The sequence below is a fragment of the Streptomyces sp. NPDC058683 genome, from assembly GCF_042716195.1.
Lineage (GTDB): Bacteria > Actinomycetota > Actinomycetes > Streptomycetales > Streptomycetaceae > Streptomyces.
The window spans coordinates 1-57,671 of the sequence record NZ_JBHXSK010000020.1 but is presented as its reverse complement, the minus strand read 5'-3'; the positions used below and the strand labels follow the sequence as shown (position 1 = coordinate 57,671).

Below are 57,671 nucleotides of genomic sequence, written 5' to 3'. Positions count from 1 at the left end.
GCTGCGCGAACAGGGCCTGGCGGTCGAGGCGTTCGGCTGCGACGTGGCCGACCGGGACTCCGTGGCGGCGGCCGTCGACCGGGCCGTCGGCTCCTTCGGCGGACTCGACGTGCTGGTGAACTGCGCCGCGCACTGCACCCCGGACGTCCCGCTCTTCGAGGACCAGCCGGACGACGGCTGGGACCTCGACCTGGACATCACCCTCAGCGGCGTGCACCGCTGCTGCCGGGCCGCCCTGCCGCACCTGGCGGCCTCCGGCCGGGGCGCCGTCGTCAGCATCGGCTCCGTCAACGCCGGGGCCGACTTCGGCAACCACGCCTACAGCGCCGCCAAGGCCGGCCTCGGCTCGCTGACCCGCACCCTCGCCGGGCACGCGGCCGCGCGCGGGGTCCGGGTGAACCTGGTGGAGCCGGGCACGGTCCGCACCTCGGCATGGGCGGGACGCGAGGACGAACTCGACGCGCTCCGGCCGCTCTACCCGCTCGGCCGGGTCGGGGAGCCGGCGGACGTCGCCGCGGCCGTAGCCTTCCTCGCCTCCCGCGACGCCGCCTGGATCACCGGCACCACGCTCCGCGTCGACGGCGGTCTCACCGCCGTCCACAGCGGCTTCCACGCGGCGCTGCGGCCGCACCGGGAGGCCCGGCATGCCTCACAGGGCGGCTGAGGCAGCCGCGACCGCGGCCAGCACCCGCCGGGTGTCGTCCTCGGTGGTCCGCCAATTGCTGAACGCGGCCCGCAGCGCCGGCACCCCGCCGTACACCGTCGGGGTGAGGAACGTTTCCCCGGACGCGGCCAGCGCCCGGGCCAGGGCGTCCACCCGCTCCTGCGTGGGGTCCTCGGCGAGGGTGAAACAGACCACGTTGAGCCGGACCGGGGCCAGCAGGCGCAGGTCCGGAAGGGCGTCGATGCCCGCGCCGAGGTGCCTGGCCTCGGCGACGTTGCGCTCGACGATCTCGCGGTACCCGGCACGGCCGTACGCCGTCAGGGAGAACCAGGCCGGCAGCGCCCGCAGCCGGCGGGACGTCTCCGGGGTCAGGTGCAGGAAGTCCGGGTCGCCGGTGGGCGGGCCCAGGTAGGGGGACTCGTTGTGGAAGACGGCCACCTGGAGGTCGCGGCGGCGGGTGAACTGCACGGCCGCGTCGTAGGGGACGTTCAGCCACTTGTGCAGGTCCACACAGACCGAGTCGGCCGCGTCCAGACCGGCGACCAGCGGGGCGTGCGCGGGGGAGAGGGCGGCGAAGGCGCCGAACGCGGCGTCGACGTGCAGCCAGAAGTCGTGACGCTCCTTGAGCGCGGCGATCGCCCGCAGGTCGTCGAAGTCGACGGTGTTCACCGTGCCGGCGTTGGCGACGACGATCGCCGGCCGCCCGTCCAGCGCGGCCAGCGCGGCGTCGAGCGCGGTCACGTCCACCGCCTCCCGGTTGCCGGGCAGCAGCGGCACCGGTCGCAGCCGGTCCCGCCCGATGCCGAGCACCGACAGCGCCTTGCCGACGCTGGAGTGCGGGCTGCCGGAGAGCACGTCGACCGGGCCGAGGGCGGCCGAACCCGCCCGGGACACGTCCACCCCGAGCCGCTCCCCGAGCCATTCCCGGGCGATCGCCAGACCGACCGTGTTGGACATCGTGGCCCCGGTCACGAACGCCCCGCTGTGCGCCTCACCGAGCCCGAACAGCTCGGCCAGCCAGGCCACCGTCTCGCGCTCCAGGGCCGTACCCCAGGAACCGACGGCCCCGGCCGCGTTCTGGTCGTAGGCCGAGGTCAGCCAGTCGCCGGTGAGGGAGGCGGGCGTCACACCGCCCGTGACGAAACCGAGGTAGCGTGGGCCGGCCGAGGCGGACAGACCCGGCGCCCACCGCTCGGTGAACCGGGCCAGCGCGCCCTCCCCGCCCTCCCCCCGCTCGGGCAGCGCCGCCCGCGCGGGTACGGGGCCGAGCGCGGCCACCGGCCGCTCGCCCAGCCCGGCCAGCGCACGCGCGGCCACGTCACGGGCCGACCGCAGAAGTTCGGGGAACCGGGCGAGATCGTCGGCAAGCATGCGGTGCATGGACGGCAGCCTAGGCCGCCCGCACCCCCGACGCGGAAGTTAACCGTTTCGTCACAGCCTGGCCGGAGCTACAACCAATGCCCTCGATCGGCCGGTCTAGGACCACGAGATCGCAGGACACAGGAAGGAGACAGACTTCACATGGGGGACATACGCAGACGAGGTGCCGTCGTACTCGGCGTCACCGGACTCGTGGCGCCGCTCACGCTCGCCCTCACCTCCGCCCCGGCACAGGCCGCCGGCTGCACCACGCAGGCGGGGCCGTACCAGAAGCAGGTGGAGAAGTTCCTCGGCCGGCCGGTGGACGGCAAGCAGTCCGCCGCCGACTGCAAGGCGATCAAGGCCTTCCAGGACAAGCACGGCATCACGCCCGACATCGGCTACGCCGGCCCTGTCACCTGGGGCGTGATGGACCTGATGAACAAGCAGAAGGCCGTCGGCAACAAGCCGAACAAGGACGGCAAGTGCCCCACCAACAAGGGGCGCATCGCCTGTGTGAACCTCACGCTCCAGCTGAGCTGGGTCCAGGACGGCACCAAGCTGGTCTACGGCCCGGTGCCGGTCCGTACCGGCCGCAACGGGTACGAGACCCGCACCGGTCTGAAGAAGATCTACTGGCGTGACATCGACCACGTCTCGTCGGTGTACAACGTGCCGATGCCCTACAGCCAGTTCTTCGACGGCGGCCAGGCCTTCCACTCGGTGGGTCTCAGCATGTGGAACCCGCCGGGCTCGCACGGCTGCGTCAACATGACCACCAAGGACGCCAAGAAGTACTGGTCCCTGCTGAAGAACGGCGACGACGTCTACGTGTACGGCCGCAAGCCGGGCACCTGACGGCACCCGGCCCCGGCCGGCGCCCCGGCTCAGCTCTCCGGGGCGTCCCCGAAGTCCGGGATCTCCAGCCTGGCCCCGCCCTGCCGCGCGGACTCGTGCGCGATGATGCCCGGCAGGGTGTAGCGGGCGGCGACCCATGCGTTGACCGTCGGCAGGGCGCGCGTGTTGACGGCCGTCACGAAGTCGTCGACCAGGAAGTGGTGGCTGCCCTCGTGCCCGTTGTGCAGCGTGTCGAACTCCCGCGGCAGCCGCGCCCGGTCGTGCACCGGCGCCGACCCGGAGGTGAAGGCCGCCCGCAGCTCCGGCGCGATGTGCTGGAGCGAGGGATCGTCGGGCGACATCGTGGGCTTGGGCTCGAGGAGCTCACTGATGTCCTTCACGCCCTTCTTGTCCTGCCACAGCGCCACCGTCGCCAGCTGCTCCATGCTGCCCTCGGTCCCGAAGAACCGGAAGCGTGATTCGCGGATGTGCGACGGATAGCCCACCCGCCGGAACTCGTTCGTACGGAACGACCCGCCGCCCGCGACCTCGAACAGCGCGGTGGCGTTGGACACGTCGTTGCCGAACTGGCTGACGTCCTTGTCGAAGACGCCGTCGCCGCGGTCGTCCACCACCCCGATCGCCGACACGCTCACCGCGTGCGTCTGCCAGGCGCCGAGCACCCCGCCGACCGCGTGGGTCGGGTACAGCAGCGGGGGATAGCTGGCGGTCGCCTTCCAGTTCTCGCCGCCGCTGTAGCGGTACGCGTCGTAGAAGCCCAGGTCCATGTCGTGGACGTAGTCGCCCTCGGCGTAGAACAGCCGCCCGAAGGCGCCCTCGGCGATCTGGTTGCGGGCGTGCACGGTCGCCGGGTTGTACTGGCTGGTCTCGCCCATCATGTACGTCAGGCCGGTCGCCTTGACCGCGTCGATGATCGCCGCGATCTCCTCGGTGGTGATCGCCATGGGGACCGCCGAGTACACGTGCTTGCCGGCGTTCAGGCCCGCCAGGACCAGCGGGCCGTGCGTCCAGCGCTGGGTGAAGATCGCGACCGCGTCGACGTCCGCCGACTCCAGCATCGCCTCGTACGACGGGAAGGTCCCCGCCAGTTCCTGGGCGGCGGCGAGCCGCTCCGCGCGCTCGGGCAGCAGATCGGTGACGTACACGTCACCGACGCCGGGATGGGCCTGGAACAGCGTGGCGAACTGGCCGGAGAACTGGCCGGCACCGACGATGCCGAGTGAGAAAGTCATGGTGGTTACTTTTGCTTCGGAAGAATCTCGCCGTCAAGGGGCGGACGGAAGTAGGAAGGACGTCAGAAGGGCGCTTCTGCGGCGCACCCGGCGCACGGTAGGGTGGCCGGGTTACTTCAGTTCCGAAAGGAAATGGATGCCGTGTCCGACTGGCTGCCGCTGAGCCCCGCGGAACGCTCCGTAGCGATCGAGGTGCTCGTCCACGGCCCGCTGTCGCGCACCGAGCTGGCCCGCCGGCTGAACCTCTCCCAGGGCAGCCTCACCCGCCTCACCAAGCCGCTCATCGAGTCCGGGCTGCTCGTCGAGGCCCCCTGGGCGGGCGCCCCCGCGGAAGCGCGCCAGGGCCGCCCCTCGCAGCCCCTGGACGTGGTCGCCGAATCCCGCTTCTTCCTCGGCTTCAAGGTCACCGACGAGACGGTGTACGGCGTCGTCACCACCCTGCGCAGCGACATCGTCGCCCGCCTCGACCAGCCGCTCACCAGCCACGACCCCGAGGAGGTCGCCGACCTGCTGGCCCGGATGGCCGCGGAGCTGGCCGCCCGGCACCCCGCCGTCGCGGGCATCGGCATCGGTGTCGGCGGGTTCGTGCGCGAGCACGCGGTCGTCGGCGAGTCGCCGTACCTGAGCTGGCGTGACGTCCCGCTGGCCGAGCTGGTGCGGCGGCGCACCGGGCTGCCCGTCGTGGTGGAGAACGACGTGGCCGCCCTGGTCGAGGCCGAGACCTGGTTCGGCGCCGGCCGGGGACTCGACCGCTTCGTCGTCCTGACCATCGGCGCCGGCATCGGCTACGGGCTGGTGCTCGGCGGCCGGCGGGTGCCGTACGCCGAGGAGGACCGGGGCTTCGGCCGGCACTGGATCATCGACCCGCAGGGCCCGCTCACCCCGCAGGGCGAGCGCGGCAGCGCCGTGTCGCTGCTCACCATCCCCAGCATCCGCTACCAGATCCGGGCCGCCACCGGCCGCGACGCGTCCTACGAGGAGATCCTCGCCCGCGCCGCGGAGGGCGAGCCGATGTCCGCGCGGGTGATCGGCGAGGCCGGCCGGGCGCTGGGCACCCTGCTCGCGCACATCGCCAACTTCGTCGTGCCGCAGAAGATCCTGCTCGCCGGGGAAGGGGTCGGCCTGATGGAGGTGGCCGGGGACACGGTGCGGGACACCGTCCGCGCCCACCGGCATCCGCTCGCGGCGCCGATCCGCCTGGAGACCAAGGTCTCCGACTTCCACGACTGGGCGCGCGGGGCGGCCGTGCTGGCGATCCAGGTGCTGGTGCTCGGCGGGGACGGGCGCTGAACTGCCGTTTCCCCCCCGGACGTCCGCCGCCGCGCCACGACGAACTCCCGCTTCTCCCCGACTCATTGACGTGATGATTAACACGGTCCGATATGTCCGTATCGGTCGTACTTACTCACGGCGCCTTCACGTCGATCGGCATATGCTTCACACCATGTCCACCACTGTTGAAGCCGTCACCGAGCGATCGGCCGACGAGGTCAACGAGGAGATCCGGGCCCTGTGGCTCCGGTCGGGCGGGACACTGAGCACCGAGCAGCGCGAGGAATACCGGCGGCTCGTCCTCGAATGGGCGGCCGCGTCCCCGCACCAGCCGGACCAGGCGGCCTGACCGACCGTCCCGGGCACCCGCCGGGACGGGTGCCCTTCTCGTAGACCCATGGGCCCTGTCCTCGCAGCCCCCGGTCCCCGCCGTCAGCCCCAAGTAGCCGAGTAGTAGCGCTGGTACGCCTTACGGTCCTGCTCCGCGCGGAAGTAGCGGGTCGCGACCAGGGCGACCAGGCTGCCCCCGATCACCAGCAGACCCGGGCCGACATTACGGGTGTCCGTGAGCCGGGCGACCAGGCTGGTGTCGTCCGAGGTACCGACCGGCGCCGCCGAACCCGGCGAGGCCGCGCTCGGCGCGATCGCACTGTGGGTGGCCGCCGCGGACGGCGCCGGCGAGGCACCCTGGCCCCCGGCCGCGTTCTGCGTCGACCCGATCAACTGCACGTTCAGCGCCGCCATCGCCCGTGTCACCGGCTGGAAGAACGTCACCCCGCCCGTGGTGCAGTCACCGCTGCCGCCCGAGGTCACGCCCAGCGCGATGCCCTCCGAGAACAACGGACCGCCGCTGTCGCCCGGTTCGGCGCACACGTTCGTCTGGATGAGCCCGGTGACCGTGCCCTCCGGATAGTTGACGGTGGCGTTGAGGGCGGTCACCGTGCCGTCGTGCAGCCCGCTGGTGGAGCCGCTGCGGAACACCTTCTGCCCGACCGTCGGATCGGCCGACCCCGTGATCCGCACGCCCTGGCCGTTGCCGATGGCGACCACGTCGGCGTTGGCACCGGCCTTCCCGCCTGCGTACTGGATCAGCGAGAAGTCGCTGCCCGGGAACTGCGTGTTGATCGTGGTGCCCACCTGCTGGTTGTTGCCCTGGCCCTCGTCGAACCAGATGGTGTTGGCCGGTCCGCAGTGACCGGCGGTGAGAATGAAGTCGGTCGTTCCGTTGGTGACGTTGAACCCCGCCGAACAGCGGCCGCCCGTCGACAGGATCGGCTGCGCACCGTTGAGCCGGGTGGTGAACGTGCCCTCCGAGCGCTGCATCTGCACAAAAGTGCCGATGCCCGCGGCGACCCGGCTCAGGTCCGACCAGTGGGAGGCGGAGACCGTGCTGTCGGCCTCCACCATCACCCGGTTGGTCCGGTAGTCCACCACCCACGCGGTGCCGGCCACCCGCGGCGCCCCACGGAGCGTGGCGGTGGCCGCCTTCAGCTCGTTCATGCTGTGCGACACCATCTTGGGCTCGGCACCCGCCTGCTTCACCATCGCCGCGGCCTGTTCGTCGGTCACCGCGACCACCGGCTTGCCGTCGGCGCCGATCCAACTGCCCGCCGTACGGGCCGTACCGAGCTCGGCCACCAGCGCGGCGCCGGTGTCACCGGCCTCCGTCGCGGAGCTGAACGGGACGGCGGACGTACCGGGAGTCTCGCTCGCCATGGCCGTGGTGACCATCGCGCCTCCCAGAAGGAGTCCGCCGACCGCCGCCAGCTGTGTCCCCCGCCGGACGACCCGTCGTCGTGCGTGCCTCATCCATGGCTCCCGAAACCCCGAACGCGCGGTGTGGACACCGCGGGGCCCTCCGGTCATCGAGCGCCCTGCTCTTCATACGGGTGCGGGCGCCGGGGTGTTCACCACGACGGTGATCTTTGCGATCCGTGGCGGTACGACATGGCCGTCCGGGCACGTTCCAGGGCACCCCGGGGCCGCCTATCTTGACCCCATGACCAGCATCCAGCAGGAGAACCCGGACGAACCGAACCCGCTGCGCGCTCTCACCCTCGACCGACTGCGACGCCGTACCAGCATGAAATGGCGCACCTATCCGCAGGACGTGCTCCCGGTATGGGTGGCGGAGATGGACGTGCCGCTCGCCGGACCGGTCGTCCGCGCGGTCACGGACGCGATGGAACTCGGGGACACCGGTTACCCGGCGGGCACCGGATACGCCGAGGCGTTCGCCGCGTTCGCCGCCAAACGCTGGGGCTGGCACGGGCTGGACGTGGCCCGCACCGCGATCGTCCCCGACGTGATGCTCGGGGTGGTCGAGATGCTGAGACTGGTCACCGGGCCCGGCGATCCGGTGGTCGTCAACTCGCCGGTGTATCCGCCGTTCTACCAGTTCATCGAGCACGCGGACCGGCGGGTGGTGGAGGCCCCGCTCGGCGCCGACGGCCGTATCGACCTCGACGTCCTGGCGGAAGCGTTCCGCGGGCTCGGCGGCGGGCGGGCCGCCCATCTGCTGTGCAGCCCGCACAACCCGACCGGCACCGTCCACACCGCCGAGGAACTCGCCGCCGTGACGGAACTCGCCGAGCGGTACGGCGTCCGGGTCGTCGCCGACGAGATCCACGCCCCGCTCACCGCCCCCGGCGTCGACTTCGTGCCGTATCTGAGCGTGCCGGGCAGCGAGCGCGGCCTGTCCCTGCTGTCGGCCTCGAAGGCCTGGAACCTGGCGGGCCTCAAGGCCGCGCTCGCCGTCGCCGGACCCGGGGCCGCCGCCGACCTCGCCCGGATGCCGGAGGAGGTGAGCCACGGCCCCAGCCATGTCGGCGTCATCGCGCACACGGCCGCCCTCACCGACGGCACCGCCTGGCTGGACGCCCTGCTGGCCGGCCTCGACGAGAACCGGCGCCTGCTCGCCGCCCTCCTCGACCGCCACCTGCCCGCGATCCGGTACCGGCCGGCCGAGGCCACCTACCTCGCCTGGCTCGACTGCCGCGCCCTCGGACTCGGCGACGACCCGGCCGAGGTCTTCCTGGCGCGCGGCCGGGTCGCCGTCAACTCCGGGATCCCCTTCGGCACGGGCGGCGCCGGGCACGTACGGCTCAACCTGGCCACCTCGCCCGAGGTGATCACGGAAGCGGTACGGCGGATGGCGACGGCCCTGGTCTGAGGCGCAGCGCAGCGGGGGCGACCCCTACACTTCCCGCATGGACGACACCACCGGGACCGATCTCGACCGGCTCGGCGCCGGCAAGTACCTGCTCGTCACCAGCTATCGCAAGGACGGCAGCCCCGTCCCCACCCCGGTCTGGGTGGTGCGGGACGGAGACACGCTCGGCGTCTGGACGGCCGCCGACACCTGGAAGGTCAAGCGGATCCGCCGTCGCGCCGATGTCCGGGTCGGCCCCTGCGACCTGCGCGGACGCCCGACCGGCGACCCGGTCCCGGCCACCGCCGAGATCGCCGACGAGGCCACCACCGCCCGCTACCGCGACCTCATCGCCCGCAAGTACGGCATCACCGGCCGGCTCACCCTGCTCGGCAGCAGGCTGCGGCGTGGCCGCGAGGGCACCGTCGGCATCCGGGTGACCCTCGCGCCCTGAGGAGGCCGTATCTCCCCAGGGCGCGAGGAGCGCAACACGCGTCCGGCCGCGTGAGGAGTGCTGCGCAACGCGTCCGGCCGCGTGAGGAGTACTACGAGGCGTCCCGCACCGTGCCGTTCAGTGCCAGACCGCCCGGCAGCGGTTCGCCCTCGTCGCCGGTCTGCCGGAAGCTGACCGACTCGGCCGGCTCACCGACCCGGTCCTCGACGGTGGGCACGGTCACGTCGAGGCCGGTCTGCCCGGCCGGGACGTCCAGCCACAGATAGAGGCCGTCCACCGTGGACAGAGGGCGTTCCGGGTCCGGTTCGGCGCCGGAGGCGTCGGCCAGCCAGTGCGGGTCGACGTCCTTGGTGGACAGCTCCGGAGCGCCGCCGTCGGGCCGGACCGGGACGAACAGCGAACCGATGTCCGTGTCCGCGGCCTCCGACAGCGAGATCCGCCACTTCAGCGCCGAGCCCTCCGTCACCTGGTCCGCGAGCGGGGTCACGGTGACCGTGGGCGCCGGGTCGTCGTCGTGCACGGTCAGCCCGCCCCGGTAGGAGCCGACGACCGCCCCGTGGACGGCCTTGACCAGCACGTCGTACGACCGGTCGGCGCCGTAGCGGGTGTTGCCCCGCACCTCGACCGGCACGTCGACCGCCTGGCCGCCGGGCCGCACGGTGACCAGGCGGTCCTGCGCGGTACCGGTCGCCGGGTCCACGACGTACAACCGGACCTGGCCGCTGCCCCGCCCGGACACCCGCACCGGAACGTGGTAGGTGCGCACGCCCGAGTCGCCCTCGTCGACCGTGAGACGGCCGACGTCGACGCGCGGCAGCGCCGCCGCCCGTACCGCCGGGGTGCCCGGCCGCCAGCCCCAGGCGTCCATCAGCCAGGCCTGCCCCGAGGCTGAACGCGTGGTCAGTTCAAGGGACTTGACCGAGCGCAGCTCGACCCCGGCCCGGCGGGCGGCGGTCAGCGGTACGCGCAGTTCACGCGCCCAGTAGGACGCGGTGCGCTCGCTGCCGGGCAGCCCGTCGACCTGGACCCGGCCCAGCGTCGCCCTACGGCCGTGGGTGTCGGTGACGGCCACGTCGAGTCGGGTGCCCTTGGTGTTCGGGGGCACGAAGACCCGGAGCGCGAGTGCCTGGGCGCCCCGGAGGGAGACCGGCCGCGCCACCTCGACGCGGGTCGCCGCTCCCGCGGCCGTCCAGCGCAGCGCGACCGCGTTCCGCCCTGCCTCCCGTGCCGTCTCCCACTGCGCGAAGTGCGGCGAGCCGCCCTGGGCGCCCTCGCCCAGACAGGCCACCGCCGGGTCGGGATCGGCCGCGGCGCACAGCCGGCCACCGGTCACGGTCACCTTGCCGTCCGGCAGGAACCCGGCGCCACGGTTCGCGCCGACCGCGTGGCTGAGCACGCGCGCCGGATCCGCCGACGGCGCCCGCCGCCCCGAACCGTCCAGCAGCGGCCGCACCTTGTCGTCCCCCGCGACGAACAGCCGGGCCGCCGCGGCGATGTACGTCGAGCCCGCCCGGTGCTGCTGGTCGGCGGTCAGCCGGGTCGCGGTCCGCTTGGAGCAGACCGGGTCCCGCTGGTCCGCGTCGTCGTAGAAGTCGTCCTCCGCCGGGGCCTTTGCCTGTCCCGGCGTCCACTCGGTGTTGAAGAAGTTGTGGTTGGCGCCGATCACATAGACCGCGCTGTGCAGGGCCCGGCCGGCGCCGACCGCGCGGGTGCCGTCGACGTACACCTCGCCCTGGAGGTCGGAGACATCGCCGTCACAGCCCGGCAGGACGGTGAGCGACGGCACGTCCGGCACCGGGTTCTGGCCGAAGACGGTGGGGCCGATCAGCACGGTGCCGTTGATGTGCCAGCGGACCCTGCCGTGGTAGCCGTCCTGGTCGGCCGGCGGCGGGTAGAGGCTGTCCAGCGCGGCCCGGTTCACGCCCTCGCCGCCCCGGGAGTGGCCGATCAGCAGCACCCGGGAGAGGTCGGCGCGTGGTGCCTCACGCACGATCCGGGGTGCCTGCCGGGGGTTGTGCGCCCAGTCGGCCCAGTGCGCCAGGTGCTGCCGGATCAGCGAGGAACGGGCCTGGGCGCCGCCGTCCTCGGCCTGCCAGTCCTGGCCGTTGATCCCGTTCGCCGAGATCGACACGGTCACATAGCCCTGCGACGCCAGCAGCCGCTGGTCGCGGAGATAGCCCCGATGGCTCGGTATCGGGAGCGTCCCGGCCGGGCAGGGCCAGGCGCCGGACGCCTGCCCGTCGTCGCCGTGCGGGGCGTAACAGGTGGCGTGGCGGCCGTGCAGGAACAGCGCGAGCGGGCGCGGGCCGGGGATCCCGGTGGGCGCGACCACCACGGCGTTCATCTCGACCGGGACGGAGAACCCGGGCAGGCGCACCGACTTGAGGTGGTACTCGCCGGAGGTCGTGCGGTAGCGGCCGGGCTTGCCCGGGTCCACCGGGCCGGCGGGCAGTGGAGCCGGCGGCCGGGCGGCCGCCGCGGGTGCCTCGGTGGCCGCGGACCGGGTGTCCAACCGCCGTCCGCCCGACCAGACCTGAAGGTCTGTCAGCTCACCGGTGCGAGCTGCTTCGAGGCCGAGCCGGAAGGTGTGCCCGTCCCGCTCCGGCTTCGGCACCCCCAACAGCCGTCCGTCCGACCGGAATTCCACCCGTGCGTCGCCCATCGGCACCTGTCTGCCGGACCGCCACACCAGTTGGGGCGCCGAGCGACCCTCGTCGATGCGCCAGCCCGGCGGCAGCTTCCCGCCGGACTCCGCGGTTGCCGGGGCCGGCCGGGCGTGCGCGGCGGTGCCGGACACCCCTCCCACGAGCGCGAGCACCGCGGCCGCGGTGACCCATATGCGCCGGGTACGGACCAATGTTCCCTCCTCGGAAGGCGAGGACGGGCGCCCCAGCCGTCCCGAGGAGCCCCTCGCGCCCCGGAGGACGGGGAGCAGGGTCTGTGGGTTGCCTGTGAAGGAAGAGGGATTGGTTACTTACGGGAGGGGGAGGTGGAGCATCCTCGCCCAGGGCGTCGGCCGCCGCGGAACGGGATTCCCGACCGTCAGCTCCACGCCCGGTACGGCTCGTCGAGCAGTTGGAAGACCGGTTCGCCCCGGACCGGGTCCTTCGCCGTGGAGAGCCTGACCCGGTCGCCGCTGTGGATGCCGATCGGCGGGCCCATGACCCGGCCCCGCACGACGAATCCCTCGGCCATCTCGATCAGGGACACGTTGCGCGCGGCGGGCGTGTTGCGGTGCACCACCGTGGAGTGGCGGACCGTGCCGGTGCCCTCGCTGCGCTCCGTGCGCAGTTCGCTGCCCTGGCAGACCGGGCACAGCAGCCGGTGGTAGGTGGCGGTGCCGCACCAGGTGCAGCGCTGGAAGACGATGGCGTCCTTGTGGAGGTCCGCGGGGCGGTGGTCCGCGGGCGCGGGGTCGAGAACGCTCGTCGCGAATCCGACCGCCGACTGCGCGGCGCTCGCTGAGTGGTGGTACACGCTGGTCAACTCCCTGCGCTCGCCCGGAAACCCGAATCCCGCGTGCCCGGACCCGGCCGCGCACGCACATGCCCGGTTCGCCGTGCCACCGTGCACGTCGTCAGAGTATGGCACTGAGTGTCAGCAGTAAAGGCACTGCGTACCCCTAAATTGCGGGGATTCCGCGGCTGGTCACCGGATTCCAGGCCCGTCAGGCACGGCCGAACGCGGTCTCGATCTCCTGCACCACCCGCCACAGCGGAGCGTCCCGCCGGGAGACCAGGACGACCACGTCGTCCGGGTGTTCCACCAGTCCGCCGAACAGCGCGGCCGACGCCCCGTCCGGCGCGGGCCCGGCGTCCTCGGTGCCGAACGCGGCCTGTACGTACCCGAGGGCATGGTCGACCGTCGCCGCCGCGTCGCCCTCGCCGTCCGAACGCAGCCAGGAGCGCAGGGCGTTGTTGTGCGCCGCGACCACGGCCGCCGCGATCACGTCCGCCCGCAGCGTCCCGTCCGGCCGGCCGGCGTACCGGCCGCGCAGATACTCGGCCAGCGCGCGCTCGTAGCGCCACACCACCGACAGTTCGTACGCGCGCAGCCCCGGGACCTTCTTGGTCAGCCGGTAGCGCTGCACCGAGAACGTCGGGTTCTCCGCGTACATCCGCAGCACCAGCCGGGCCGCGTCGCACACCCGCCGCACCGGCTCGCACTCGGGCCCGCTCGCCGCCAGGAAGGCGGTCATGTCGGCCAGGCAGCCCTCGTGGTCGGGGAAGACCACATCCTCCTTGGAGGGGAAGTACCGGAAGAACGAGCGCCGCCCGACCCCGGCCAGGGCAACGATGTCGTCGACGGTCGTCTGCTCGTAGCCGCGCTCCAGGAAGAGCCGGAAGGCCGCCGCGACCAGGGCGTCCCGCATGGGCGGCTTCGCGTGCGGCGCGGTGCTGCTGGAGCTCATGGACGCGAACGTAGCACTCCGCCGCACTCATGGCACTCAGTGCACGCCGGGTGGGGAACTGAGTGCACTCCTCTTCGGCTGGTCCTGCTCGGGCTGAACCGGCGGACCGGTCCTGCCGTATGTGTTCTCGGGGATCGCGGACACCCGTGCGTACGGGACGTAGAAGGAGAGCAGTGTGTCGACACCGCCCGACCCTGAGCAGCCGCACCGCGGGCCGATCCTGGAACCGGTCCGAGTCCTGCGCCCCCGCCGACTCGACGCTCTCGCGGAGCTGATGCGCGAGATCCGGGAGGAGGCGGAGGCCGACGAGAAGGCGAGAGAGGCCGGCAAACAGACCGGGAAACAGACCGGCGGGCAGACGGGGAAACGGACCGGGAAACAGCCGGGTCCGACGGACTTCGAGGCCTTCGACGGAGACCGCTGGCCCGGTGCCGGCACGGAGGACGAGACCCAGGAACTGCCGCCGGTCACCGACGGCCCGCGCGGCCACGGCCATGGCGCCCGTTCGTCCCGCGCCTTCGGCTTCGGCCCCGGACTGCGCCGGGCCGCGGCCGTGGTGGCCGTCGGCGCGGCCGCCCTGGTCGGCTTCGGCTGCGCCCTGCTGCTGCCCGGCCGCGAGGGCACCGCCGCGGCCGCCCAGCCCTCCCCGTCCGCCACCACGGCACCGGCCACCACACCACCGGCCTCGGACACCTCCACCGACCCCGACGGCGCCGGCACCCTCCGCGAGGGCGCCACCGGTCCCGAGGTCGTCGACCTGGAGCAGCGCCTCCTGCGCATTCCGGACGTCTACCGCGACGGCTCCACCGCCGGAACGTACGACGCCGCCCTCACCGCGGCGGTGGAACGCTTCCAGATCTGGTACGGCATCAGCGGCGACGAGCGCGGCGTCTACGGCGACGACACCCGCAGCGCCCTGGAGTCGCGCACCAGCCCGACGGACGGCTGAGCGGGGACGAACGGCCCGGTGACCGGTCCCGTCGGCCGGTACGGCGAGCACTTTCGAACGCCGGGCAATGGATCAGGAAAACGCCGGGACCGTGCGAGGAACGGGCGTCACCATGGGCAGCCACCCGGCAGCTCCGTGCCGCCGCGTTCCCACCGTACGACCCCGAAGGCCATGCCGATGAACGGCTCCCGCATCCCGGGCCTGCTGCTGCCCGCCGTGTTCCTGCTGGCCGTGGTGGTGGGCCTGTTCTGGTACTGGCGGCACCGCGACGACGACTGACCGCCGTGGCCGCCCCGCTACTCCTCGTCCGCCATCGGCACCCGGATGTCCAGCACGCACACGTCGTCCCGCCGTTCGCCCTCCAGCATCGCGGCGAGCAGCGCCTCCAGGGACCCGGGTTCGAGGGTACGGACGGCCTCGGCCAGCCGGGTCAGGCCCATGTCGATGTCCTCGCCGGGCCGCTCCACCAGACCGTCGGTGTACAGCAGCAGCCGGTCGCCGGGCTTCAGCCGGAACTCGGCGGACTCGTAGACCGGGTCCGTCGAGGCCCCGAGCAGCATGCCGTCGGGGCGGTCCAGCCGCCGGACCTCGCCGGCGCGCACCAGCAGCGGCGGCAGGTGACCCGCCTGGGCCCAGACGAGACGGCGCTCGGCGGGCTGGTACCGGGCGAGCACGAGGGTCGCGGTGGACTGGCTGTCGCGCGAGTGCAGGAGCAGGAAGTTCAGCCGGGCGAGCGCGCCGGTCAGCGAGGAGCCGGTGGTCACCATGCCCTTGGCGGTGAACCGGAGCTGGGCCATCGTCGCGACGGCGTCGACACCGTGGCCCGCCACGTCGCCGACGACGAACAGCGCCGAGTCGTCGGGAAGTTCGATGGCGCTGAACCAGTCGCCGCCGACGTGCACCCCCGCCTGCGCGGGCAGGTAGGCGACCTCGACCCGCAGCCCGCACAGCCGCACCGGTCCGCTGGGCAGCGGGAGCAGCGCGTGCTGGAGCCGGGTGGCCAGCGCGCGCTCGGCCTCCAGGATGCCGCGCTGCATCAGGATCGCCCGCTCGCTGTCCACCAGGGCGAGTTCGGCGCTGCGCTGCGCGGTGAGGTCCTGGACGAAGCCGTGCACCTCGACGACCATGCCGTCCGCGGCGGTCACCCCCTCGGCGACGGCCCGCAGATGCCTCACGGTGTTCCCGGTCCTGATCCGGAACGGGACGTCGAACGACCCGCCGGTGCGGGCGAGTTCGGAGACCGCGCGGGCCAGCGCATGGGCGTCCTCGGGCAGCACCAGGTCCGGCAGCAGGTCCAGCGCGACCGCGCCGCGGCCCGGGTCGCGGCCCAGGATGGTGTACACCTGGGACGACCAGGTGACCTGACGGGTGATCAGGTTCCAGTTCGCCCAGCCGAGGTTGCCCAGCCGCTGCATGTCCGCCAGCCGCTGTTCCTGCCGCTCCTGCACGTCGTGCCGCAGCCAGGTCACCAGCAGCCCGTCGCCGAGCCGCGTGGCCCGCACCGAGTAGGCGGCCCGCACGGTCGCCCCCGCGACGGTCTCCTCGCGGACGAACGCCTCGCCCTCGTACGGCTCCCCGTCGAGCGCCTTGAGATACCCCTGCCACAGGGACTCCCCGGCGACGGAGGGACAGCTCTCCAGGATGTGCGAGCCGACCAGCTCGCGGCCGGTGCGGCCGAGGATGTCGACGGCGTTCGGGCCGGCCGCCTCGATGCGGTAGTCCTCCACCTCCCCGGTGGCGGTGCGCAGCGGGGTCAGCAGGACCGCCGCTCCCGGCAGTGCGTCCAGCACCGTCTGCACCGTCCGGGAGAAGTCCGGGGCCGGCGGTTCGGCCGGGGTGCCGAGGGCGGTGAGCCGGCCCGCGCACAGGCGGGCGACGGCCCGCAGCAGCTCGCGTTCCGCCGGCCCGAAGACCGCGTCCTGCCGGCGCAGCACACCGAGGGTCACACCGGCCGTGTCCCCGGTCGTGACCGGCAGCCAGGCCCGGGACAGCCAGCGCCCGGGCGGCTCGTCGATGAGGCGGTGGTCCTGCCGGTCCCGGTCGAAGTGCTCCAGCCAGAGGGGCTCACCGGTCTTGAGGGTCTCCAGCGGGGCGAACCCGCTCAGCGGCGGTACCCGGTGCCACTGGGCGGCGAGCGTCGCGTCGACACCGGCGTACCCGATGAGTTCGAGCCCGTGGCCGGGCGGCCGCCGGTACAGCAGCACCGCGTCGGCGCCGACCCCGGGCGCCAGGTGGTCGAGCAGCGTTCCGGCCAGTTCCTGCGGGGAACCGACGTGCACCAGGGCTTTGCCGAGGCGGCCGAGCGTCTCGGCGGTGCCGGGCGGGGCGGGCGACTCGCGGGGTTCCGCCGGGGCGGGCGGTTCGGTGCCGGGACCGACGGCCGGGGGCACGGCGGGCATCAGGGCGCCGAGGGTGAGCCAGCACTCCTCCAGCAGGGTGCGGTTCCCGGCCTGGGCCCGCTGCAGAAGCGCCTCGTGCGCGGCGTCGGGGGAGCAGCCCGTGGTGGCCATCAGGGCGCCCTTGGCCCGTTCCACCACGGCGGAGGCGGCCACCTGGTCCCGCAGCCGGTCCAGCTCGGCGCGCTGCCGGGACACGACCTTGGCCAGAGCCGCCGGCTCGGCGACGGCGCCGGTGTCGACAGGTGACGCTTGCTCGCTGGTCACGGATCGAGCATGGCACAGGACGGTGCATCCGATCACACCCGTGCCGGATCGGTGAAGGATCCGAGCGTCCTCGGATCGGAACCGGTCCGGAGCCGGACCGGAACGGTCAGCGGCCGGTACTGTGCCCGACGAGTGACTCGGTGACGGCGCGGACGCTGCGCGCGATGTGCTGGAGTTGCAGCACCTCCGCCGCGTACAGCTTGATCGTGTGCTCGATGACCGACTCCGGCAGCCCCAGCAGGGGCAGTTCGGCCCGCGCGGTCTGCAGTGCCGTGCGGGCCACCCGGATCTCGTGCTGGACCTGGATCTGCGCGTGCCGGGCGAGCAGTACGGGGTGCCGGATCAGCGCCGGGTAGCTGGCGTAGCGGGCCGGCACCAGCTCGCGCAGCCACTTGGTGGCGGAGCGCTCCCAGTCGTAACTGCCCGGCGTCTTGACCTGGCAGGGCCAGTCGGGACTGATGCGGGTGGTCGTCGTCAGGGTCATGATCATCGCTTCCGGGGTGCGGCGTCGGGAAGGGGTGGTCGACGGATGTCTGGGCGGCTCCGGCCTAGGGGATGGCCGGAGCCGCCGCGGGCGAATCGCGCAGGCGATGCCCGTTCGAACACCCCGGGCGCCGACGCGGGTAGGAGACGGCGGCTGGGGGTGTCCGTGCAGGGACCCCGGGCGTCGGCCGCCGGCACTGCGGTGGTGCTGCGTGCGCATGGGCGGTCCGTCGGCTTTCTCGGGGCGGGTGCGAGCGGTGCGTCCTCGGTGCGGAACGTGCCCGGAGTGTGCCGGGGTGATCCGTGAGCAGTATTTATATATGCCTTCCGGTTTGCAAGACGTATGAAAACATTCATGCGTGAATTGCGGTGAATAATCCCGCTACGGGCCGCTGCTGCGGCGGGAAGGGAAGGGACGGCCGGTGCGCCCCGGGTCAGTCCTTGAGGAAGAACTGGTGCTGCTCGGCGACGTGCTCGTACTCCTCCAGGCGTGCCTGGGTGCGCTCCGGGTCGGCATCGGTCATGGCCTGCAGCAGGGCCGCGGCCATCAGGCCGGGCGCCGCATAGGTGTCGAAGACCAGGCGGGACCCGATGCCGGTGCTGAAGGTGACGTCGGCCTCGTCGGCCAGCGCGCCGAGCGCCAGATCGGTCACGAGCGCGACCCGCAGACCCGCGGTGCGCGCCACCTGGATCGCGGTGAGCGTCTCCTGCGCGTGCCGCGGCATACCGAACGCCAGCACCCAGGTGCCGCCCGCCTCCCGCGACTGCAGCAGCGAGTCGTAGGCCACGCTGCCGCCCCGCGTCACCAGCCGTACGTCGGGGTGGATACGGCGGGCGGCGTAGGCGAAGTACTCCGCCAGCGAGACGGAGATGCGCAGGCCGAGCACGGTCAGCGGGGAGGACTGGGACAGCTCGCGGCCGATCCAGATCACCCGGTCCGGGTCGGCGAAGTCCCGGCGCAGGTTCTCCAGGTTCTCGATCTCGGCGTCGACGGCCGCCTGGAGTTCGTTGCTGCGGTGCTCGGTGGCGGCCCCGGTGCCGCCCGCCAGGGTGCGCAGCGCGATCGACTGGAGCCGCTCGCGCAGCGCGGGGTAGCCGTTGAAGCCGACCGCGCCCGCGAACCGGGTCACCGACGGCTGGCTGACCCCGACCCGCTCGGCGAGGTCGGTGATCGACAGGAAGGCCGCCTCGGTGATGTGGTCGATCAGGTACTGGGCGATGCGGCGCTGACCGGGGGAGAGCCGGGGGCCGTCGAAGAGCTCGCGCAGCTGGGAGGTGGGCGCGGCCTCCGCCTCCGGCACCGTCTTGCCCGAGGTGATCGCGGATGCCTGTGCGCGAGCCTGCTGCGGCGATGGCACCGAAGCGCCTCCTTTGTCTCCCACGAGGACTCAACATAGCTCACTGACCGTGGTGACCAGGGGTTGTGCCGACAGCCCGACCGCCCCGGCGGCCGCAAGCACAACGTGCGCGGCCGGCGCCGGGGTTCCGGTGGTCACCGCCGGTAGACGGTGATGGAATGCCCGACGTCGTCGACGGCACGGCTGCTGTCGATCAGCGCGGCCAGCCGGCCCTTTGCCTTGGCGACCGACGAGTCCGAGACGACCAGTAGCCCGTGCACCTCGCGGGGCGGCACCGTGCGGGGGTCGGTGGCGTGGATGCCGTAGTACGCCGGGATGCCACTGCCCTTGTAGACCAGCCAGATCCGCTCGCCCGGGTAGCGCTCCCGCAGCCGGTCGGCGAGCCGGCCCAGGTCCTGGCCCCAGTCCACGTTGGAGTCGTGCAGCCGCAGATGCGTCTTCGCCGGACCGCCGAACGCTTCGTTGGAGTACGGCAGATAGAAGGGGAACGTGCGCAGCGAACTCACCGCGACGAACAGCAGCAGCGCCCCGCCCATCGGCCGTGACCACCGCCACCGCACCGCCAGCACCGCAGCTCCGCCCACGGCCAGGAACATCGGCATGAACAGCGCGTACCGCGTCCCGAAGTCCCGCGACCCGGTCATCGCCGAGGCCAGCAGCACCGACGGCGGCAGCAGCACGTACGGCGCGGCCGGCCGCAGCCGCCGTACCGCCAGTACCGCGACCGCACCGGCCGCCCACAGCGCCAGCATGCCCAGCGGGGTCTTCACCAGCAGGGCGGCCGGCAGGTAGTACCAGCGGGAGCCGGTGTAGAGGTGCCCGAACAGATAGCCCTGCCAGGGATAGTCCTCCAGGCCGAACTGCAGGCGCATGCCGTCCCGGTAGGCGTGCGGGAAGGGCATCAGATCCACCAGCAGGCCCCGCACACCGTGGATCGCCGGGACCGGCACCGCGGACACGGAGCGCAGCCGGGGATCGACGGCCAGATAGGACAGCCACACGACGGCGACCGCCGTCGCCGTCACCACCGCCGCGGCCGTGAGCGTGCGCCGCACCCGGCCCGGGCGCACGCCCCACACCGACAGCACCGCCAGTGCCGGCAGCACCGGGAGCGCGGGCAGCACGCTCATCTTCGTCGCCACCGCCGCGCCCAGCGCGGCCCCGGCGAGGGGCAGATACAGCCGGGGGCGGCGTCGCGCCCGCCACAGCAGCCAGGCCGACGTCAGCACGAACCCGGCCGACGGCACGTCCAGGGTGGCCAGCGAACCGTGCGCGATCAGGTCGGGGGAGAAGCAGTACAGGGCGAGCGCGAGGAGCCCGGCGGCCGTACCGAGGACCTCGCGGGCGAAGGCGAAGACCACCAGGGCGAACAGCAGCGTCAGCGCGATCACCGGCAGCCGGGCCCACAGCATCAGCCGCCAGGGGTCGTTGCCCGACGCGTACAGCAGATGCCGGCCCACCTGCCCCTGGTCACCCCGGTACGACGGGTCGTAGTGCGGGTCGGCGACCGCGATCCCGGCCATGACGACGAGCTTGCCGAGCGGCGGGTGCTCGGGGTTGTAGCGCAGCCGGTGCTCGTGGAGGTAGTCGGTGGCCGCGGCCACGTAGACCGGTTCGTCGATGGTGGGCGTCTGCTGGACGGCGGTGGTCACCATCGCGACCGCCATCTGGCCGAGCAGCAGCACCACCAGGACCGGCACCAGCCACCGGCGGCGGGCCCGCAGGGCGGCGGTCAGCCGGGCCGCGGGGGCGGGCCGTGGGGCGGGTGTGGGGTCGTCGAGGTGGCCGGGATCGAGGACCGACTGCTGTTCGCTTGCCATCATCCGCCCCGCGGGGACGCCGGGCCCGCGGTGACGGGAGCGATCAGGAGCAGGGACATGGGCCCTACTGTCGCATCGCTCCCGCCACCGGGCGCGTCACCGCTTCACGAGTCGCACCGACAGACCGTCTGCCGTGTACACGGGTACGGCCCGCAGCTTGTCGGAGTTCAGCTCGATGTGGTCGAACTGTCCGCGCAGCCGCGGCGCGTCGAGCACCGGGAGGGTGCAGCCCGCGGCCGGCGGGTGTTCGGTGTCGAGCTTCAGGGACAGCGTGCTGCCCTTGCCCAGCACGGCCAGGTGCTTCACCTGGAGCGGCGCCTTGCGGCCCTGCCCCGGCGTCACCTCCAGGGTGCCCGCGTCCTGCGTGTAGGTCCCCCGCACGAACAGGTCCCCGGTCACCCGCAGGGTGCCGGCCTCGATCCGGACGTCGCCGCGGCCCAGCGCCTCGTCCGAGGCGGCGACCAGGGTGCCCCCGGCCACCACGGTGCCGCCGCGGTAGCCGTTGCCGCCGGTCAGCGTCAGCGTGCCGGTGCCCTGCTTGGTCAGGCCGCCGTGGCCGTCGATGTCGTGGCGCCAGCTGTCGGCCGCCGAGAAGCCGCCGGCCGCCGCGTCCAGGGTGACCGTGACGTCCGTGTCGAAGGCGCCGTAGCCGTCCGCCGCGGCGAACAGGTTGAGGCGGCCCCACTGCTCGACGCCGTCCAGCAGCACGTAGCCGGCGGGCAGGGCGGTGCTGCGCAGCACCTCGCGGCGCTGGTCGGCGGTGAGGTAGGGCTGGCGGGTCTCCAGCAGTACCTCGGCGCCCTTGGGCACGGTGAGCGGCAGGTCGCCGCCCTGCCGCCGCAGGACGTACGTCAGCCGGGGGGTGGCCGCGCGCTCGTTGGCCGCGCGGTCGGCGTACGGGTCGGCGGCGGTGCCGGCCGAGTGGGCGTAGGCGTACAGGGTGTCGGCGGTGCTGCCGGTCCGCGCCTCGAAGTAGGCGAGGGCCTGGGCGCGGGCGGCCGCCTTGAGGGCGGCGTTGGCCGGGTCGGCGAGGGTGGCGGCGGCCAGGGCGGTGGCCATGATGCGGCCGCCGAGCACGTCGACGGTGTTGTGCATGCCGGCGATGATGCGGGTGTCGCTCAGCTCCAGGGCGCGGGCGACCAGCTCCTGGAAGCGCTCCGGCACCGCGTAGGCGTAGGCGAGGCCCGCCAGGTGGAAGGCGTTGGTGTGGCCGGAGGGGAAGCCGCCGTCGTCGACCGGGGAGGTGTTGCGCTGGCGCAGCAGCTGCGGGGCGACGATCACCTCGGAGTCGTAGACCGGGAAGCCGTAGGCGTCGGTCCTGCCGGTGTCGACGACCTCGCTGTCCTCGTTCATGCGCCACGGACGCGGGTACTGGTAGGCGTACTTGGAGGGGTTGCCGGAGGCGTAGTTGCCGCGCACGGTGTCGACCAGCTCGGCGACCTTGCCCAGTGCCGAGTCGTGCGAGCCGGCACCGAGCGCGGAGCCCGCCGGGGCGTCGGCCGGGACGGCGTCGTTGACGGTGGTCGCGGGCGTCCCGTCGGGGGCGCTGGTGATCGAGGTGACCGCGAGCGAACCGGTCTTGTACAGGTCCGCCAGCGGGCCGAGGCCGGCGATCATCGCGTAGCTCTGGTGCTGGCGGTCGTAGAGGAACGCCTTCTTCGCCTCGGCCGCGGAGCGCCTGGCGGTGATCTTGGCGCAGTAGCGCATGTTGTCGCGCAGGATGTCGGCGCGCAGCACGCTCCCGGTGTTCCAGGCGGAACCGGTCTTCCATATCCGCGCGAAGCCGCCGAGGATGCGGACCACCGCGTTGGTGTCGGCGGTCAGGTTGGTGCTGATGTTCGTCTTGTAGTCGTCGACGAACGCGAGAGCGGTCGCGGCCTTGGCGTCCGCGGCGGCGAGCCACCCGGCGAACGTCGGGGCCGCCAGCACACCCGCCGACGCGCCGAGCGAGGTCTTCAGGAATCCCCGTCGGCCGACGGGGATTCCACGGGCCGGAGAAGCGGAGCGGTGCCCGGCAGGTGACGGCATGGGTGTGCCTCTCTTGAGTTCTGGGGGAGTTCACGCGGACGGTCGATGCTCCGGATGCGCGTGAGCGTGTGGGTTCGCGTGGGAAAAGTGTTGAACGAGCGAAGTTCTAGGGCGAGTTCGTGTCCCGGCGGTCATGGTCCGACGACCCTCGCATGACCCGGAGTTGAACGACAGCCCGGTGGTTCACAGGAAGAACAGGCCTGGACCTGCGTGTTCGCAGCACCGAACGGCCCGTGGTCCAGGCATGCGGGACCGGACGGGCCGCGGACGGGTTTCTCACAGGATCGAACGTGCCAGCGCCACCGCGCCCTCGACCGGCGGGAGCCGCAACGGCTGTGGCCGCGCCCCGGGTACGGCCTCGGCGAGCGCGGCCGAGAAGGCGTCGTACAGGCGTGGCTGGGAGAGGATCGTGCCGCCCGCGACCACCACGTCGTCCACGGCCAGACCGCGGGCGGCGAGCCGGACCACGAGGCCGGCGAGGGCGCGGCCGCCGTCGGCTATCACGTCGGCGGCGAGCCGGGAGCCCGCGTCGGCCGCGGTGAAAAGCACCGGGGCGTGCCGGCCCCACTCGGCGGACACGTCGGAGGCGCCCTCAAGGGCGGCGCCGAGCGCAGGAACTTCCGCCACCTCGAAGGCGGCGACGAGTCCGGTCGCGAGGGCGTCGGGGACCTCACCGCGGTCGTGTGCGGCCCAGACGGCGCGGGCGGCCTCCCGGACGAGTCCGGCGGCGCCGCCCTCGTCGCCGAGGACCGCGCCCCAGCCGCCCACCTGCACGGGGCTGCCGTCGGGCTGCCGGCCGACGGCCACCGAGCCGGTGCCGGCGACCAGGCCGACACCCTTGTCCAGGCCTGCGGCGGGGACAAGGAGCTCGGCGTCGCCCACCACCTGGACGGGCACGTCCAGGAGCTCCCGCAGCGCGGCGGCGATGCCGGCGCACTGGCGGGGGGTCTCACAGGCGTGCCCGCCGACGGCCAGGGCGGCGGGGCGGGTGCCGGAAGGCAGGGCGTCGTGGACGAGAGCGGTCAGCCAGCGGGCCGCGGCGGCCGCTTCGTGCGGCCGCCAGCCGCTGCTCGAACGGACGTGATCGGCGACCAGGTCCGCGCCGGTGAGCGCGCGGAGGTGGGTCTTGGTGCCCCCCACGTCGATGCCGATCACAAGAGGGGAAGAAGACGCGTCCTGCACGGATCCTCTTTCGTCGTCTGGGCGAACAGCGCCGAAGAGCCTGGCACTGTACTGCGACGGCGGGCGAACCGTGCCTGGCCGGACAGGAGTTGAGGAAGTCGGGAAGCCCCGGGACGGGCTTCTTGCGGAGCACGGCAGGCGAGTACCGTGTACTTCGTTAGGAAGTTAACTAACGAAGTACAGTGCGTCAAGAGTCGCTGCGGACTCGATCAACGGGACGTTGTCGAGGCCAGAACCGCGCGGCACAAGGGCACCGCATCGCCGCATCCCGCGACACCCGGGGGAGCGCGGCCCCTGACCCATGGGGGAACTGTGGAACACGTCGTGACTGAGGCCCCCCGGCTCACCGAGAGCGCCGGTGCGGTCTTCGCCGTGCTGGCCCAGGCCGGCAGCGCCACCCGGCCGCAGCTCGCGAGCCTCGCCGGCCTGTCCAAGCCGACGGTCTCCGCCGCCGTCGCGGAGCTGGAGGGGGCCCGGCTGGCCACCCACTCCGGCACCGCGTCCGGCGGCACCGGCCGCTCCGCCGCCGTCTACGGCCTCGGGCCCGCCTCCGGCTCGGTCCTCGCCGTCGACCTCGGCCCGGCCCACACCCGGGTGCGCGGCTGCGCCCTGGACGGCACGCTGCTCGCCGAGGCGGACACGCCCCGCACCCGCGCCGCCGACGCCGTCCGCGAGGCTCTGGCCGCGCTGCCCGCGGGCGCCCCGCTACGGGCCATCGTCGTCGCCATCGGTGACGTCACCGCCCCCGACCTGGCGGGCACCGGGATGCGCCCGGCGACCGCCAAGGCCGGGCCCGTCTTCGACGCGGTCTCGGTCGCCCTGCCGCCGGGGGTCCCGGTCCACCTGGAGAACAACGTCAACTGCGCCGCTCTCGCCGAACTCCACGAGGGCGCCGCCCGGGGCCGCCGCACCTTCGGCTACCTGCGGATCGGCGTCGGTATCGGTCTGGGCATCGTGATCGGCGGCCAGGTGCTGCGTGGCGCCAACGGCGCGGCCGGTGAGCTGGCCCGGCTGCCCTACCCCTGGGACGACGACCGGGAGCCCCGTCAGGAGGCGCTGGAGGCGTACGTCGGCTCGCAGGCCCTGCTGCGCCGGGCCGCCGAGGCCTGGCGGGATATCGACGGTCCATGCCCCCGTACCGCCGAGCGGCTGTTCGCGCTGGCCGCCGAGGGCCGCGAACCGGCCCGTTCCCTCGTCGCCCGGCATGCCGCAGACGTGGGCCGGCTGGCCGCCGCCGTGGCCGCCGTACTGGACCCGGGGCTGATCGTGCTCGGCGGCAGCACCGGCGCGGACCCGCAGCTCCTGCCCGGGGTGCGGACCGAGCTGGGGCGGCTGAGCTGGCCCACCGAGGTGGTCAGCAGCCAGATCGGGGATCTCGGTACTGTCGTGGGTGCGGCCCGGCTCGCGGTGGCCAAGGGAGTCCAAAACGTGACCGAAGGCGCGCAGGTGAAGGATTGACGGCTTCCTTATCGGTCTGCCAATGTCCGGACAAGCGCTTTCTAAGTCGGCCGGGACGCTGACTTGGGGTGAGCCTCCCAGCCCGTACACGACGTACGGCAACCGCACGAGGGCGTGCCCGTGCGGTGACGGCCAGGACGGCCGGGGATCTCGCCCCGCGTGGACGATGCGGCCGGGCGAGGCCGCGCCCCCCGGAAAGCGACTTTTCCTTCAAAATGCACCCGTGCCGCCTCAGCCGGCGCCGTGCTCCGTCCGTACGACGAAATGGGATCGAAGATGACCACTGTGGGTGTGCGGCGCTCTCGCCGACTCGGCCGCGGCGGCATGCGCCGCCTGGTTCCTCTCGCTGCCGTGGCCACGGCAGGAGTCCTGCTGCTCTCCGCCTGCGGGTCGGGGTCCGGCTCGGGCGGGACCTCCAAGTCCCTGACGTTCTGGATCTCCACGGTTCCGGGGCAGGACGCGGGCTGGAAGAAGCTGGTGGCGCAGTACAAGAAGGAAGCCGGCGTCAACGTCAAGCTCGTCAACATTCCCTACGACGGCTACCCGACGAAGCTGCACAACGCCGCGCAGGCGAACTCGCTGCCCGACGTGGCGGACGTGCCCGCGCTGGACCCGATCTGGTCGAACAAGCTGATCGACCTCAAGTCCATCGCCAACAACAAGACCAACAAGATCAACGCCAACTTCCTCGCCAAGGACTCGTCCGGGAAGGTGCTGGCCATCCCCTCGGACGTCACCGCGTCCGGCCTGTTCATCAACGAGACGCTGTTCAAGAAGGCCGGCGTCGCCGTCCCGACCTCGCCCGAGAAGACCTGGACCTGGACCGAGTTCATCGCGGCGGCGAACAAGGTCCGGGAGAAGACCGGCGCCAAGTACTCCCTCACGTTCGACCAGTCGCCGTCCCGGCTCCGCGCCATGGTGTACGAGATGGGCGGGCAGTACGTCCACGCGGACTCCTCCGGCAAGTTCTCGGTGGACGCCGCGACCAAGAAGGCCGTGAAGTACTTCGTCGGACTGAACGACGACAAGACCATGCCGAAGTCGGTGTGGACCAGCGGCGCCGACCCGTCCGCCATGTTCCAGAGCGGTGACGTGGTCGCCTACTGGTCCGGCGTGTGGCAGGTCGCCTCCTTCGCGGACAGCATCAAGAAGTTCGACTGGGCGAGCGTCCCGACTCCCGCCCAGCCGGTGCAGGCCAGTGACGTCAACAGCGGCGGCATGATGGTGGGCTTCAACAACAACGGTGCCGCGGCCACCGCCGCGCAGAAGTTCCTGTCCTGGGTGTACGAGCCGAAGCAGTACACCGAGCTGGTCGAGACCTCCGGGTTCCTCCCGGTCGAGAGCGGTCTGAACCCGAAGTACCCCTTCACCTCCGAGGCGGCGCAGGCGGCGTTCAAGCTGTACAACGAGGAGATCCCGCTGTACGCCCCGATCTCGGGCTACTTCAACGGCGCGCAGACGAACTGGGTGCTGAAGGGCAAGAGCCTCGCCACCGACCCGACCAAGACGGAGCTGGGCAAGGCGATCAACGGCCAGCAGTCGGTCGACAAGGCCCTGCAGAACATCGTGGACGGCTACAACACGGCGGTCGGCGGCTGATCGCAGGCCCAAGGGCCCGGGCGGCGGGATCGAACACCGCCGCCCGGCCCTGGGCGCCACGTGATGCCGGGCTCACGGTGTGAGCCCACAGCAATCCATCCACCAGCACGGAAGTCAGGAAGATGACAAAAAGCGCCGCGGACGTGTCCGTGAGCCCGCCCAGGCGACGACGCAGCACCTACACCCTCGCGCCGCTCGTCCTCATCGCGGCCAATGTCGTGCTCTTCGCGCTGTTCTTCGTGTGGCCGGCGGTGATCGGGCTCGTCTACTCCTTCACGAACTACACGGGCGTGGGGGCGTTCCAGTTCGTCGGACTGGACAACTACCACAACCTGTTCGGGGACTCCGCCTTCTACGACGCGCTGACCCGGACGCTGCTGTACACCGTCCTCTTCGTTCCGCTGAACTTCGCGCTCTCCCTGCTCGCCGCCAACCTGCTGGTGAGCAAGCACGCCAAGGGCGCGTCCGTCGCCCGTGTCATCTTCTTCATCCCGTGGCTGCTGTCGCCCATCGTCGTCGGTGTCCTGTGGCGGTGGCTGTTCGGCGAGAACTTCGGACTGGTCAACTACATCATCGAGAAGCTCGGCGGGTCCGCCGTTCCGTGGCAGTCGAACGCGGACCTGTCGCTGCTGGTGGTGGTGTTCGCGGCGTCCTGGGCCTGGACGGGCTTCTCGATGCTGCTGTTCATCGCGGCGATCAAGAACGTGCCGGTGTCGTACTACGAGGCGGCCTCGCTCGATGGTGCCGGCCCCTGGCGCCAGTTCATCAGCATCACGCTGCCGAGCATCGCGCCCACCTCGTTCATCGTGATCCTGCTCAACACGATCAACGCGATGAAGGAATACCCGGTGTTCGTCTCCCTCAACAACGGCGGACCCGGAACGTCGAACAACCTGCTTGTCCAGTACATCTATCAGACCGGCTTCCAACGGGGCCAGATCGGCTACGCGAGCGCCGCGTCGTTCGTGCTCATGCTCATCCTGATGGCCGTCGCGATCATCCAGCTGATCGTCAACCGGCGGGTGGAGAACCGATGACAACCACAGACATGCCCCGCCCGGTCGACGCCGATCCCGGACGGCCCGTCTCCAAGAAGCGGCCCCGCGGCGCGGGCAGCGGCGGGTTCCGGCGGGCGGTACCCGCGACGACACTGCTGTGGATCATGGCGTGCCTCTACGGGCTGCCGGTGCTGTGGTTCATCCTCAGCTCCCTCAAGCCGGCCGGGGACCTGTTCTCGTATCCGCTGACGCTGATTCCGCACCACCCCACCCTGTCGGGTTACTCCCAGGCATGGCGCAGTGCCAACTTCTCCCAGTACTTCATCAACACGACCATCGTGTGCGTGGTCACGACGATCCTCACGGTGGGCGTCAGCTGCTGCACCGGGTACGCGCTGGCCAAGTACGACAACAAATGGCTCAAGGCGTTCTTCATCTGCATCCTGGCCACCACGATGCTGCCGGGCGAGGTCATGCTCGCCCCCGAGTTCCTGGTGGTCCGCAACCTCGGCCTCTACAACTCGTTCGCCGGCATCATCCTCCCGGCCGTGCTCACCGCGACCGGCTGCTTCATGTTCCGCCAGTTCTTCATCACGGTCCCCGACGAACTCGTGGAAGCCGCACGCATCGACGGCGCCCGCGAACTGTCGATCTTCCTGCGGATCATGGTGCCGCTCTCCCGGCCCATCATGCTGACCCTCGCCATCCTGTCCTTCCAGTGGCGGTGGAACGACTACATCTGGCCGCTGCTGATGCTGAACGACCCCAACAAGTTCACCGTGCAGATCGGCATCCAGAGCATCGTCGGCGCGCAGAACATCAACTGGTCGGTCCTGCTCGGCGCGTCGGTCATCTCCATGATCCCGCTGATCGCCATCTTCCTGGTCTTCCAGCGCTACGTCATGGGCGCCGACATCAACGCCGGACTGAAGGACTGACCGTGCCCACCCCGCTCGACCACGAGTTCGTCCGCGCGGTGGCCGGCGCCGCCGACCGGTCGGCCGCCCCGCTGGCGGCCGGCCCCGAAGAGGAACCCGCCGGTGTGACCCACCGCGTGCTGGCCCGCCGGGTGAAGACCCTGGTCGCGGCGTACCGTTCCCCGGACTCGGCACTGCACGGCAGCGGGCAGGCCGTGGCCGCCGCAATGACCCACCTCGGTGCCCTCCGGGCGGCGCAGACCGCCACCGGCTTCTTCGCCGGCGGCGACAACGTACAGTCACCACCGGACTCCGCGTTCACCGTCAACGACGTGTGCGACGCGCACGTCCTCGCCGCGGGCGCGGGGCCGGAACTGGGCGAGGTCACGGCCGCGCTCGCCGAGATCGCCGGCGCCGCCTCCGGCGCTCTCCTGACCGGTGGGGTGCACACCCCGAACCACCGCTGGGAACTGTGCGCGGCGCTGGCCCGGCTGCACCGGTCGTTCCCGGACAGCAGGCTGCTCGACCGCATCGACGCGTGGCTCGCCGAGGGCGTCGACATCGACGCGGAGGGCCTGTACTCGGAGCGCAGCGCCAACTACGCGGCCCACGTCTCCAACCCGTCGCTGCTGCTCCTGGCCGACGTCCTCGGCCGCACCGACCTGTGGGACGCCGTCGAACGCAACCTCACCGCGACCCTGGACCTCATCAGACCGGACGGCACGGTGGAGACCGTCCACTCGCGGCGCCAGGACCAGAACCACCCGTTCCCGCTGGCGCCCTACCTGGCGCACTACCGGCTGCTCGCGATCCGCACCGGCCGGGGCGACTTCAGCCGGGCGGCGCGGTGGGCAGCGGCCGGCGGTGTCGACGACCCCAACCTGCTGGCCGAGACCGTCCTCACCCCCGACCTGTGCCGCGTGCTGCCGGCACCGGCGCCGGAACCCCTTCCCCGTGACCGGTACATCGCCACGGCGCGCCTCGCCGCACGTGCCTCCGCCACCGCGCACAGCGTCCTGTACGGCGGCTCGGACGTGCCCGAACACCGGCGCATCCGCTCGGGCCTCGCCTGCAATCCCACCTTCCTGCGCCTGTTCGCCGGCGACGCCGTCCTCGACGCGGTCCGCCTCTCCCGCGGATTCTTCGACCTGGGCCCGTTCCGCGCCGCCGACATGCACCGGCTCGCCGACCACCGGTACCGGCTCACCGAAACCCTCACCGCCGCCTACTACCAGCCGCTCCCGCCGGACCGGCGACGGGACGACGGCGCCTACTCCATGACGGACGAGGGACGCTTCTCGGCCGCGATGGCCTTCCCGGACCGGCCCCGGGACGAGGTCTCCCACACGACCCGCGTCGAAGCCGAGCTGCGGGAAGACGGTGTCGACCTGCGGATCGACATCAGCGGACCAAAGGTGCCCTGGGCCCTCGAACTGACCTTCCGGCCCGGCGGCGTGCCAGAGGGCGCCGTACCCATCGGCGACGGACAGTGGTGTCTGACGACCGGGCCGATGACCTACCGGGTCGGTGACGACGAGATCCGGGTCGAGGCCGACGTCGAGGCAGGCGAACCCCTTGCCGGGCCGGACCGGAGCGACGTTCTGCGGTACGACCCGGGTCAGGACCACACCGTGGTGGGCGGCACCGACGCGACGACCGGGAACCGCGTCTACATCGGCGGGCACGGTCCTCAGACCCTGACCGTCGCACTGCGCGCCCGCCGTCCCTAGCCTGTCGTCCGACCCCGACACACCACGTCATGGCCACCTCCGGCATGAAGGGCTGATCCACCCATGCACCTGCCACGCCAGCTCGGCCCGCTGCACGACCTGCCGTCCACCCCCGAGGCGTACGACGCGGTCCTCGCCGACGTCGTGGAGCAGGCCCTGGCCCGCCTCATGCCCGAGGGCAACCTCGAACACCCCGACGCCGACGACGACATAGGCGACACCTCCCTCGGCGTCACCTCGCTGCTGGCCCTCGCCTGGCAGCGCGCCAAGGACCCGCGGCTGCCGGAGGCCGTGCACCGCAGCCTCGCTTTCCATCTGCGCGAGCGCGTCTACACCGAGGACAACCCCGGCTACCCGAACCTGACGGTGCGCGACTCCGGCCTCCCGTACGCCCGGTACGTCCTGGCGCCGGGCGCGCACCCGATCGGGGACTGGCCCAGCACGGTGTGGGCGCTGCTCCAGGCCGTCAATGTCCTCGACCTCTCGGACGGCCTGGTCGACGACGGACAGCGCGCGGAGCTGGTCGAGCTGAGCCGTGGCTACTGGCGCTGGCTCACCGAGGCCACCTTCTTCAACCCGCAGGAGGCCGGCAACCAGGCGATCGGGTGCGTGGTCGGCGGGCTGATGCTGGCCCGCCACCTTCCCGCCGGGGAAGGCGAGCAGGTCCGCGGGCGGGCGCTGGCCCTGTACGCCGACGAGATCCGCGCCCACCGCGTCCTGGACCGGGGTGCCCTGCTGCCCCCCGAGCACGGCGGCGCCTACGACAACAACTACGGCCCGATCTCGCTGTCCTTCCTCGCCCAGGCCCACCGGATCAGCGGGGAGGCGATGTTCGCGGAGGACGGCGACGCGCTCGCCCGCTACCTCGACGCCCGCCTGCCGGGCGGCGGCTTCGACAACGGCGGCCCCCGCTACAGCGAACAGCACTCCGGCTTCGAGTCCGTCCTGGGGCTGCGTTACTTCGGCGCCCGGATCGGCTCCGACCTGGGCCGCTACCGGGGCGACACCAACTGGGGCCGGCACGCGGTCAAGGCGGACGGGGGTGTCGACGGGCACTTCGCCTGGATGCTGGTCTGGCAGACCCAGGACACCACGCCCTGGCACCGCACCCCTTCGACCGTCCCGGCCCGCCACCAACTCCGCGCGGGCACCGTCTCGGTGGCCTTCGACCACCGGATGACCCCGGCACTGATCGAGGCGGCCGGCACCTACCACCTCCCGGCGGCGGTGAACCGGCAGCACGGCTTCGGCCCGGTCCTGGACGGCTTCCTGTACTGCCGGCCGATGGGCGAGGTCCGGGTCCGGGACCTGTACGCCGACGGCCTGACCGCCAAGCTGGTCAGCAAGCCGGTCGTGGGCCGCGACCACGTGCTGCGCCATGTGCGCTCCCTGTACGTCACGGACGGCACCCGGCTGTGGGTGACGGTGGCCGTCGAGCGCCTTGCCGGCACGCCGTACCTGCTGGCCGGGCTGCCGTACGCGGCGGACGACGGTGACCGGGTGCGCCGCGTCGCCGAGGGCGAGATCGCCGCCGCGGGCGCGCTGCGCCTCACCCACCCCGCACCCCAAGGCGCCGAGCACTTCGACGCGCGTGCCGAACTCACCCAGGAGCAGGCCGCGTTCGCACTGGCCGCCGACCCGCGCGGCTACGGCAACCCGGACGAGGGCTGGCGCCACCTGGTCGCCTCCACGGCGTACGAGGCCGAACCGGCGCCCGGCGCACCGGAGCACCTGCACGTGTTCGCCGTACGGTACGGGCCCGGCGGAGCGTTCACGCCGTCCTTCGAGGGCGATCTGACCGTGCACACCGAGGCGTTCACGGCCGTCATCGAGACCGCGGACGCCCACGGCGACCCCGGCCTCGCCCTCACCGGCTGCTGAGCGCTCCGCTGCAAGTGCCGTGCCGTCGTTCGGCTGCTGCGCCGTCGGGGCTGGTCGCGCAGTTCCCCGCGCCCCTTTCGGGGCGCTGCCAACGTTCAGGTCACCGGCTGCCCGCGTCGTACGGCGCGGGCAGCGCGGCCTCCGGGACCACCAGGTCCGCCCGGTCCCGGGTCGTCGCGACCAGGTCGGCGTTGCGCTGGTCGGTGCTCGCCACCCAGGCCACCGCCTGCTCGTGCGCCTTGCCGAACTCCTCGTGCCGGGCGACCAGCCGCCGTATCCGCTCGGCCTCGTCGGTCTCGCAGAACCACACCTCGTCCAGGGCCGGCCGCACCCGCGCCCAGAGACCCTCCGCCAGCAGCAGGTAGTTGCCCTCCGTCACCACCAGCCGGGCCGCCGGCGGCACCGGGATCGCGCCCGCGATCGGCTGTTCGAGGACCCGCTCGAAGCCCGGCGCGTACACCACCTCGCCGGCGTCCTCGCGCAGCCGCCGCAGCAGCGCCGCGTACCCGGCCGCGTCGAAGGTCGCGGGCGCGCCCTTGCGGTCCCGCAGGCCCAGCCGGTCCAGTTCGACGTCGGCCAGATGGAAGCCGTCCATGGGTACCTGCGCCACCCACGGCTCGCCGGAGCCGTTCAGCTCACGCACCAGATGCTCGGCGAGCGTGGTCTTGCCGGCGCCGGGGCTGCCCGCGATGCCGAGGATCGCGCGCGGACCCCGTCCGGTCAGTGAACGGGCCCGGTCCAGGAGGTCGTCGAAAGTCAGCGGCACGCAAAAAGTGTGACACCGGGCCCGGGATGTGGTGTGTACCACCCCCTGGAAGCTGCCGGGTGGGGAAGATGCCGGACATGACAGCACTCGGTCTGCCCGACACCATCCAGGCCTGTCTCTTCGATCTCGACGGGGTCGTCACCAAGACGGCCGTCGTGCACGCGGCGGCCTGGAAGGAGACCTTCGACGCCTTCCTGCGCGGCTACGACGGCCAGCGTCCCTTCGACGCGGTCGCCGACTACGACGAGTACGTCGACGGACGCCCCCGCGCCGACGGGGTCCGTGCCTTCCTCGACTCCCGTGACATCCACCTGCCCGAGGGCACCCCGGACGACCCGCCGGACGCCGCCACCGTGCACGGCCTCGGCAACCGCAAGAACGAACTGCTCCTGGAGAAGATCCGCACCGACGGCGTCGAGGCCTACGACGGCACCCTTCGCTACCTGGAGGCGGTCCGCGCGCAGGGGCTGCGCACCGCGATCGTCTCCTCCAGCGCCAACTGCCGTGACGTGCTGCGCTCGATCGGCGCCGAGCACTTCTTCGACGTCCGCATCGACGGGGTGGTGGCCGCCGAGCGCCATCTGCCCGGCAAACCGCACCCCGACACCTTCCTGGCCGCCGCCCACGACCTCGGTGTCGAGGCCGCCCACGCCGCCGTCTTCGAGGACGCCCTCGCCGGCATGGACGCGGGTCGCGCCGGCCGGTTCGGGTACGTCGTCGGCGTGGACCGCGTCGGCCAGACGGACGCCCTGTACGCACACGGCGCGGACACCGTCGTGACGGACCTCGCCGAGCTGGGAGGCAAGGAGTGATCACCCACCGGTCGTACGCCGTGGAGCCCTGGGCGGTCCGCGAGACCGCCCTCAACCTCGACGTGCTCGCGCAGAGCGAGTCGGTGTTCGCGCTGTCCAACGGGCATGTCGGCTGGCGCGGCAACCTCGACGAGGGCGAGCCGCACGGCCTGCCCGGCAGTTACCTCAACGGCGTGCACGAGGTGCACCCGCTGCCGTACGCCGAGGCCGGCTACGGCTATCCGGAGTCCGGACAGACCGTCATCAACATCACCAACGGCAAGATCCTGCGGCTGCTCGTCGACGACGAGCCCTTCGACCTGCGCTACGGCCGGCTGGTCGCCCATGAGCGGGTCCTGGACCTGCGCCGGGGCGTGCTGGAGCGGACCTGCGAGTGGACCTCGCCCGCCGGGTCCACCGTGCGGGTGCGCTCGACCCGGCTGGTGTCGCTGACCCAGCGGGCGGTGGCCGCCGTCGCCTACGAGGTCGAGGCCGTCGACCGGCGCTGCCGGATCGTGATCCAGTCCGAGCTGGTCGCCAACGAGCAGCTGCCCGGCGCGAACGGCGACCCGCGCGCCGCGGTGGCGCTGGAGTCACCGCTGGAGCAGGAGGACGACTTCGCCTCCGGGCGCCGGCTGCGCCTGGTGCACCGCACCCGGCGCAGCGGCCTGCGGGTCGCGGTCGCCGCCGACCACACGGTCGCCGGTCCCGGGCGGACCACCACACAGGCCGAGAGCGACACCGACGTGGCCCGGCTGACCGTCACCTCCGTGCTGGAGCCGGGGGAGCGGCTGAGGGTGGAGAAGTTCGTCGCCCACGGCTGGTCCGGGGTGCGCTCGCTGCCCGCCATGGCCGACCAGGTGGACGCGGCCCTGGCGGCCGCCGCGCACGAGGGCTGGCAGGGCCTCGCCGACGACCAGCGCGGTTACCTGGACGACTACTGGTCCCGCGCCGACGTGGAGGTGGACGGCGACGAGGAGGTCCAGCAGGCCGTCCGCTTCGCCCTCTTCCATGTGCTGCAGGCCGGGGCCCGCGCCGAACAGCGCGCGATACCCGCCAAGGGGCTGACCGGCTCCGGATACGACGGGCACGCCTTCTGGGACACCGAGATGTTCGTGCTGCCCGTCCTCACCCACACCGCCCCCAACGCCGTCGCCGAGGCGCTGCGCTGGCGGCACAACACCCTGCCCGCCGCCCGTGAACGCGCCACCCAGCTCGGCCTGGACGGGGCCGCGTTCCCCTGGCGGACCATCGCGGGCTCGGAGGGCTCGGCGTACTGGCCGGCCGGCACCGCGGCCTTCCACGTCAACGCCGATGTCGCCGACGCGGTGGTCCGCTATGTCGCCGCCACCGGCGACACCGACTTCGAACGGGACACCGGCGTCGAACTGCTCGTGGAGACCGCCCGGCTGTGGCGCTCGCTCGGCCACCACGACAGCCGCGGCGCCTTCCACATCGACGGCGTCACCGGCCCCGACGAGTACAGCGCGGTCGCCGACGACAACACGTACACCAACCTGATGGCCCGGGCGAACCTGCTGGCCGCCGCCGACGCGGTCGAACGCCATCCCCGGCAGGCGGCGCGGCTCGGTGTCGACGCGGAGGAGAGCGCCGCGTGGCGGGACGCCGCCGATTCCGTGCACGTCCCCTACAACCACGAACTCGGCGTCCACGAGCAGCACGCCGGGTTCACCCGCTACCAACGGTGGGACTTCGCGAACACCAGCCCCGAGCAGTACCCGCTGCTGCTGAACTTCCCCTACTTCGACCTCTACCGCAAACAGGTCGTCAAACAGGCCGACCTGGTCCTGGCGATGTACACGTGCGGGGCTTACTTCGACGAGGAGCACATCGCCCGCAACTTCGCCTACTACGAGCCGCTGACCGTGCGCGACTCCTCCCTGTCCGCCTGCTGCCAGGCCGTCGTCGCCGCCCAGGCCGGGCATCTGACGCTGGCCCACGCCTACACCGCCGAGGCCGCGCTGATGGACCTCGACGACCTGGAGCACAACACCCGCGACGGACTGCACATCGCCTCCCTGGCCGGCACGTGGATGGCGCTGGTGGCCGGCTTCGGCGGAATGCGCCACTACGACGACGGGGCCCGGTTCGCGCCCCGGCTGCCGGAGCGGCTGCGTCGGCTCGCCTTCAACCTGCAACTGCGGGGCAGCAGGCTGCGCGTGGAGATCGGCGCCGACAAGGCGACCTACACCCTCCTCGACGGCCCGCCGCTCACCGTCCACCACCACGGGGAGCCGGTGACGGTCGGCTCGGACAGCCCGGCCGTGCGCGCGGTGCCACCGGCCAGGCCGGGCCCGACGCCGGGCCAGCCACTGCACCGGGCACCGACTCGGCCGAGCTAAGCCTCAGCGCCCTGTAAGGGGCGCGGGGAACTGCGCGACCAGCCACAGTCAACCGGCACTTCGCAAGGCATCCGGACCCCTACGGCGCTCTTTCGTAAGCGTTTCGCTGGAAGTGCCGCGATCTGCGATCGGTTGTCCGCGCCATCGGCGTGGCTGGTCGCGCAGTTCCCCGCGCCCCTGAAGGGGGCGCTTCACGTGAGCGCGTTGAAAAGCAGCCGCACCAGGTCGCCCGTCGCGTCCGCCGCGAACAGGGCCGCCACGGCGCCCAGCGCGAGCACGCCCGCCGCGGCCGGCCACAGGGCAGGCGGCGGGCTGGTCTGGAGCGCCGCCACCCGGCGGGTCACCGCGCGGTCCGTGAAGGTGAGGGCGCAGGACGGGCGGGTGGCGCGTCCCGCGCTGAGGGCGGCGCGGGCCAGCGCGCGGGCCGTGGTCACCCGGTCCCCGACCTCCGTCGCCGCCCGCTCGTCCGCCCACCGTTCCACCAGGAAGGTCACGGCCGCACGGACCGGTCCGAGCAGTGGGTTGGCGGCCGCCGCGAGGGTCGCCACCGTCACCATGCGGCCGTGCCGGTGCGTCAGATGGGCCCGCTCATGGGCCAGCAGCACCCGCCGCTCCGCCGGTGCCAGCGCGCTCAGCATCGCCGAGGTGACCAGGATCCGGCCGGGCCGGCCCGGGATCGCGAACGCCTGCGGCACCTCGCAGGCGGCCACCACCAGCTCGGTGTCCCCGGGATGCCCCTCGCACAGTCGGCGCAGCGCCCGCCGGGTCCGGCGCTCGGCGCGCACCGCCCGCTGCACCCGCCACACCACCACGGCCAGCATGAGGCAGGCGGCGACGCCGATCACCTCGGGCACCGGGTCGGTCAGCGGGCGGCCGTCTTCGCGGGCCTCCCGGATCACCGGCGGGGCATCGCCCAGCAGCGCGGTCGTCAGCAGTATCAGGGACCAGGTGGTCGCGGCGGCGGTCAGCGCGGCGGCCGAGGTCAGCACACGTGCTGCCAGGGCCGGGGCCACCCGGCGGGCGATCACCGCGCTGACCGACGGCAGCAGCAGGGAGACCAGCAGCGGGGTGTAGACGTCGAACCTCATGCGCCGCCCCCGGCGAACAGATTGCGCAGCGCCCGCTCCTCCTCCGCGCTCAGCCCGGACACGAACTGCTGGAGGGCGGCGATCGGGTCGGGCCCCCGGTCCAGGGCCTCGTGCATGGCCTCGGCGGTCAGCTCGGCCGCGTTCTTCGCCGGCCGGTAGGCACCGCGCCGGCCGTCGGCGTCCCGCAGTACCAGCCCTTTGTCGTACAGCCGTTTGAGGATGGTGTGGACCGTGTTGTAGGCGAGTCCGCCGGCGATCTCGGACTGGATCTCGGCCGGGGTCAACGGGCGTTCGGTCGCCCACAGGGCTGCCAGCACTTCGCTCTCCAGCTCTCCGGCGCTGCGCCGCTCCGCCCTGCCGCGGGACCCTGTGCCAGCCATGGCACAACCTTACAGCGCGTAGTGCCGCCGTTCGTATGGACGTATCTGCGCGGCCTACGCCGGTAATTACGGTTAGTTTGTCAGTGTTTGTCCCTGAAGCCCAAGAACGGTCCTGCGAGCTGACAGGGGAACAGGGGGTGGGTGCCGCCATGGTCCCGAACGTGAACGCCACGCCCGTCATGGGCCGCCGGGGCGTCTACTGGCAGACCGGTCTCTGCCTCGCCCTGCTGGCCGGTGCGGGCTGGCTGGTCCGCCGGCACTGGCCGACCGTGGAGCACGGGGCGCTCCGGCTCGCCGTCGCCGACCAGGGCTGGCTGCTCGTGGCGGCCCTGGCGGCGGTCGGGACCTGGGTCTCCTCGGCCCTCGCCCAGCAGGGCGCGGTCGCCCGCCGGCTGCCGGGCGGGCGCCTGGTCGCCGCGCAGTTCGCCGCCTCGGCCGCCAACCATCTGCTGCCCGCCGGTCTCGGCGCGGGTGCGGTGAACCTGCGTTTCCTGATGCGCTGCGGACTCCCGGCCGGCCGCGGCGCGTCGGCCCTCGCGGTCAAGGCGGCCGCCGGCGCCGTGGTCCGCCTGGCCCTGATCGCCGTCCTCGCCCCCGCCTGTCCGGGGCTGCTGCGGATCCCCCACCTGTCGGTGGCCGTGCTCCTCGCCGTGACCGCCGCGGCCGTCCTGCTCGTCGTCCTGATCCGGGCCCGGCTGTGGGCCCGCTGCCGGGGTGCGGTGACCGCCGTGGCCGCCGACATCCGGGCCCTGCACGCCCGCCCCGTCCGCGCGGCCGCGTTGTGGGGCGGCTCCCTCGCCTTCGCCGGGCTGCACGCCCTGGTCCTGATCGCCGTGACCCGGGCGGTCGAACTCCCGCTGTCCCCGGCCCGGGTGGCGCTGCTCTACCTCGCCGCCAGCGGCGCCGCCGCACTGCTGCCCACCCCGGGCGGACTCGGCTCGCTCGACGCGGCCCTCGCCCTCGCCCTGACCGCCTCCGGGACCCCGGCCGTCTCGGCCGCCTCCGCCGTGCTCGGCTACCGGCTGCTGACCGTGTGGCTGCCGCTGCTTCCCGGCCTGCTGGTGCTCGGGCTGCTGGTCCGGCGCCGGGCGCTGTGACCGGGTGGGCCGCACCGGGCGGGCGTCCGGCGGCATCGGCCCCGACGTCAACCGCCGTGCTTCCCGCCGGTCTCCGTCACCGGACTCCCGGATACGTCGTCCAGGGCCCCCGGATCCGGCACCCAACGGGCGGCCAGACACCGGCAGACCGCGAGCCAGCCGACCGCGAACAGCCAGCCGCCGACCACGTCCGTGCCCCAGTGCACACCGAGGAACACCCGGGTGGCCCCGACGGCGAGCCCCCAGCAGGTGACGGCCACGCACCACGCCGTACGGCCGCGCGGGGCGCGTATCCACAGCGCGAGGACCACCAGCCCGGCGGCCAGTGCGGACGTCGTGCTGTGGCCGGACGGGAAAGACCAGCCGGAAGCGTGCGTCTGCCAGTCGGCCTGCGGCGGCCGGGCCCGGGCGATCAGCTCCAGCACGCCGTACCGGGCCGCCTGGCCCAGGGCGAGGCAGGTCACGCAGAGGAGCACGGCGGCGATCCGCTGCCGCGGGGTGCGGCCCGCGAGCAGCCCGGCCGCCACGGCCAGGGCGTACGGCACGACCCCGGTGCCGGTCGCGGTGAGTCCCCGGGCCGCGGCCACCGCCACGTCCGGGCGGTGGCCGAGGGACCAGGCCAGCAGGGTGCGGTCCACGGCGAGCGGCGCGCCGTGATGGCCGGCCACGACCAGGGCCAGCACGGCGAACGCCGCCCAGGCGCCGAGGCCGACGCTCGCCGCGTACTCCGCGGTCCTCTTGCGGTTCATGACCCCGGTGGCGGCCCTTTCCTGCGCGGTGACGGTCTACTGGACTGTAGACGATCGCAGACCGGCCCGTGTTCCCGTGCGCGCGAGTTCGGGTGCGCTCGTGACTTTTGCCGCACCATTGCCCGTTCATGACCGACTGACTACACGGGTGTAGTCATGATGGTCGGCGGAAGTAAGGCATGCCTTCACTAAGTTCGAGCCGAAGGGCGGGGACGGGCCTGCCGGGGAGGGCTGCGGCGGATGTGGGACGACGCGTTTCCGAGTTTCCTGATCGGACTGAGGGAGGGCCTTGAGGCCGGCCTGATCGTCTCGATCCTCGTCGCCACCCTGGTGCGGGCCGGCGCCAGGAACCGGCTGCCACAGGTCTGGACGGGTGTCCTCGGCGCGATCGCGCTGGCGATGAGCTTCGGCGCGGTCCTCACCTTCACCGCCGCCTCCCTCTCCACGACCGCGCAGGAGGCGTTCGGCGGGACCCTCAGCGTGATCGCGGTCGCCTTCGTCACCGCGATGGTCTTCTGGATGCGCCGCTCGGCCCGCAGCCTCTCCGGCGAGATCAAGGAGAAGGTGACCGGCGCCCTGGCCGTGGGCTCGGGCGTGCTGGTCGTCACCTCGTTCCTCGCCGTCGGCCGCGAGGGCCTGGAGACCGCGCTGTTCCTGTGGACCACCGCCCAGGCGGCCGGCGAGTCCGCGGGCCCCCTGACCGGCGCCGGGATCGGCCTGGTCCTGGCGGCGGCCCTGTGCTGGGGCCTGTACCGCCGGGTCCTGAAGATCAACCTGACGAGGTTCTTCACCCGCACCGGGGCCGTGCTGATCGTGATCGCGGCCGGTGTTCTCGGCTACGGGCTGCGGGACCTCCAGGAGGGCGGGGTCTTCCCGGGCCGAACGGCCTATGCCTTCGACCTGAGCGGCAGCATCGACGCCGGCTCCTGGTACAGCACGCTCCTCCAGGGCGTCCTCAACATCACCCCGGCCATGACCTGGCTCCAGGTGATCGGGTACGTGGGCTATCTCGCCGTGGTCATGACGCTGTTCGTGCGCGGAGTGCAGGCCACGGCGCCGCGGCCGACCACCGCCGAGTCCGGGGCGCAGCCCGCCGCCGAGAAGCCGGAGCCGTCGGCGGGGCCGACTGCCGCCGTCGACAGCCCCGAGCCCGAGTCCGAGCCCGAGCCGCGGTCGGTCAGGGTGCCGCGGCGCAGGCCCGGCTGGGTGATCCCCGTCGCCGTGGTCGCCGTCCCGGCCGTGGTCGCCGGACTCGTCGTCGCCTTCGCCCGGCCCAAGTCCACGGGCGGTGAGACCGTCGCCGTCTCCGAGACCGAGTGCGGCAAGGGCTTCACCGCGCCCGAGCCGGGCCGGCAGACCTTCCAGATGCGGAACACCGGCAGCAGGACCGCCGAGGTGTACCTGATCGACCCGAGCAGCAACGCGGTCTACGGCGAGGTCGAAGGCCTCGCCCCCGGCACCACCCGCGCCCTGGTCGCCACCGTCGCCGGCGGCACCTACGCCTGGCGCTGCGTCCCCTCCAGCGGCCGGGCCGTCACCTCCGCGTCGGTCACGGTCACCGGCGGCGGAAGCGCCGCCCGGGCGGTCGTACCGGTCTCCGAGCAGGACCTCGCGGCGCCCCTGAAGGCCTACAAGGAGTACGTCGAGCAGGGGCTGGCCGGCCTCGTCACCCAGACCCGCACGCTCGACGCCGACATCGAGGGCAACCACCTCGACAGGGCCCGCACCGACTGGCTGACCGCCCACCTCACCTACGCCTCGCTCGGCGCCGCCTACGGGACCTTCGAGGACTACGACCAGAAGATCAACGGCCGCGCCGACGGGCTCGCCGGCGGGGTGGCCGACAAGGACTTCGCCGGGTTCCACCGGGTCGAGTACGGACTGTGGCACGGGCAGTCCGCCGGTCGGTTGAAGGCCCCCGCCCAGGCGCTCGCCGACGCGGCGGCCGGGCTCCGGAAGGCGTTCCCCGCCCAGGACTTCGATCCGGGCGACCTGCCACTGCGCGCCCACGAGATCCTGGAGAACACCCTCCAGTTCGAGCTGACCGGCGACACCGACGAGGGCAGCGGCACCAACCTCGCCACCGTGAACGCCAACCTGGCCGGCACCCGCGAGCTGCTCGCCGTGCTCAGGCCGCTGCTGACCACCCGCGCGCCCAAGCTGCTGCCCACGGTGGACGCGGACATCGCCCGCCTGCAGCAAATTCTGGACGCCGGGCACCGGGGGACGGCCTGGACCCCGGTGGAGCAGCTCGACACCGTCACCCGGCAGCGGATCAGCGGGGCCACCGGTCAGCTCCTCGAGGACCTCTCCCCGGTGCCGGACCTCCTGGAGATCAGGAAGTCCGCCTGATGAAGACCGCACCGCACCAGCACCCGTACGACGAAGGGAACCCTCCGATGTCCGCTGCCGAGACCCCGTCCTGCCCGATGGGCGCGGGCCGCCGTTCCTTCGTGCGGACGGCGCTGGGTGCCGGCGCCGCGGGCGCGGTCCTGGCCGGTGGCGGCTTCGCGCTCGGCCAGGCAGGCGGCACCGCGGAGGCCGCGACCGACGACGCGAGCGGCACCGTCAAGGTTCCCTTCCACGGCACCCACCAGGCCGGCATCCTCACCCCCGCTCCGGCCGCCGCCACCTTCGCCTCCCTGGACGTCATCGCCGACACCCGGCAGGACCTCGCCGACCTGCTGAGGACGATCACCGAGCGGGCCCGCTTCCTCACCTCCGGCGGCACCCCCACCGACCTCGGCGTCGGCGCGCCGCCCTCCGACAACGGCATCCTCGGCCCCGAGGTCCCCGCCGACGCACTGACCGTCACCGTCGGCGTCGGCGCCTCCCTCTTCGACGACCGCTACGGCCTGGCGAAGGCCAGGCCGGCCCGGCTGACGCCGATGCGGACCTTCCCGAACGACAATCTGAGGCCCGCCGAGTGCCACGGCGATCTCTCGCTGCAGATCTGCGCCGGCAGCCAGGACACCGTGCTGCACGCGCTCCGGGACATCGCCAAGCACACCCGCGGCGCCATGCAGATCAAGTGGCGCGTGGACGGCTTCCAGAACGCCCCGCGCCCCACCGGCGCCCAGCGCAACCTGCTCGGTTTCAAGGACGGCATCGCCAACCCGGACGTCGGCTCGGCCCGCGAGACCGGCCGGCTGATCTGGGTCGGCGACGGACAGGGCGAGCCGGCCTGGACGGCGGGCGGCAGCTACCAGGTGATCCGGATCATCCGGATGCTGGTCGAGTTCTGGGACCGGGTCTCGCTCAGCGAGCAGGAGCTGATGTTCGGCCGCCGCAAGGACACCGGCGCCCCGCTGGACGGCGCCGAGGAGACCGACGTCCCGAACTACGTCAAGGACCCGCAGGGCAGCGCCATCCCGCTGGACGCCCACATCCGGCTCGCCAACCCGCGCACCGCCAGGACCGACAGCTCCCGCATCCTGCGCCGCGGCTACAACTACGACCGGGGCGTCGACGGCGTCGGCAACCTCGACATGGGCCTGGTCTTCTGCTGCTACCAGCAGGACGTCCGGCGCCAGTTCGAGGCCACCCAGACCCGGCTGATCGACGAGCCCCTGGTCGACTACATCTCCCCGACCGGCGGCGGGTACTTCTTCGCCCTGCCCGGCGTGAAGAACGGCAAGGACTGGCTGGGCAGCGGGCTGCTGGCCGCCTGAGCGCCTTCCCTTCCCTCCCTTGCCTTCCCTTTGCCTTCTCATGGGAAAGGCCTGTCATCGCCTTTAGTGCGAACGATTTGCAAGTACGGGAAGATGACACAAGGCTGCTGACCGCAGCTGCTCAACATGTTCGACCGAAGGATGCACCTCCCGATGACGGCCGCCCCTGGTTCCGCTCCGTCCCTCCCCGTCCAGGCCGAGACCAAGCGCTCGGCCTGGCGCCGTGTCCGGGGCTCCATGACACGGCAGGAGTGGACCAGGGTCGGCGGGATGGCCGCCTTCGTCCTCGCCCTGCACGTCATCGGCTGGGGCACCCTCGTCGGCATCATCGCGCCCCAGCACTTCAGCGTCGGCACCGAATCCTTCGGCATAGGCATCGGCGTCACCGCGTACACCCTGGGCATGCGGCACGCCTTCGACGCCGACCACATCGCGGCCATCGACAACACCACCCGCAAGCTGATGGGCGAGGGCCGGCGTCCGCTGTCCGTCGGCTTCTGGTTCTCCCTCGGCCACTCCAGCATCGTCTTCGGCCTCGCCCTGCTGCTCTCGCTCGGCATGAAGACCCTGGCCGGCCCGGTCCAGGACGACGACTCGCACCTCCACGAGGTCACCGGCCTCATCGGTACGACGGTCTCCGGGACCTTCCTCTACCTCATCGCCGGCATCAACCTCGTCATCCTGGCCGGCATCTGGAAGGTCTTCCGGCAGATGCGCTCCGGCGCCTACGACGAGGCCGCCCTGGAGACGCAGCTGAACAACCGCGGCTTCATGAACCGCTTCCTCGGCCGGGTCACCGGCTCCATCCGCAAGCCCTGGCAGATGTACCCGCTGGGCCTGCTGTTCGGACTCGGCTTCGACACCGCCACGGAGATCGCCCTGCTGGTCCTGGCCGGCTCCGGCGCCGCCTCCGGTCTGCCCTGGTACGCCATCCTGACCCTGCCGGTGCTCTTCGCGGCCGGGATGTCGCTGCTCGACACCATCGACGGCTCGTTCATGAACTTCGCCTACGAGTGGGCGTTCTCCAAGCCGGTCCGCAAGGTCTACTACAACCTCACCATCACCGGCCTGTCCGTAGCGGTCGCCTTCATCATCGGCACGGTGGAACTCCTCGGCCTCCTCGCCGACAAGCTGGACCTGCACGGCGTCTTCTGGGACTGGGTCTCCGGCCTCGACCTCAACACCGTCGGCTTCGTCATCGTCGGCCTGTTCTTCGCCACCTGGGCGATCGCCCTGCTGATCTGGAAGGCGGGCCGCATCGAGGAGAAGTGGACGACGGGCCTCGCCCGGTCCGCCGAGCGGACCGAGGCGTAGCCCGCCGCCGTCAGCCGCGGATCTTCAGGTCCGCCCGCCACTTGACGATCTGCTTCTCCGCGTCACCGGTGTAGGACCAGGGGGTGCGGGTCACCCGCCGCCCCTGGATCCGCAGCAGGGCCGAGGCGATGTCCGTGACCCCCGCCTGGCAGGCCGCGTGCGTCAGGTAGTTGAGGTCACGCAGTTCGCCGGGGGCGACGGGTTCGTCACCGCGCTGGGCGATCCAGCGCTCCCAGGTGCGCCGTACGTCGCTGACCGCGCCGTCGTGCTTCCAGTGCTGGCCGTGCCCCACCGAGGTCTGCTGTCCCTGCGCCTCGTCCAGGGCGAAGCGGAACTCCTCGACGCGGGCGTACTGCACCAGGACCGGCAGTGCGCAGCCGGGCGGGGCCACCCCGGCCGCGTCCCGGGCGAAGTCGTACATCAGGCCGTGCGTGCCGTGCCAGCGCGCGGAGTAGTAGTGGAGCACCTGGAGATGGCCCTCCACGTTGTACGGGTCGCGCCGGTGCAACTCGTCCCACCAGCGGGCGAGTTCCTGCCGGCGCACCCCGGTCGGATACAGCCGTGCCACCGAGATCAGGGAGACCCAGGGGGTGGGGTCCTGCGGGTAGGCCTCCGTGGCCGCCAGACAGGCCAGCACGGCGGCGTCGATCCTGGACCGGTCGATCGGGGCACCCCGGCCCGCCGAGATGGCCAGGGTGAACGCCCGGGCCGTCTCGGTCGCCGCCCGCAGCGCCAGCGCGTCGGCCCCGTGCGGTTCCGCGGCCAGCCAGGACTCCGCCGTCGAACTGCCCGCGCAGGCCTGCGCAAGGAGCCGCACCCGGTGCCCGCGGACGAGCCAGTCGGGGCCGGTGGTCCGCAGCAGGTCCCTCAGGCCCTGCCAGCGGCCGATGACGATGTCCTGCCGGGCCGAGGTGAGGGCGGTGTCCCCGCAGTCCGGGTCGAAATCGGGGACGAAGCGGTCTCTCGCCATCGGGCTCGTACCTCAGAAATCCGTGGGGAGGCCTTCGTAAGCCTGGGCCTGTGCGGTGGCATGCTCGTCGGGCACGTAGTCGGCCTCGACGGTGTGGGTGGCGTCCAGCTTGGCAGGCCGGTAGTAGTCGCTGCCCTGCTTCCAGTACCAGAGCATCGGGATCAGGCCGACGGCCAGACCGCCGACGCCGATCGTGATCGCCGCGGTGCTCAGCTCGCCCAGCGACTCGACGAAGATCCAGAACATGAACACCGCGCCGAGCAGCGGCCACAGCCCGCCGAGCAGGAAGTTGCCCGCGGACTTGAAGAGCATCTTGCGGTAGGCGACGACCACCGCGAGGCCCGCGAGCCCGTAGTAGACGGCGATCTGCAGGCCGATCGCCGAGATGGCGTCGGAGAGGATCTCGCCCACCGAGCCCAGCGCGTTGGAGGCGATGAACATCACCAGCGCCACCGCGCCGACCACGGCGATCGCCACGTACGGGGTGTTCCAGGTGCGGTGCACCTTGCCCAGCGCGGCCGGCATCGTGCGGTCGCGGCCCATGGCGAACAGCGAGCGGGTGACCTGGATGAGGGTCGTCTCCAGGGTGGCGATGGTGGACAGCATCACGGCGACGATCAGCAGTTTGCCGCCCCAGCCCGGCCAGATCTCCTCGCCGAGGACCGCCAGCACGTTGGCGTCGTTGTCCGCGATCTGGTCCGCGGACAGGATGACGTTCACGGCGATGGTGAACACCTCGAAAAGCGCGAAGACGATACCGACGCCGATCAGGCCCGCGAGTCCGGTCGTACGGCGGGAGTTGCGGGTCTCCTCGCTGAGGTTGCTGGTGACGTCCCAGCCCCAGTAGTAGAACGCGGCGATCAGCGCGCCCGAGGCGAAACCGGAGACGCCGTCGAAGTGGCTGAAGCCGAGCCACGACCAGTGGAAGGCGCGGGCGTTGCCGCTGTGGAAGAGGGCGAGCACCGCGAACAGCAGCAGGATCGCCAGCTCGATGCCGGACATCAGCAGCTGGGCGCGGACCGTGAGCCGGGCGCCCCCGAGCACCACCGCCAGCATGACCAGGAACCAGGCGGCCCCGACCACCGTGGACAGCGCCACGTTGTCGGCGAGGTCCGCGTCGAACAGGGACAGCGTCATCGAGCCGGCGGGCAGGGAACCGGCCACCATGAAGATGGTCGCGGACACCACCAGCGCCCAGCCGCTGACGAAGCCGAGGAAGGGGTGCAGGGTGCGGCCCACCCAGGAGTAGCTCGCGCCCGCGTTCACATCGATGCGGCCCAGGTAACTGAAGGCCAGCGCGATGCCCAGCATCGGTATCGCGCACCACAGCAGCGCGGCCGGACTGGCCAGCCCCACCGCCCCCACCAGGACCGCGGTCGTCGCGGCCAGCGAGTACGCCGGTGCGCTGCCCGCGACGGCCATGACCACGGTGTCGAACGTGCCGAGGGCGTTGGCCTGCAGCCCTCTGCCCCTGTTGTTGCTCATGGTTGTGCTGCTTTCCGGTCGTGCAGGGCGCACGGGAGTGCAGGCCCGCGGTGGTACGGGGGTGCACGACCCGCCTCGCAGCCGGTGAGGGATGGCCTCGGGCAGGGGGCCGGTCGGAAGAGACAAAGGGGTGGTGAAGGCCGCATGCCGAGAGTTGGCGAACGGTCACACCGCGTGTGTGGGTGTGACTATAGCGGCACCCTTTGACCTTTCAAGCTGACCGACCGGTAATCACATATGCCACTTGAAGTGGCCAACCCCCACCCCGGAAGCAGTGGTTCCCTGGGCCCCTCAGTCCTCCAGCCGGTCGAGCTGTCGCAGCTTGTTGGTGGCGTCCAGGGCCGCAACCTTGTACGACTCCGCGAGCGTCGGGTAGTTGAAGACGGCGTCCACCAGGTAGTCGACCGTGCCGCCGCAACCCATCACCGACTGACCGATATGGATCAGTTCTGTCGCTCCGGTACCGAAGCAGTGCACACCGAGCAGCCGCCGGTCGTCGGGGGAGACCAGGAGCTTGAGCATCCCGTGCGAGTCGCCGATGATCTGGCCCCGGGCCAGCTCCCGGTAGCGGGCCACACCGACCTCGAACGGCACGCACTCCTCGGTGAGTTGGTCCTCGGTCCGGCCCACGAAGCTGATCTCCGGGATGGTGTAGATCCCGATCGGCTGCAGGTTGTCCATCTGCCCGACCGGTTCCCCGAAGGCGTGGTAAGCGGCGACCCGGCCCTGTTCCATCGAGGTCGCGGCGAGCGCCGGGAAGCCGATGACATCGCCGACGGCGTAGATGTGCGGCACCTCGGTGCGGAAGTGCTCGTCCACCTTGATCCGGCCCCGCCGGTCCGCGGACAGGCCAGCCTTGTCCAGGTCGAGTCCGTCGGTCAGGCCCTGCCGGCCCGCCGAGTACATCACCGTGTCCGCCGGTATCTTCTTGCCGCTCTCCAGCACGGTCAGGGTGCCCCGGGAGTGCCGCTCGACGGCGGCGACGGTCTCGCCGAACCGGAAGGTGACGGCCAGGTCCCTGAGGTGGTACTTGAGCGACTCGACGACCTCGACGTCGCACATGTCGAGCATGGCCGCGCGCTTCTCGACCACGGTGACCTTGCTGCCGAGCGCGGCGAACATCGAGGCGTACTCCATGCCGATCACACCGGCACCCACGATGACCATGGAGCGCGGCACCCGCTCCAGCGACAGCACGTTGTCCGAGTCCATGATGGTGCGGCCGTCGAACTCGACGCTGTCCGGGCGGGCCGGCCGGGTGCCGGTGGCGATGACGATGTGCTCCGCCGTCAACAGCCTTTCGTCGCCGTTCGGTTCGCGCAGGGCGACGGTGTGCGGGTCGACGAACCGGCCGGTGCCGGAGCAGAGGGTGACGTGGTTGCGGGAGAGCTGGTTGCGGATGACGTCCACCTCGCGGCTGACCACGTGCTGGGTGCGCGCGGTCAGGTCGGCGACGGTGATGTCCTCCTTCAGCCGGTAGCTCTGGCCGTAGAGATCGCGCTGGGTGAGACCGGTCAGATAGAGGACCGCCTCGCGCAGGGTCTTGGAGGGGATGGTGCCGGTGTGAATGGACACACCGCCGACCATCTCGGGGCTGTCGACCACGGCGACCCGGCGGCCCAGCTTGGCCGCAGCGATGGCGGCCTTCTGGCCGCCGGGTCCGGATCCGATGACGAGCATGTCGAAGTCTGGCACCTTGCGGAGTCTGTCAGCAGGCGCCCCCGCTTCGAAAGGGAGAACGGTCAACCTTCGCGTGAAATCCGGTACGGACCTGGGCCGTTGCGCATCCCGCGCCGCGCGGCCGCCTCAGGACGCCCCGTCCGCCGGGCTCCCGCGCAGGATCTGGGCCCGCCGGAACAGCGCGTCCGTCGTCTCGGCCAGCACTCCCGCGAGCAGCCGGGGGGCGTAGAAGGACCTGGCCGCGTCGGCCACCTCCCGCGCCGGGATGGCTATCTGGACGAGGCCGGTACGGCCGAGCCCGTCGAGAGAGGTGCCCCAGACGACCTGGCCCACGCCCGCCCAGGCGCAGGCGCTCATGCACATGGCACACGGTTCCCCGGTCGAGTACAGGGTGGTCGCGGCCCAGCCGTGGTTGCCGACCCGGCGCACGTAGTCGGCCATGGCGACCATCTCCCCGTGGTACGTCGGGTTCTCGGCCGAGGTGTTCACCCCTCGTCCCAGGACCCGGCCCGAGCCCACGAGCACCGCGCCGAAGGGGTAGCGGGGGTTGCGGCGCGCCTGGTCGACCGCGGCCCTCATGAACCGCGCGTGATCCTGGCGGTCGCCGCGCGTGGGCCCGGCCGGGGCAGGGGCGGACGACACCACGCCCGCCGATCCGAGCAGTCCGAGCAGACGGCGCCTGTCCAACGTCGGTCGACTCTCCTCAGGGCAGGAGCCTCTCGATGCAGTTCGGCCCCTCGCGCTCCATCTTCTTCCGGGCCCATTCCAGCGTGGCCGGGGTGACGTCCCGGCCCGACGCCATCACCAGGTCTTCGGGCGCCACCCCGGTGCCGGGGGCGCTGTGCAGCAGGGAGTCCGGGGTGGCGCGGTCGTCGGACGACCGGGACGCTTCGGGTTCTGTGGTCGACATGGTCTCTCCTTCGCGGAGCGGGTGCACACTCTCACCATTGCCCGCCCGGTCGCACCCCGCATCCCGAGCGGTTCGGGGCTCTTCCCGCAGCGGGTACCCGGCGCTGGAAGGAAATTATCCCTTTTAAGATGTAATGTGCCTATACATCCGTCCAGGGGAGGCCGCCTCGATGATCGAACAGCGGTTCTTTCAGAATGCGCCCGGCAGCCCCCGCTACCTGCCGATCGCCGAGCACGGGCTGATCGGCGACCTGCGCAGCGTGGCCCTGGTCGGCAGCGACGGCACCATCGACTGGTACTGCTGCCCGGCCTTCGACGCCCCGAGCGTCTTCGCGGCCGTGCTGGACGCGGAGCGCGGCGGCCACTTCGCGCTCGCCCCGGCCGTACCGGCCCGTACCAAGCAGTTCTACTTCCCCGACACCAACGTGCTGATCACCCGGTTCTTCACCGACGAGGGCGTCGGCGAGGTCCAGGACTTCATGCCGGTCGCCGGCGAGTCCGGGGACTGCGAGCGGCACCGGCTCATCCGCCGGGTGATCTGCGTGCGCGGCACCGTCCCCTTCCGGGTCCGGGTGGCGCCCCGCTTCAACTACGGCGCCGACCCGCACACCCTGAGCATGCGCGACGGCACCGCCCTGTTCGAGTCCGAGACGCTGTCCCTGGCGCTCACCGCCACGGTGGCCATGGAGAGCGACGGCCCGGACGCCCACGCCGACTTCAAACTCGCCGAGGGCGAGTCCGCGGTCTTCGCCCTCGACCAGGCCGGTGACCACATCGCCCCGCGCGGCTGCGCCCATGTCGAGGCCGAGCGGCAGTTCGAGGCCACCGTCCGCTACTGGCGGCGCTGGCTGTCGAGGTCCCGCTACCGGGGCCGCTGGCGCGAGATGGTGCACCGTTCCGCACTCACCCTGAAGCTGCTCACCTACGCGCCCACCGGCGCCATCGTGGCCGCGCCCACCACCAGCCTCCCCGAGCAGTTCGGCGGCGAGCGCAACTGGGACTACCGCTACGTCTGGATCCGCGACGCCGCCTTCGCCGTCTACGCCCTGCTGCGGCTCGGCTTCACCGGCGAGGCGGAGGCCTTCATGAAGTTCCTGACCACCTACATCAGCCCCGGCGACGGCGCCCCCTCGGGACCGCTGCAGATCATGTACGGCATCGACGGCCGCACCGACCTGCCCGAACGCGAGCTCCCGCACCTGGAGGGCCACTGCGGATCCGCCCCGGTACGCGTCGGCAACGCCGCGGCCGACCAGCTCCAGCTGGACATCTACGGCGCCCTCATCGACTCGATCTACCTCTACGACAAGTGGGCCCAGCCCATCTCCAGCGCCCAGTGGGACGACGTCACCCGGCTCGTCGCATGGGTCTGCGACCACTGGGACCAGCCCGACGAGGGCGTCTGGGAGACCCGCGGCGGCCGCAAGAACTTCCTCTACTCGCGTCTGATGTGCTGGGTCGCCATCGAGCGGGCGATCCGGCTGGCCAACCGGCGCGGCCTGCCCGCCGACCTGGCCCACTGGCAGGGCGCCAGGGACGCCGTGTACCGGCGGATCATGGACCGCGGCTGGTCCGAGCGGCGCCGCGCCTTCGTCCAGTACGAGGGCGGGGACGTCCTGGACGCCTCACTCCTGATGATGCCCCTGGCCAAGTTCATCGCCCCGACCGACCCCAAGTGGCTCTCCACCCTGGACGCCCTGGGCGAGGACCTGGTCTCCGACTCCCTCGTCTACCGCTACGACCCACAGGCCAGCCCCGACGGCCTGCGCGGCGACGAGGGCACCTTCTCCATCTGCTCCTTCTGGTACGTCGAGGCCCTGGTGCGCGCCGGACGCGTGGACGAGGCCCGGCTCGCCTTCGAGAAGATGCTCACCTACGCCAACCATCTGGGCCTGTACGCCGAGGAGATCGGCCGTACCGGAGAACAACAGGGCAACTTCCCGCAGGCGTTCACCCATCTCTCGCTGATCAGCGCGGCCTTCAACCTGGACCGGGCGCTCGGCTGACGCTCACGCGAAGCGTGAACTGCGCACCGGGCCTGATGAGTTGACACGGGCCCGGTCACCGGTGAGCCAGCTGTCCCGGACGGACTCCGCGAACGCGGTAAATGCCTCGTCCGGGTCGGCGGGCCCCTCACCGTCGCCCTCGTCGGGTGTCGCGTCGGCCCGGACGATCTCGGCGGCCGACTCCTCCTCGGACCGCTCGTCGGCCGGCACCCGCTCCGCCTCGCCGTTCTCGCCGGCCCGCAGCCGCTCGTCCCACGGGGCCACCACCGACTGGTGCAGCAGGCCGATGCTGTCGGCCGTGACGGCCGGGGTGTCGGTCCAGCAGCTGGCGTGCTCGTGCAGCACCTGGCCCGGCGCGCGCTCGAAGAGGGTGCCGATGACCTCCGGGCCCGACGGGTGCCCGGCCAGCTCGTTGAGGTCGTACGCCACGACGACGGTGTCCGGCCGGCCCGGCTCGAACGGCACGGCCGGCAGGTCCAGCACCTCGGCGGCGGCCAGGCCCAGGATCCGCGAGCCCCGGTCGGGCAGCAGGGACACCGAGCGCGGGTTCGCCCGCGTCGTGGCCAGCAGGATCGCCAGCCGCCGCAGGCCGGCCAGACACTGCTCGGGGCTGTCCTGGAGCCAGGCGTAGCGGCCCGCCATGCCGGCGGCGAAGCCGAACGGGGAGAGCGTGCCCAGCACCTGGCCGCCGATCACGTACTGCCAGTCACGCAGCCCCGACGGCTCGCCGAGGGCGGCGGCCCGCTCCAGCATCCGGGTCTGGCGGTCCCGTGTGGGCAGCCACTGCGCGTCCTGCGGCTCGGACAGCTGCGCGTGCTGACGGCGGGCCGTGTCGAGTTCGCCCGCCATGAGCGCGTTGTACACCAGCAGATACCGGTCCGGCCAGTCGGCGAACTCGCCTTCGTGCCGGGCCAGTTCGGTCATCGCCTCCTGGTGGCGCTCCTCGCGCTCGTACGCCGACACCAGCTCCCGCAGGACCGCCGGCGCACCCGGGTTGTGGTCCAGCACCGTGCGCAGCGGCGGGATCGCCAGGAAGGACAGGCCGCGTTCGACACACGCGTACCCGAAGTCGAAGAGGTTCCTGGCATGGTCGGGCTGGGCGGCGAGCGCGGCGGCGGCCTGTTCGAGGTCCTCGAAGCCCGCCGCCCGGGCGGCCCGCTCGACCACGAGGGCCACCTCGGCGACCGGCGCGTCCTCCCCGGCGGCCCGCAACTGCCGTACCGCTCCGGGAAGATCCCCGGAGTCCAGGCACTCCCAGGCCTTGACGAGGTCGGCGGACTTGGGGCGGCGGCTGCGGCGCGAGAACATACCGGAGATCATCACGCACGGGGTGACGTGTCCTCAACACAATTGTGCGAGGGGTCAGGGCAGCACCTGCTCCGCCCAGATGACCTTGCCGGCGGGCGTGTACCGGGTGCCCCAGCGCTCGGCCATCTGCGCGACCAGGAACAGGCCCCGGCCGCCCTCGTCGGTGCTCGCCGCGTACCGCAGATGCGGCGAGGTGGTGCTGGCGTCGGAGACCTCGCAGATCAGCGTCCGGTCGCGGAGCAGCCGTACCCCGATGGGCGCGCGGCCGTAGCGGATGGCGTTGGTGACCAGCTCGCTGAGGATCAGTTCGGTGGTGAACGACAGCTCGTCCAGGTCCCAGTCCGCGAGCTGGCGGGTCACCTTGGACCGCACCTCGGATACGGCCGCCGGGTCGGCCGGCACCTGCCACTCGGCGACCTGGTCCGTGCCGAGTGCCCGGGTGCGGGCGACGATCAGCGCCACGTCGTCGCTGGGACGGGCCGGCAGCCGCTCCAGGACGGCCGCACAGGTCTCGTCGGGGGTGCCGCCGGCCGCCGACTCCAGGGCACCGGCGAGCAGTTCGAGACCCTCGTCGATGTCCCGCTGCCGGTCCTCGACCAGCCCGTCGGTGTACAGGACCAGACTGCTGCCCTCGGGCAGCTCCACGTCGGCCGTCTCGAACGGCAGTCCGCCCACCCCCAGCGGCGGACCGGCCGGCACCTCCGGGAACTCCACACTGCCGTCGGGCCGGAGCAGCGCCGGCGGCGGATGACCGGCCCGGGCCACCGTGCAGCGCCGGGACACCGGGTCGTAGATCGCGTAGATGCAGGTCGCCCCCGTGACCGGGGCGGTGCTGTCCGTGGGGGTCTCGTCCTGGTCGATACGGCCCACCAGCTCGTCCAGCAGGCTCAGCAGTTCGTCGGGGGTCAGGTCCAGCGCCGCGAAGTTGTGCACGGCCGTACGCAGCCGCCCCATGGTCGCCGCCGCGTGCAGCCCGTGCCCGACGACGTCCCCGACCACCAGCGCCACCCGGGCCCCGGACAGCGGCAGGACGTCGAACCAGTCGCCGCCCACGCCCGCCTGCGCCGGCAGATAGCGGTAGGCGATGTCCAGGGCGGTCTGCTCGGGCAGGCTGCGCGGCAGCAGACTGCGCTGGAGGGCCACCGCCATGCTGTGCTCGCGGGTGTAGCGGCGGGCGTTGTCGATGGAGATGGCGGCCCGGGCCACCAGCTCCTCCGCGAGGGCGAGCTCCTCCGTGTCGAACGGCGCGAGCTTCTCCGAACGGCAGAAGTTGGCCAGCCCCAGCACCAGGTTCCCGGCCCGCAGCGGCACCGTGATCAGCGAGTGGATGCCGAAGTCCAGGATCCGGCCGGTGAGTTCCACGTCCTGGGCCCGCCAGCCGGGCGCGTCCCGCAGCCGCGGCTCGACGACGGACTCGCCGGAATCCAGACAACGGGCCTGCGGCGAGGACGGCACGAAACGGATCCGCTCGCCGACCTGGTACAGCGGTGCGTCCTTGTCGAGCCCGGTGAACGCCACCCGGCGCAGCGCGTCCCCGGGCTTGGGCTCCTCGCCCTTGAGGACCGCGTCGTACAGGTCGATGGCGGCATAGTCCGCGAACCGGGGCACGGCCAGCTCCGCCAGTTCCTCGGCGGTGCGGGTGACGTCCAGGCTGGTACCGATGCCCACCCCGGCGTCGTACAGCATGTTCAGGCGCTCGCGGGCCACCTCGGCGCGCCCGGACAGGGCGCGCAGCTCGGTGGAGTCACGCAGGGTGATGACGCTGCCGGGCGGGCCGCCGCGCACCTCGATGGGGCGCTGGTTGACCGCCAGCAGCCGGTCCTTGACCAGGTGCACCTCGTCGGTCGCCATCCGGCCCGAGGCGATCAGCTCCGCGGTGTCGCTGTCCAGGCCGAGGTCCCGGATCCGGCGGTGCTCGGCGTCCGCGGGCAGGTCCAGCAGACGCTGTGCCTCGTCGTTGGCGAGCATCAGCCTGCCGTCGCCGCCGACGATCAGCACCCCCTCCCGCACGGAGTGCAGCACCGCGTCGTGGTGCTCGTACATGCGGGTCATCTCGTGCGGGCCGAGACCGTGCGTCTGGCGCCTGAGCCGGCGGCTGACCAGTGCCGTGCCCGCCGTCGCCAGGGCCAGCGCGGCGGCGGCCGAGGTCAGCAGCAGCGGCAGCTGCTGGTCGGCGGTGCCGCCCACGTGCGCGGTGGTGATGCCGGCCGACACCAGCCCCACCACCTTGCCGTCGGCGTCCCGGACCGGGACCACGGCCTGCACCAGCTCCCCGATGGTGCCCTTGACCTCCTCGGTGACGGTGCCGCCGGCCAGCGCGGGCCCGATGTTCCCGACGAACTTCTTCCCGATGCGGTCCGGCTTGGGGTGCGTGTAGCGGATCCCCTCGGTGTTCATGACGACGATGAAGTCCACGCCGGTCGCTTCGCGGGCCGCCTCCGCCTTGGGCTGGAGCACGACCGTGGGGTCGGGCAGCCCCAGTGCGGCGGCGGTGCCGGGCGCGTTGGCGAAGGACTCGGCGACGGCCACGGACCGGTTGCGGGCCTCCGTAGTGCTGTCGTGCCGCACCTGGAGGACCTGTGCCACCACCGCCGACACGACGAGCAGCAGCACGATCACCACCTGCAGCATGAACACCTGTCCGGCCACGCTGCGACCGCTGTGCGCCGACCACCGCCGCCCGGACGGCATATGCCCGGGCCGGGTCGCCGTCTGCTCCCGCTCTGCGAGCGGCGCGCGCGGAGTCCCGGAAGGGGGCGGCCGAGTGTCGGACCGGCCGGGCAGACGCACCATGAGCCCATGTCTACACTGCCCGGCCCTGCGAGGCGAGAGGGTCTCAGGAGGTATCCGGCTCGATCGCCCGTTGTGCCGTGTCACCGGTGGTCCCCGGACGTCCGGCGGCGGGTGGCGAGCAGCAGCGCCACGTCGTCGGGGCGGTCGGCGGCGTGCCGGGCCGTCGCGGTGAGCCGGTCGGCCACCCCGGCCAGCGAGTGGCCGCCGCGCCGGCCCGGCGCCGACCCGGCCCTCGCCAGGGCCAGCCGCAGCGCCGTGATCCCGTCGTCGATGTCCTCGCCCGGCCGCTCCACCAGCCCGTCCGTGTACAGGGCCAGGATCGCGTCCGGCTCCAGCTCCAGTTCGGTCACCGGGTACCGGGCGCGCGGGTCCACGCCGAGCACGACTCCGCCGGCGATGTCCACGACGCGGGTGCGGCCGTCCGGGGCACGCAGCAGGGGCGGCGGATGACCGGCCCGGGCGACCCGGGCCAGCCCGGTGGCGGGGTCCAGGCGCAGATAGCAGCAGCTGGCGAACTGGCCCGGGTCGAGGTCGATGAGCAGATGGTTGGTACTGCTCAGCACCTCGTCGGGCGGCCGGTCACCGAGCGCGAACGCCCTTACCACGCTACGCAGTTGTCCCATGGTGGCCGCCGCCTGCACCCCGTGCCCCTGGACGTCCCCGATGACCAGGGCGAGTCCGTCGCCGGCCTCGATGACGTCGTACCAGTCGCCGCCCACGTCCATGCCCTGGGTGCCCGGCAGATACCGGCCGGCGGTCTCCACCTGCGGGTGCGCCGACAGCCGGCGCGGCAGCAGTGCCTGCTGGAGGCCGCGGGCCAGGGCCGCCTCGCTGTCGTAGCGCTGGGCCCGCTCCATCGCGTGCGCGATCAGGCCCGCGAGCGCCGTGAGGACGGTGCGCTCCTCGGTGGTGAAGGCGCGCTCGACGTCGAAGCCGAGGATGCAGGTGCCGACCGGGCGGCCGGAGGCGATCAGCGGCAGGAAGGCGCGGGCGCCCACGACGGCGTCCAGGGCGAGGCCCGGGTAGGTGTCCGCCAGCTGCCGCATCGACTCGAAGAACAGCGGTCTGCCGGTGGTGAGGGTCTCGACGCCAGGGATGCGGGCGTCGAGACCGACCCCGTCGAAGGGGGCGAGGAAGCCCGCCGGGAAGCCGTACTCCCAGGCCAGGTAGAGATGCCGGTCCTGGAGGAGGTAGATGGCCAGCCGGCGGCCGCCGAAGGCCGGGAGCAGTTCCTGCATCACCACCGCCGACACCTGCCGGGCGGTCACCGCGTCGGTCAGCGCGATGGCCAGGGCGATCGGCCGGTACAGCGGGGCCGCCGAGGGACCCCCGACGGGGGCCGGACCGCCCGCCGCACCCGGCTCCGGCGGGCTGGACAGGTGTACGGCCGGGTCGATCAGGTGGGCCGGGACGACCGTGCCGGTGATGACGTCGGGGCCCGGGTGCAGGGACAGGGCGAGCCAGTCGCCCTCCCCGGTGTCCCCGTGGCGGACCTGGAAGTGCACCGGGTCGGGGGCGAGCAGCGCACCGCGCCAGTGGTCGTCGTACGGCGATCCGCCCAGCCACGGCATGGCCTCCCACACGGGGCGGCCGAGCAGTTCGGCGGCCGGCCGGCCCGTCAGGCGGGCGGCGGCCGGGTTGACGTAGCGGAGCAGCCCCGAGCGATCCAGGCAGAACACGCCCTGGGGGAGCAGATCGGCCACCCCGTCGGCGGACCCGACCGGGCCCGGGTCCATGACGATACCCGCGACCAGGGGGGGGTGCGCGGGGCCGGGCGGGGGCCCCAGGTACAGCCCGGTAGCGTTAAAACAAAAAAAGCTGGCGCCCGTATTTT

At 72.4% G+C, this 57,671-nt stretch carries 45 protein-coding genes (1 of these 45 running past the window's edge); 21 read left to right on the top strand and 24 right to left on the bottom strand.

Annotated elements, in window-relative coordinates; all coding sequences use genetic code 11:
• Positions 1-664, top strand: partial view of an SDR family NAD(P)-dependent oxidoreductase gene (locus ACFWXC_RS22770; RefSeq protein WP_384481335.1) — the 3' portion only. 155 nt of this gene lie to the left of the window's left edge; the window shows 664 of its 819 coding nt (coding positions 156-819); the start codon falls outside the window, past its left edge; the stop codon is at positions 662-664.
• Here the strand turns inward: ACFWXC_RS22770 and ACFWXC_RS22765 are convergent.
• Complete coding sequence (locus tag ACFWXC_RS22765; protein WP_384481333.1) at positions 650-2,044, bottom strand: pyridoxal phosphate-dependent decarboxylase family protein; 1,395 nt, start codon at positions 2,042-2,044, stop codon at positions 650-652. The two genes, ACFWXC_RS22770 and ACFWXC_RS22765, sit on opposite strands and share 15 nt — an antisense overlap.
• 141 nt (positions 2,045-2,185) lie before the next feature.
• Between ACFWXC_RS22765 and ACFWXC_RS22760 the strand changes: the two genes are divergently transcribed.
• Positions 2,186-2,881: a L,D-transpeptidase family protein gene (locus ACFWXC_RS22760; RefSeq protein ID WP_384481332.1), complete on the top strand. Its 696-nt coding sequence runs from the start codon at positions 2,186-2,188 to the stop codon at positions 2,879-2,881.
• 29 nt (positions 2,882-2,910) lie between these two features.
• Here the strand turns inward: ACFWXC_RS22760 and ACFWXC_RS22755 are convergent, their stop codons facing one another.
• A complete protein-coding gene (locus ACFWXC_RS22755) occupies positions 2,911-4,113 on the bottom strand; it encodes a Gfo/Idh/MocA family protein (protein WP_384481330.1) in 1,203 nt (400 codons plus the stop codon).
• A gap of 132 nt (positions 4,114-4,245) precedes the next feature.
• Here ACFWXC_RS22755 and ACFWXC_RS22750 point away from each other — a divergent pair, with 132 nt between their 5' ends.
• Together ACFWXC_RS22750 and ACFWXC_RS22745 are read left to right on the top strand one after the other, a co-directional pair.
• Positions 4,246-5,403 (top strand): ROK family protein, encoded by a 1,158-nt coding sequence (locus ACFWXC_RS22750; RefSeq protein ID WP_384481328.1) that lies wholly within the window; start codon positions 4,246-4,248, stop codon positions 5,401-5,403.
• 142 nt (positions 5,404-5,545) lie between these two features.
• Positions 5,546-5,734, top strand: coding sequence for a hypothetical protein (locus ACFWXC_RS22745; RefSeq protein WP_352219089.1), 189 nt, complete (start codon positions 5,546-5,548; stop codon positions 5,732-5,734).
• A gap of 83 nt (positions 5,735-5,817) precedes the next feature.
• On the opposite strand, the gene ACFWXC_RS22740 is transcribed toward ACFWXC_RS22745, so the two are convergent.
• On the bottom strand, positions 5,818-7,194 hold the full coding sequence (locus tag ACFWXC_RS22740) for an alpha-lytic protease prodomain-containing protein (RefSeq protein WP_384481326.1): 1,377 nt from the start codon (positions 7,192-7,194) through the stop codon (positions 5,818-5,820).
• Between the two features lie 190 nt (positions 7,195-7,384).
• Here ACFWXC_RS22740 and ACFWXC_RS22735 point away from each other — a divergent pair, with 190 nt between their 5' ends.
• Complete coding sequence (locus ACFWXC_RS22735) at positions 7,385-8,557, top strand: MalY/PatB family protein (protein ID WP_384481324.1); 1,173 nt, start codon at positions 7,385-7,387, stop codon at positions 8,555-8,557.
• A 37-nt stretch (positions 8,558-8,594) separates the two neighbouring features.
• Complete coding sequence (locus tag ACFWXC_RS22730) at positions 8,595-8,990, top strand: PPOX class F420-dependent oxidoreductase (RefSeq protein WP_384481323.1); 396 nt, start codon at positions 8,595-8,597, stop codon at positions 8,988-8,990.
• Between the two features lie 91 nt (positions 8,991-9,081).
• Here the strand turns inward: ACFWXC_RS22730 and ACFWXC_RS22725 are convergent, their stop codons facing one another.
• The 3 genes from ACFWXC_RS22725 to ACFWXC_RS22715 form a co-directional block, all read right to left on the bottom strand.
• Complete coding sequence (locus ACFWXC_RS22725) at positions 9,082-11,847, bottom strand: hypothetical protein (RefSeq protein WP_384481321.1); 2,766 nt, start codon at positions 11,845-11,847, stop codon at positions 9,082-9,084.
• A 185-nt stretch (positions 11,848-12,032) separates the two neighbouring features.
• On the bottom strand, positions 12,033-12,467 hold the full coding sequence (locus tag ACFWXC_RS22720) for a Zn-ribbon domain-containing OB-fold protein (RefSeq protein WP_384481319.1): 435 nt from the start codon (positions 12,465-12,467) through the stop codon (positions 12,033-12,035).
• 190 nt (positions 12,468-12,657) lie between these two features.
• Positions 12,658-13,401, bottom strand: a complete 744-nt coding sequence (locus ACFWXC_RS22715; RefSeq protein WP_384481317.1) for a TetR family transcriptional regulator — start codon at positions 13,399-13,401, stop codon at positions 12,658-12,660.
• Positions 13,402-13,576: 175 nt separating this feature from the next.
• Here ACFWXC_RS22715 and ACFWXC_RS22710 point away from each other — a divergent pair, with 175 nt between their 5' ends.
• Positions 13,577-14,350 (top strand): peptidoglycan-binding protein, encoded by a 774-nt coding sequence (locus tag ACFWXC_RS22710; protein WP_384481315.1) that lies wholly within the window; start codon positions 13,577-13,579, stop codon positions 14,348-14,350.
• Between the two features lie 135 nt (positions 14,351-14,485).
• The gene (locus ACFWXC_RS22705) at positions 14,486-14,629 is read left to right on the top strand and encodes a hypothetical protein (protein WP_384481313.1); all 144 of its coding nucleotides are present in this window, start codon (positions 14,486-14,488) and stop codon (positions 14,627-14,629) included.
• A 17-nt stretch (positions 14,630-14,646) separates the two neighbouring features.
• On the opposite strand, the gene ACFWXC_RS22700 is transcribed toward ACFWXC_RS22705, so the two are convergent.
• The 6 genes from ACFWXC_RS22700 to ACFWXC_RS22675 form a co-directional block, all read right to left on the bottom strand.
• Positions 14,647-17,013: a SpoIIE family protein phosphatase gene (locus ACFWXC_RS22700; RefSeq protein ID WP_384481311.1), complete on the bottom strand. Its 2,367-nt coding sequence runs from the start codon at positions 17,011-17,013 to the stop codon at positions 14,647-14,649.
• 106 nt (positions 17,014-17,119) lie between these two features.
• Positions 17,120-17,503 carry a hypothetical protein gene (locus ACFWXC_RS22695; protein WP_384481310.1) on the bottom strand — a complete coding sequence of 128 codons (384 nt, stop codon included), beginning with the start codon at positions 17,501-17,503 and terminating at the stop codon, positions 17,120-17,122.
• Positions 17,504-17,930: 427 nt separating this feature from the next.
• Positions 17,931-18,854 carry a MurR/RpiR family transcriptional regulator gene (locus tag ACFWXC_RS22690; protein WP_384481308.1) on the bottom strand — a complete coding sequence of 308 codons (924 nt, stop codon included), beginning with the start codon at positions 18,852-18,854 and terminating at the stop codon, positions 17,931-17,933.
• A 134-nt stretch (positions 18,855-18,988) separates the two neighbouring features.
• Positions 18,989-20,677, bottom strand: coding sequence for a phospholipid carrier-dependent glycosyltransferase (locus tag ACFWXC_RS22685; RefSeq protein ID WP_384481307.1), 1,689 nt, complete (start codon positions 20,675-20,677; stop codon positions 18,989-18,991).
• A gap of 93 nt (positions 20,678-20,770) precedes the next feature.
• Positions 20,771-22,702, bottom strand: a complete 1,932-nt coding sequence (locus tag ACFWXC_RS22680) for a phosphatase PAP2 family protein (RefSeq protein WP_384481305.1) — start codon at positions 22,700-22,702, stop codon at positions 20,771-20,773.
• A gap of 276 nt (positions 22,703-22,978) precedes the next feature.
• A complete protein-coding gene (locus ACFWXC_RS22675; RefSeq protein WP_384481303.1) occupies positions 22,979-23,884 on the bottom strand; it encodes an N-acetylglucosamine kinase in 906 nt (301 codons plus the stop codon).
• A 324-nt stretch (positions 23,885-24,208) separates the two neighbouring features.
• Here ACFWXC_RS22675 and ACFWXC_RS22670 point away from each other — a divergent pair, with 324 nt between their 5' ends.
• The 6 genes from ACFWXC_RS22670 (at position 24,209) to ACFWXC_RS22645 (ending at position 32,467) form a co-directional block, all read left to right on the top strand.
• Positions 24,209-25,342, top strand: coding sequence for an ROK family transcriptional regulator (locus tag ACFWXC_RS22670; protein WP_351744969.1), 1,134 nt, complete (start codon positions 24,209-24,211; stop codon positions 25,340-25,342).
• A 276-nt stretch (positions 25,343-25,618) separates the two neighbouring features.
• Positions 25,619-26,941: an extracellular solute-binding protein gene (locus ACFWXC_RS22665; RefSeq protein WP_384481301.1), complete on the top strand. Its 1,323-nt coding sequence runs from the start codon at positions 25,619-25,621 to the stop codon at positions 26,939-26,941.
• 122 nt (positions 26,942-27,063) lie between these two features.
• On the top strand, positions 27,064-27,978 hold the full coding sequence (locus ACFWXC_RS22660; protein ID WP_384481299.1) for a carbohydrate ABC transporter permease: 915 nt from the start codon (positions 27,064-27,066) through the stop codon (positions 27,976-27,978).
• Positions 27,975-28,877: a carbohydrate ABC transporter permease gene (locus tag ACFWXC_RS22655; protein WP_351744975.1), complete on the top strand. Its 903-nt coding sequence runs from the start codon at positions 27,975-27,977 to the stop codon at positions 28,875-28,877. The genes ACFWXC_RS22660 and ACFWXC_RS22655 overlap by 4 nt, the downstream gene beginning before the upstream one ends.
• A 2-nt stretch (positions 28,878-28,879) precedes the next feature.
• Positions 28,880-30,586: a hypothetical protein gene (locus ACFWXC_RS22650; protein ID WP_384481297.1), complete on the top strand. Its 1,707-nt coding sequence runs from the start codon at positions 28,880-28,882 to the stop codon at positions 30,584-30,586.
• 63 nt (positions 30,587-30,649) lie between these two features.
• The gene (locus ACFWXC_RS22645; protein WP_384481295.1) at positions 30,650-32,467 is read left to right on the top strand and encodes a hypothetical protein; all 1,818 of its coding nucleotides are present in this window, start codon (positions 30,650-30,652) and stop codon (positions 32,465-32,467) included.
• A 100-nt stretch (positions 32,468-32,567) separates the two neighbouring features.
• On the opposite strand, the gene ACFWXC_RS22640 is transcribed toward ACFWXC_RS22645, so the two are convergent.
• A complete protein-coding gene (locus ACFWXC_RS22640) occupies positions 32,568-33,233 on the bottom strand; it encodes a nucleoside/nucleotide kinase family protein (protein WP_384481293.1) in 666 nt (221 codons plus the stop codon).
• 77 nt (positions 33,234-33,310) lie between these two features.
• Here ACFWXC_RS22640 and ACFWXC_RS22635 point away from each other — a divergent pair, with 77 nt between their 5' ends.
• On the top strand, positions 33,311-34,045 hold the full coding sequence (locus ACFWXC_RS22635; RefSeq protein WP_384481291.1) for a beta-phosphoglucomutase family hydrolase: 735 nt from the start codon (positions 33,311-33,313) through the stop codon (positions 34,043-34,045).
• Positions 34,042-36,387, top strand: a complete 2,346-nt coding sequence (locus tag ACFWXC_RS22630; RefSeq protein WP_384481289.1) for a glycoside hydrolase family 65 protein — start codon at positions 34,042-34,044, stop codon at positions 36,385-36,387. Before ACFWXC_RS22635 ends, ACFWXC_RS22630 begins: the two co-directional genes overlap by 4 nt.
• A gap of 191 nt (positions 36,388-36,578) precedes the next feature.
• Here ACFWXC_RS22630 and ACFWXC_RS22625 read toward each other — a convergent pair whose 3' ends face one another.
• The gene (locus tag ACFWXC_RS22625) at positions 36,579-37,475 is read right to left on the bottom strand and encodes a M56 family metallopeptidase (RefSeq protein ID WP_384481287.1); all 897 of its coding nucleotides are present in this window, start codon (positions 37,473-37,475) and stop codon (positions 36,579-36,581) included.
• Positions 37,472-37,855: a BlaI/MecI/CopY family transcriptional regulator gene (locus tag ACFWXC_RS22620; protein ID WP_384481285.1), complete on the bottom strand. Its 384-nt coding sequence runs from the start codon at positions 37,853-37,855 to the stop codon at positions 37,472-37,474. The genes ACFWXC_RS22625 and ACFWXC_RS22620 overlap by 4 nt, the downstream gene beginning before the upstream one ends.
• A gap of 149 nt (positions 37,856-38,004) precedes the next feature.
• Here ACFWXC_RS22620 and ACFWXC_RS22615 point away from each other — a divergent pair, with 149 nt between their 5' ends.
• Positions 38,005-38,952: a lysylphosphatidylglycerol synthase domain-containing protein gene (locus ACFWXC_RS22615; RefSeq protein WP_384481283.1), complete on the top strand. Its 948-nt coding sequence runs from the start codon at positions 38,005-38,007 to the stop codon at positions 38,950-38,952.
• Between the two features lie 47 nt (positions 38,953-38,999).
• Here the strand turns inward: ACFWXC_RS22615 and ACFWXC_RS22610 are convergent, their stop codons facing one another.
• The gene (locus ACFWXC_RS22610) at positions 39,000-39,701 is read right to left on the bottom strand and encodes a phosphatase PAP2 family protein (RefSeq protein WP_384481281.1); all 702 of its coding nucleotides are present in this window, start codon (positions 39,699-39,701) and stop codon (positions 39,000-39,002) included.
• 240 nt (positions 39,702-39,941) lie between these two features.
• On the opposite strand from ACFWXC_RS22610, the gene efeU reads away from it, so the two are divergent.
• From efeU to ACFWXC_RS22595, 3 genes are all read left to right on the top strand, one after another.
• A complete protein-coding gene (efeU, locus tag ACFWXC_RS22605) occupies positions 39,942-42,053 on the top strand; it encodes an iron uptake transporter permease EfeU (protein ID WP_384481279.1) in 2,112 nt (703 codons plus the stop codon).
• A 47-nt stretch (positions 42,054-42,100) separates the two neighbouring features.
• A complete protein-coding gene (gene efeB, locus ACFWXC_RS22600; RefSeq protein ID WP_384481277.1) occupies positions 42,101-43,372 on the top strand; it encodes an iron uptake transporter deferrochelatase/peroxidase subunit in 1,272 nt (423 codons plus the stop codon).
• Between the two features lie 153 nt (positions 43,373-43,525).
• The gene (locus tag ACFWXC_RS22595) at positions 43,526-44,686 is read left to right on the top strand and encodes a HoxN/HupN/NixA family nickel/cobalt transporter (protein ID WP_384481275.1); all 1,161 of its coding nucleotides are present in this window, start codon (positions 43,526-43,528) and stop codon (positions 44,684-44,686) included.
• A 10-nt stretch (positions 44,687-44,696) separates the two neighbouring features.
• On the opposite strand, the gene ACFWXC_RS22590 is transcribed toward ACFWXC_RS22595, so the two are convergent.
• From ACFWXC_RS22590 to ACFWXC_RS22570, 5 genes are all read right to left on the bottom strand, one after another.
• Positions 44,697-45,656: a hypothetical protein gene (locus tag ACFWXC_RS22590; RefSeq protein ID WP_384481273.1), complete on the bottom strand. Its 960-nt coding sequence runs from the start codon at positions 45,654-45,656 to the stop codon at positions 44,697-44,699.
• Positions 45,657-45,668: 12 nt separating this feature from the next.
• Positions 45,669-47,141, bottom strand: coding sequence for an APC family permease (locus ACFWXC_RS22585; protein ID WP_384481271.1), 1,473 nt, complete (start codon positions 47,139-47,141; stop codon positions 45,669-45,671).
• Between the two features lie 291 nt (positions 47,142-47,432).
• Complete coding sequence (sthA, locus tag ACFWXC_RS22580) at positions 47,433-48,836, bottom strand: Si-specific NAD(P)(+) transhydrogenase (protein WP_384481269.1); 1,404 nt, start codon at positions 48,834-48,836, stop codon at positions 47,433-47,435.
• Positions 48,837-48,947: 111 nt separating this feature from the next.
• Complete coding sequence (locus tag ACFWXC_RS22575; RefSeq protein WP_384481267.1) at positions 48,948-49,508, bottom strand: nucleoside deaminase; 561 nt, start codon at positions 49,506-49,508, stop codon at positions 48,948-48,950.
• Between the two features lie 16 nt (positions 49,509-49,524).
• The gene (locus tag ACFWXC_RS22570; protein WP_382536869.1) at positions 49,525-49,731 is read right to left on the bottom strand and encodes a hypothetical protein; all 207 of its coding nucleotides are present in this window, start codon (positions 49,729-49,731) and stop codon (positions 49,525-49,527) included.
• Between the two features lie 169 nt (positions 49,732-49,900).
• Between ACFWXC_RS22570 and ACFWXC_RS22565 the strand changes: the two genes are divergently transcribed.
• Entirely contained in the window at positions 49,901-51,736 is a 1,836-nt protein-coding gene (locus ACFWXC_RS22565) for a glycoside hydrolase family 15 protein (protein ID WP_384481265.1), read from the top strand.
• A 3-nt stretch (positions 51,737-51,739) separates the two neighbouring features.
• Here ACFWXC_RS22565 and ACFWXC_RS22560 read toward each other — a convergent pair whose 3' ends face one another.
• The 3 genes from ACFWXC_RS22560 to ACFWXC_RS22550 all read right to left on the bottom strand — a co-directional run.
• Complete coding sequence (locus tag ACFWXC_RS22560; RefSeq protein WP_384481263.1) at positions 51,740-53,044, bottom strand: hypothetical protein; 1,305 nt, start codon at positions 53,042-53,044, stop codon at positions 51,740-51,742.
• A gap of 54 nt (positions 53,045-53,098) precedes the next feature.
• A complete protein-coding gene (locus ACFWXC_RS22555) occupies positions 53,099-55,735 on the bottom strand; it encodes a SpoIIE family protein phosphatase (protein ID WP_384481534.1) in 2,637 nt (878 codons plus the stop codon).
• Positions 55,736-55,917: 182 nt separating this feature from the next.
• Positions 55,918-57,671, bottom strand: a 1,754-nt coding sequence (locus ACFWXC_RS22550) for a SpoIIE family protein phosphatase (RefSeq protein ID WP_384481261.1), incomplete at its 5' end; no start/stop codon positions are given.

What these genes read in the sequence shown, in the direction of transcription:
- ACFWXC_RS22695 (WP_384481310.1), bottom strand. Translation starts at nt 17,503, where the DNA reads ATGATCATGACCCTGACGACGACCACCCGCATCAGTCCCGACTGGCCC.
- ACFWXC_RS22555 (WP_384481534.1), bottom strand. Translation starts at nt 55,735, where the DNA reads ATGCCGTCCGGGCGGCGGTGGTCGGCGCACAGCGGTCGCAGCGTGGCC.
- ACFWXC_RS22760 (WP_384481332.1), top strand. Translation starts at nt 2,186, where the DNA reads ATGGGGGACATACGCAGACGAGGTGCCGTCGTACTCGGCGTCACCGGA.
- ACFWXC_RS22735 (WP_384481324.1), top strand. Translation starts at nt 7,385, where the DNA reads ATGACCAGCATCCAGCAGGAGAACCCGGACGAACCGAACCCGCTGCGC.
- ACFWXC_RS22745 (WP_352219089.1), top strand. Translation starts at nt 5,546, where the DNA reads ATGCTTCACACCATGTCCACCACTGTTGAAGCCGTCACCGAGCGATCG.
- ACFWXC_RS22750 (WP_384481328.1), top strand. Translation starts at nt 4,246, where the DNA reads ATGGATGCCGTGTCCGACTGGCTGCCGCTGAGCCCCGCGGAACGCTCC.
- ACFWXC_RS22590 (WP_384481273.1), bottom strand. Translation starts at nt 45,656, where the DNA reads ATGGCGAGAGACCGCTTCGTCCCCGATTTCGACCCGGACTGCGGGGAC.
- efeU (WP_384481279.1), top strand. Translation starts at nt 39,942, where the DNA reads ATGTGGGACGACGCGTTTCCGAGTTTCCTGATCGGACTGAGGGAGGGC.
- ACFWXC_RS22635 (WP_384481291.1), top strand. Translation starts at nt 33,311, where the DNA reads ATGACAGCACTCGGTCTGCCCGACACCATCCAGGCCTGTCTCTTCGAT.
- ACFWXC_RS22655 (WP_351744975.1), top strand. Translation starts at nt 27,975, where the DNA reads ATGACAACCACAGACATGCCCCGCCCGGTCGACGCCGATCCCGGACGG.
- ACFWXC_RS22585 (WP_384481271.1), bottom strand. Translation starts at nt 47,141, where the DNA reads ATGAGCAACAACAGGGGCAGAGGGCTGCAGGCCAACGCCCTCGGCACG.
- ACFWXC_RS22680 (WP_384481305.1), bottom strand. Translation starts at nt 22,702, where the DNA reads ATGCCGTCACCTGCCGGGCACCGCTCCGCTTCTCCGGCCCGTGGAATC.
- ACFWXC_RS22645 (WP_384481295.1), top strand. Translation starts at nt 30,650, where the DNA reads ATGCACCTGCCACGCCAGCTCGGCCCGCTGCACGACCTGCCGTCCACC.
- ACFWXC_RS22595 (WP_384481275.1), top strand. Translation starts at nt 43,526, where the DNA reads ATGACGGCCGCCCCTGGTTCCGCTCCGTCCCTCCCCGTCCAGGCCGAG.
- ACFWXC_RS22765 (WP_384481333.1), bottom strand. Translation starts at nt 2,044, where the DNA reads ATGCACCGCATGCTTGCCGACGATCTCGCCCGGTTCCCCGAACTTCTG.
- ACFWXC_RS22660 (WP_384481299.1), top strand. Translation starts at nt 27,064, where the DNA reads ATGACAAAAAGCGCCGCGGACGTGTCCGTGAGCCCGCCCAGGCGACGA.
- ACFWXC_RS22610 (WP_384481281.1), bottom strand. Translation starts at nt 39,701, where the DNA reads ATGAACCGCAAGAGGACCGCGGAGTACGCGGCGAGCGTCGGCCTCGGC.
- ACFWXC_RS22570 (WP_382536869.1), bottom strand. Translation starts at nt 49,731, where the DNA reads ATGTCGACCACAGAACCCGAAGCGTCCCGGTCGTCCGACGACCGCGCC.
- ACFWXC_RS22620 (WP_384481285.1), bottom strand. Translation starts at nt 37,855, where the DNA reads ATGGCTGGCACAGGGTCCCGCGGCAGGGCGGAGCGGCGCAGCGCCGGA.
- ACFWXC_RS22740 (WP_384481326.1), bottom strand. Translation starts at nt 7,194, where the DNA reads ATGAGGCACGCACGACGACGGGTCGTCCGGCGGGGGACACAGCTGGCG.
- ACFWXC_RS22625 (WP_384481287.1), bottom strand. Translation starts at nt 37,475, where the DNA reads ATGAGGTTCGACGTCTACACCCCGCTGCTGGTCTCCCTGCTGCTGCCG.
- ACFWXC_RS22615 (WP_384481283.1), top strand. Translation starts at nt 38,005, where the DNA reads ATGGTCCCGAACGTGAACGCCACGCCCGTCATGGGCCGCCGGGGCGTC.
- ACFWXC_RS22715 (WP_384481317.1), bottom strand. Translation starts at nt 13,401, where the DNA reads ATGAGCTCCAGCAGCACCGCGCCGCACGCGAAGCCGCCCATGCGGGAC.
- ACFWXC_RS22730 (WP_384481323.1), top strand. Translation starts at nt 8,595, where the DNA reads ATGGACGACACCACCGGGACCGATCTCGACCGGCTCGGCGCCGGCAAG.
- ACFWXC_RS22665 (WP_384481301.1), top strand. Translation starts at nt 25,619, where the DNA reads ATGACCACTGTGGGTGTGCGGCGCTCTCGCCGACTCGGCCGCGGCGGC.
- ACFWXC_RS22755 (WP_384481330.1), bottom strand. Translation starts at nt 4,113, where the DNA reads ATGACTTTCTCACTCGGCATCGTCGGTGCCGGCCAGTTCTCCGGCCAG.
- ACFWXC_RS22565 (WP_384481265.1), top strand. Translation starts at nt 49,901, where the DNA reads ATGATCGAACAGCGGTTCTTTCAGAATGCGCCCGGCAGCCCCCGCTAC.
- ACFWXC_RS22685 (WP_384481307.1), bottom strand. Translation starts at nt 20,677, where the DNA reads ATGATGGCAAGCGAACAGCAGTCGGTCCTCGATCCCGGCCACCTCGAC.
- ACFWXC_RS22560 (WP_384481263.1), bottom strand. Translation starts at nt 53,044, where the DNA reads ATGTTCTCGCGCCGCAGCCGCCGCCCCAAGTCCGCCGACCTCGTCAAG.
- efeB (WP_384481277.1), top strand. Translation starts at nt 42,101, where the DNA reads ATGTCCGCTGCCGAGACCCCGTCCTGCCCGATGGGCGCGGGCCGCCGT.